The following is a 57,671-nucleotide window of genomic DNA, read 5'->3' on the forward strand; positions in this document are numbered from 1 at the left end:
ATCTTGGGTATTCCCCAGCTGATTGTCTATCACTCGATAATCTTGCGGTTGGTAGCGCTGCCACCATTCTGTACCGCTTTCATGTTTGTATGATTTCAGAGGAGGTGAGACAAGAACGGCTTTATAGCCTGATTTTGCAATGTCTTTAGCATACTGCGTGACTCGATTGTACGGCCAGTCAAAAGCATGAAGAATGACATTGGTCGCTTTGATTGTCGTCTTAGTAGTATTGCTGGTGGTCATGGTTTGTGTCCCTTCAATGAACTGAGTGCAGTCTACCGCTGGCTGATGAAAAAGTATTCAGCTGTTTGATTAAAAAATGGGGAGGAGGTGAGGGGGAGTAGTCAGACCACTATTATGGAAATGTATGAAAAATGTGCGTACTGTAAACAAAATAATATTTTGTTGGCATTTTCTTGTTATATGGTTTATTGATAGTTCTACCACTAAGGATGAGGTGGTATGAGGTGATGTAAAAATCAGTGTTCATAATGTAATAAAACAAGATTTTTGAAACTATTCACCAAATTTCATTGAAAGCCTATTCTAATCCCCCATTGGAATATGGTATATATGATTACGATTGCTTACTAACAAGGAGGTACACCATGGCTGGTGTTTTAGGAATGATTTTAGCAGGTGGCGAAGGTTCTCGTCTGCGTCCATTAACAGATACAAGAACTAAACCTGCGGTGCCATTTGGTGGCAGTTACCGCCTTATTGATTTCGCACTTAACAACTTTTTGAATGCTGACCTGATGAAGATTTATGTTCTGACTCAGTTCAAATCTCAATCTTTGTATGTGCACATGAAAAAGGGCTGGAATGTATCAGGGATCACAGGGCGTTTTATCGATCCTATTCCAGCACAAATGCGTATGGGTAAGCGCTGGTATGATGGTACAGCAGATGCTATTTACCAGAATATGCGTTTCATGCAGCTAGAAGAACCTGATCAGGTTTGTATTTTTGGTAGTGACCACATCTACAAGATGGATGTTAAGCAAATGCTTGATTTCCATAATGAGAAAAAAGCGGATCTAACGGTTGCTGCTCTTCGTATGCCTCTGAGTGAAGCAAGTGCATTTGGTGTTATCGAAGTTGATGAGAACGGTTGTATGGTTGGTTTTGAAGAAAAGCCTGCTAACCCTAAGTCAATTCCGGGTGATCCAGAAAATGCACTTGTCTCTATGGGTAACTACATTTTCGAAACAGATGTTCTATGTAAAGAGCTAGAAGAAGATGCAGTTAACGAAGATTCAAGCCATGACTTTGGTAAAGACATTATTCCTAAGCTTTTCCCACAGGGTAAAGTGTATGTCTATGACTTCATGACCAATATTATTCCTGGTGAGAAAACAGCAGGATACTGGCGTGATGTAGGTACCATCGAGTCATACTGGCAGGCACACATGGATCTGCTTTCTGAAGATGCGCCATTCTCTCTATATAACCGCCAGTGGCAGCTACACACTTACTACCCACCACTACCACCTGCAACAGTACTAGACAGTGACGACTGCAAGGTCGATATCAACAACTGTATGATTTCTGCAGGTAGTTATATCCGTGGTGCTAAGGTACACAAGTCTGTACTAGGTTTCCGTACCAATGTCGATCATGACACGACTATCAGTGAGTCGGTGATTTTGGGTGATGTGAAGATCGGTGCCAACTGTTCTATCCGCCGCGCTATCATCGACAAGAATGTAATGATTGCACCGGGCACGGTGATTGGCGAGAACCTAGAAGAAGACAAGAAGAAGTACCACGTATCTGACGAAGGAATTGTTGTGATACCAAAAGGAGCAAAAATTGGTTACTAGGAAGAAATCTAACTCTAAGCCACTGCAAATATTGTTTGTAGCTTCAGAGGTAGACGGATTGGTCAAAACCGGAGGTTTGGCAGATGTCGCCAAATCACTGCCAGCTGCTCTAAAGGAACTAGGGCATGATGTGCGAGTGGTGATGCCTCTATACCGCAAAGTACCCAATGGTGCTGATGCCGTTGAATTGCTCGATACTGAGTTATTGGTATCGACTCAGCCTGAGGCTGTATCGTACAAGGTTAAACAGCTACATAATGGTGATGTGCCTGTTTATACCGTTGATGCACCTGAATACTTTGACCGTCCTGAGCTGTATGCAGAGAACAACGAAGGTTACCGTGATAACGGTGAACGTTTTGCTTTCTTCAGTGCTGCTGCCTTGGATATGTGTGAAAAACTGGGTTTCAAGCCAGATGTTGTTCACTGCAACGATTGGCACACAGGCCTTGTCCCGTTCCTGCTGAAAACCCGCTATGCCGATGATGCGTTCTATGCCAATACGCAAAGCGTTATCACTATTCATAATGCGGTGTTCAAGGGTACGTTTAATTATGATCAGTACAGTTTGATTCCTGAGCTGATTCAAAAACGTTACCTTCAGCTTGAAGATGGAGCCGCGAATATCAGCATGCTGAAAGCTGGCGTTGCGTTTGCCGACAAGGTAAATGCTGTAAGCCCGAACTATGCAAAAGAACTGCTGACAGAACTTGGTTCCCACGGTATGGCGACAGATTTCCAGCACCGTTCGGATGTCCTATACGGCATCGTGAATGGCTGTGACTACGGTGATTGGAGCCCGGAAACAGACCCGTATATCAAGCAGCACTTCAAAGCTAATAAAGTCAGTCTTGCGCGTGGTAAGAAAGCATGTAAGCGTGATTTGCAGCAGCAGGTAAACTTGCCACAGGATGATGTGCCTGTATACGGTATGGTTTGTCGTCTGACGGAGCAGAAGGGGATCCAGTATCTTCTACCAGTGCTGCGTGACTTCTTGGTTAATGATGTACAGATTGTGTTGGTCGGAAGTGGTGATCCGAAGTTGGCTGAAGCGTTACGTGCGATCAGTGCCGATTTCAAGGATAAGTTTGCCTTTATCGAAGCATACGATAATCCATTGGCTCACTGTGTCGAAGCCGGTTCTGATTTCTTCTTGATGCCATCACAATTTGAGCCTTGTGGCTTGAACCAAATCTACAGCCTTGCATACGGTACGTTACCGATTGTTCGCGGTGTAGGCGGCTTGAAGGATACGGTTATCGATTACGATCAAACCCCGCAGTTTGCGACGGGTTTCGTGTTCGATGCCCCAACTTCAGAAGCGCTTCTTATCAAGATGCAGCGAAGCTTGTTGCTATACTGCCAGCGCCCTCAAGAGTTTAAGCGCCTTCAGCAAAATGCGATGGCATGTCGTTTTGAGTGGAAAGATGCCGCAGAGCAATACCTGCGCATGTATGCCGGTGAAGAAGAGTCTGTACTGGAAAAAAAGCAGATTGAGTGTGCCTAAACATTTCAATTAGGTATGCTGGAAAATAGAAAAAGCCCTCATTTGAGGGCTTTTTTATTTAGCTAATCATATGGGCGGCTATTTTTGTTCCACAGTGTGTTCTAGCGCTTCCTCATCAACACAACATTCGTCCTTCAGGAAGCCGATTACACAATCAAGTTGCTCATACTCAGCAACACAGTAAAGCGTGCGGCCCTCACGGCGTTGGGAAAGAAGACCAGCAGAAACAAGGCTGGAGATATGATGAGAAAGCGTAGACCCTGGTATGCCAAGCTTCTCCTGCAAGCTCCCTACAGGCGTGCCTTGATAGCCTGCACGGACAACAGCTTTATAAATGCTTAGACGGGTAGGGTGGCCCAGCTCTTTGAGCGCCTTTGCGACAACTTCAATATCCATGATCGGTCATTCCAAGAAGAATCTTAATTCGATATTACTGGAACAATACTCTGTCCGCCACCCTGACGCTATGAAGTCTTACCTGTGCCGGGTGGTTTTTCGCCATACGGGGTCAAGGGTGTAGGTGAATTCTCCATTTAGTACCGAATTATTTGCCTGTAAACAGCGGATAATGTGCTGAGTTATAGTTGCTAGTGGCTGCCGAAATGTTGTCAGCTGATAAGCCTCCCAGCTCGCTTGGTTAATATCATCAAAGCCAATGACGACAGTGTGCTGAGGGATCTTTACACCTTGTTGCTTTAAGCCGTCGATAAAACCACAGGCAAGTAAATCGGTAACGCAAAATACACCATCTGGTATCTGTTTGAGTTGCTCAGCAATATGTTTACCTGACTCATAGGATGTATCACCAAAACGGGCTATATTCACTGACAACCCGGCTTTGTTCGCTGCCTCTACAAACCCTTTTTCCCTTTCTACTAGGCCGGGAGAGCCAATATCGGAATTAACGAGCAAGAGATTTATACATCCTTGCTGCTGGAGGATTGCCAAAGCCTCAAAGGAGGCAGCATGGTTGTCTAGCCGGATGTTATAGGCATTGTCATGAATTTGGTTGCGGTTAACCAGGATGACATGCTGGCCATTCGCAATACATTTATCGATAAGATCTTTATGTGGCTGGCCTGAAAGGACGATAGAGGCTTCTGCTCTGAAATTCAGAGTTTGTGTAAGTGCAATATCAACATCCTCATCATTTCCTTTGGTATTGACGACAAGGGCAATTTTATTAATTTTCTGCAGTTGGCGAGTTAGTTCATCAATAAAAGCGGATTGGAATGGGCTGCTAATGTCAGTGGTGATGAGGCTGACAATATTGCTGGTATCGTGAAGGCCACGGGCAAGGTGATTAACGTGGTAACCGAGTTCCTGTGCTGCCGCCAATACTTTTTCTCTTGTCTTTGGGGAAACACTTGCCCCTTCGGTAAACGTCCTTGAGACGGCTGAGCGAGAAACCCCAGCAAATTCGGCGACTTGTTGTGCACTAACAAAGCGGTTTCCACTACCGGCCATATATCTTGTCCTGTTCTATTTTAAAGCGTTAATGCCTGCAAGCGCAGGCATTGTATAACAAGGGAGCTAAGCGTATCTTCTAACGACAATGATGGATTAGCTAAAGCTATGCTCCTCAAGTAGGTTCAGCATCTGATTCGCCTTTTCTATTGCTTCAATCAAGCTTGGCTTTGGCGTTTCGAACCACTCGTCAGGGCGAAGATCACGACGTTCACGAACAGCATCTATCGCTGATTGCAAGGTAGGGTATTGCTCCGGTTGTTTGCGGTGCATATACAGTGAGGCAATCGCTACAGAGCGGCTTCGCCCGCCACGGCAGTGAATGAGAACATTACCACGTTCACGGTGAGGGTAGCTTGGCTTGTCTGGTAGCTGTTGGTTAAACGCACCGTCCAACAGGTAATAACCTGCCAGAATCATATGGTGCGGGTTACCCGGTCCGTCTATCAATCCCATTTTGTAAGTACGAATTACGCCACTGCCACCTGATAGTTTATTCTCTTCGGCTTCAAGATACGGTTCCGTAACGTAGTTGATGTCCAGGTTAACGGCACAGTTTACGAGTGTAGTGATCCCTAGCTCTTTTTGTAGAGCGAGATCACGAGCAGAATCGTAGCCGCCCAGATAAAGGTTTTGGCCTTCAGGACCGATGTTGGTTGCGACTAAATGAGCCGGGTCACGTTGGTATACAGGTGCAATTTTCATGGTGTTCCTTGTGTTCGTTGTTTAGCGTCTAATCGATGGTAATAGCGGTGATATCAGCTATATTTCGAGCAAATTGCGGGGTGCTAGCAAGTACGGCACCACCTTGTGGCCAGTTAGAGTCAGAGGTAAACGGGTTGCTGACTCCACCAGCTTCACTGACAAGGAGTAAGCCTGCTAGGCAATCCCAAGGGTTCATGTGATGCTCGACATACCCGTCAGTCCGACCAACAGCCACGTATGCCAATGCTAGAGCGCCACAAGCACTTCTGCGTACATTGGCTCCAAGCTCTAAAAAGCCTTGTAATGAAGTTAGGTAGCGCTCATTAGGTACACGCTGGCTCCAACCCAACTCGAGGTTGGCGGAAGCAAATGATGGCGTGTTGGCGACGTTAATTGCCTTGCCGTTCAATGTTGCCCCTTTGCCATCCTGTGCGACATAGAGCTCGTCATGGCAAGGGTCATAAATAATGCCAATACGGGTTTTGTTTTGGCTGACAAATCCCAGCACGATGCAAAAGTGGGGGATCCCACGTGCGAAATTGGCAGTCCCGTCAATCGGGTCAATGATCCACGTATTATCTTGAACGTCGCCACCGGCTTCTTCGCCTAAAATTCCGTCTTCAGGAAAAGCGTCACTCAAGCGTTTGCGGATCAATGTTTCTACTTCAAGGTCGGTTTCCGTCAGGAAGTCTTGCGGGCCTTTGAAGGTGATTTTTTCAGGTGTCATTGCCTTAAATGCGGTTAAAGCAATGTCTCCGGCTTCACGGACGATCTCAAGTGCAATATCTAATCGTTTGTCTAGACAAGTTTCAGTAAGTAGTGTCATAGGTCATTGTTAAAATTGGCTATAAACGCCAGCAATCGCTGGCGTTTGTTAAGAGTGTTATCGTGAGAAGTTAATGCGCCACAGATCGGCCCAGTATTGACGATGGTCGAAGTCATCAAGACCTGTTTCTGCGTTGTACTGCAGAACATGTTTGTAGATCTTCTGAACGCCAGAGGCTTCCTTAGGGTGAGGGGCAATGGCTTGGTTACCAGACACTTTGCCATCAACGGTTTGGTTGCTGATCCCTTCTTCAGTCATCAAGAAGTGCAGGAATAGTTTTGCTGCATTCGGGCTTTCAGTCTTCGTAGACATTACACCGTAACCTGGGGTTGACCAGCCAACAAAAGGCTCAAGCCCTTCACAGATTGCCAGGTGAACTTTGCCGCTGGCAACATCACGGAATTTAGCTGTCGACATCAGTCCCATGAAGGTGTCTTTCTGGCCTGGTGCGCCCACTGCATCACCGGCTGCTGAATCAGAGTCGGTTGGAAGTGGGGAGTTTTGTGCCAATGCTTTAACCCATGCCGCAGTCGCTGACGCTTCATCCGTTTCTAGAGGCTTGCCATAATGCACTTCATAGGCTTCAGCTACTGCACTATCATGGTGATCAGCAAGTTGGTTGAACCAATCTAGGTAAGAGGCTTTGTTCAGTGGATCTGGAATAGCCACTTTTCGCTGCCAATTCTCATCGGTTAGCTCCCAGATGTTTGAAATAGGACAGGTGTCATGAACTTCTGAGTTATATGTCCATACGGCTGGGTCACCGTAGACAATCAGCGGGTTCTGTGCGTTTGCTGGAATAGACTCTGCGACAACAGGTGATACCCAGCTTTCTACCACGCCCATCGGAACAAGTTGAGCCATGGTTGCCGATGCATCACCGGTAATAACGACGTCACCACGGATGTTGCTGGCACGGTATTCGCGGATAAGCATTTCAACCTGTGCCGAGCTGCTTACTTTATTACCCGTTGCTTGGACACCGAATTTTTCAGTGAAGTTTTTTGCTGTCTCTACAATTTTCCCAGATGGTGCATAAACAGTAATAGGCGCTTCTTGGCGAGCCGCTTCAATCAGTGCATTTAGGTCAAAATCATCGCTGTCAGCTGCTTGCACTGCACCTGCTAGTGTCAAAGCCAGCGTGGCAGCTAAAGTTGTTGTCTTCATGTTGGTCCTTTTCACAATTAACTCCGAATGAGCGGTTACTTTTGAAACTGTTTTTGAGGCGCAGATGACATGCACGGCATATCAATGGCTAAACCTTGGTTATCGAACAGGTGTAAATTGTCATTGCTGATAATCAATGACAGTGATTCTCCCTCTTTGAAATGCGGAGGAGTCTGGGTATTCACATGGAGGCGGTGATCAGCCACGCTAAACTCCAAGATCCAGCTGCCGCCTGTTGGCAAAATACCTTCGAGTTTTGCGTGAAGCCTGAAGACTTCACGGCTATCAACGTTGGCATCCGCCGCTGCGACAGACATGCGCTCCGGACGAAGGCCAATTGATCCCCCAGGGATATCGTGACCGACGTATGAACGAATATGGTTGCGGGCAAGCTCGCTGCACAATGAGGCTTCGTCCAATTCGATAATGTTAATAGGCGGCGTACCGACGAACTCAGCAACAAAGCGGTTAGCTGGTCGGTCGTAGATGTCGTTTGGTGTACCGACCTGCTGTAACTCGCCGTCTTTCATGACTGCAATTTTGGTGGCTAATGCCATGGCTTCCCATTGGTCATGGGTGACAAATACAATAGTGGTCTTGAATGTATTGTGGATACGTTTCAATTCAGTACGCATTTCAAGGCGGAGGCGTGCATCCAGGTTAGAAAGTGGTTCATCCATCAGCAAAATATCAGGTTGTACTGCCAGCATTCGGGCTAAGGCGACACGCTGCTGCTGTCCACCTGATAGTTGAGATGGATAGCGGTGACGGTATTTCTCAATGCCGAGCGTTTTCATCACTGAATGGATGGTTTTCTCACGCTCAGTTTTATCGATTTTACGAAGCTTCAGGCCGAAATCGATGTTCTTCTCAACCGTGAGGTGAGGCCACAGTGCATAGCTTTGAAAGACCAGGCCTAGGTTACGCTTCTCGGGTGGGACAAACACACCATCTTGTTTCGAATCAACCAATTGGTCACCAAGGATTAATTGGCCATCCGAGATGTTTTCAAGGCCAGCGATCATTCTTAGTGTTGTTGTCTTGCCGCAACCAGAAGGGCCAAGAAGACACATGAACTCACCGTCATTGATCTCAAGGTCAACGGCATTAACGGCAGGGGCCGCGTTTTTCTCATATTGTTTGCTGACGCTGTTTAGATGAATATTAGGCATTAGCTTCCTAGTCCTTCTGCAAGGTTAGTTTTGGTCATTTTCTGTGTGATATAAGTGCCTACAAAAGCAATCAGGCAGATAATCAGTACAACGGCGTTTGAGGCTTGGGTGTAGTTGTAATCAATAAGTCTTAACGCGTAGGTGGTTAATACGTCCGTAGACGGTACGGCGAGGATGACAAATAGGCTTAGGCCGTTTATCCCCGAAATGAAAGGCAATAGAATGCCAGTCACCAGAGAGCCTTTTTGAATAGGCATAACTATCTGGCGCATGCGGGTAAACCAACCGGCACCGGCCATTTGAGCCGCTTCTTCAGGGTCTTTGCCCAATTGCATCATGGCTGAAATACCAGCGCGTGAGGCGTAAGGCATTTCATCGGCAATTAAGGCAAGGATGAGCAAGGTGACAGTGCCGTAAAGTGCAGGCATTGGACCCCGTGGTACGGCGAACAGCGACAGATAAGCGGCGGCAAAGGCAACACCTGGAACCAAATATGGGAAGAAGGTGATCTGGCGCAGCATGCTGCCTAATGGGCGCAGTGGGCTGCGGACAACCACATAGCCAACGAGCAAACCAAGAATACCCGAACAAACTGAGGCGATACCGACAATCCAAAGCGTGTTCCATACTGCGCTCCAAAGGTTGTCGCTAAGCAAGATACCGTTACTTTCTGCGATGGTTTCAAGCCCCGAGCCTATCCAGTAATCCAGCGTGAAATTGCTGAGGCTGAAGTTGCCTGGCACTTTCATAATGGTTGATAGGAAGAGCACCAACATAGGCATCACAACCGAAACAAGGAAAACACCGCTAGCCAGCATAGTGGCTGGCATACGCCATTTGCCTAGGTCATTAGTACGGTGCATGACACCTTTACTGCCGACAGTGACAAATTTCCTTGCCTCTTTAAGCAAAGTTGCGTCAATCAACAATGAAATGATACCGAAGAACATAATGGCACCAGCTAATACGGCGGCAACACCTGTTTGGCGTGATTCAATGCTGCGGTATAGCGAAGTCGATAGCACTTCATAGTTAACCGGAAGGCCTAGGATGTAGGAAACACCGAATTCACCAAGCACCTTGGCAAAAATCAGCACACAAGCAGACATCAACGCTGGCAGCATCAAAGGCATAATGATCTTGAATGTGATCGTGCGGCTAGGTGCGCCAAGAATACGGGCCGAGTCTTCAAGTTGCGTATCAAATGAGCGCAGGGCATTGCCAAGCAGCAAAATCACAAACGGAATGTAGTTGAGCGACAAGATGATGATGATCGGTAGTTCACCATAGGCCATCCAATCAGCCGGCTCTACGCCTAAGCTTTCCAACCAACCTTGCTGTCCGCCAGTAGAACGGTTCTTGAAGATGGTCGTCCAGGCCATGGCGAACGTCCAGGCTGGCAACATGTAAGGCACAATAAGTGCGGTAGCAAACCATTTTTTGCCAAACATATTGCTGCGGCTAACCAGCCAAGCCAGCACACTACCTAGCGAAAGGGAGATAACAATCACACCCAATGCAACGCGCATGGTGTGGGAAAGGGGCTGCCAGAATAGTGATTGGGAAATTGGAGACAGTAGAGCACGATTGATGTAGTAATCTGTCCAGCTGCCAGTGATGTCACCAATCCGCCTTTCATCACCGAACTGCACTTGGAAAGCGTCCAGCAACAATGAAAAAACAGGTACTGCGATGAAATAGGCAAAAATCACCGCGAGCACAACACCGATTAACGTTGTTGGCGTTTGCATCATTAATCGTAAGTGATAGCGCAGGGCAAGCCAGCGCGAATATTGATTGGAACCAACCGTCCCTGTAGGCAAAGTGTTCAAAATATACCTCGTTCATTCGTTTTGCACAGCTGTGCAATTGCGATGAATACTAGGAGGCGTATATGTTGTTTTGATAGAAGATTGATGACATTGCAGTGAAAGGCTGAATGAACGCTGAACGCTTGCAGGCTGTCATTTAACTGAAAAATTACTTCTATGCGGATCTAGCCTATTACAATAGATCTGTTATTATCGTCACCAGTATTGACCAAAACAATAGGAGATAAAGATGATTGTATTAAGTACCCACTCGGCAAAGACTGCGAAGCTAACACAATAAGCGTTATAGAGCTGATATTAACCAAACAAGTATCAGCGACACTTTACTAACCGCTTTACAACTTCCTTTCTCTTGCCCGGTGTTATTCAACCCGGGGTCTATCTATATTTATTTGACCCTAAATTCTCTTTGATACGCATTATCAGAGCCAAAACTGATTAGTGGCTTGTGCGTGGGGAAAATAATGAATACTACTATTACACTTAGCCAGCTTGGTTGGCAGCCAGTTTTTCAACAACAACTAACACTTGAAGATTACGAACAAGCAAAAATTGCCCGTATTTTAGCGCATCACCGAAATGGCTATGCCTTGCAGACAGAGGATGGTTCAGCCACGCTTGATATCCACCATTCTTTACCCGCAATGACGGTAGGGGACTGGGTACTAATTGACTCAGATAACCGCTTTGTTCGCTTGTTGGAGCGAGTTTCGTTATTTAGCCGTAAGGCTGCGGGTGCCAAGGTTGCAGAGCAGTACATTGCCGCAAATGTCGATACGTTGTTTATCGTCTGTTCGTTGAACCAGGATTTTAACTTGAGCCGCATTGAGCGTTATTTGGCGATAGCGCGAGAAGCCAATGTTGAGCCTGTCGTCATACTGACCAAAGCCGATTTGTGCCAAAATAGTGATGACAAACGCCAGCAAGTGCAGGCACTTGATCCGATGTTAATGGTTGAGGTGCTAAATGCATTGGATGCTTCTTCGTATAGTGCGTTGGAATCATGGTGTCGTTCAGGCAAGACAATTGCGTTCATGGGATCGTCTGGTGTGGGCAAATCAACTCTCGTTAATACCTTGATGGGTAACGACGTTCAACAAACGGGTTCCATCCGCGAGGATGATAGCAAAGGGCGTCACACGACAACGTCACGCTCATTGCATTTCATGCCATCTGGTGCGGTACTGATTGACACACCAGGAATGCGCGAACTGCAATTGACTGATTGCGAGAACGGTGTTTCTGAAACATTTGCTGATATCGAAGCACTAAGCCAGCAATGTCGCTTTAGTGATTGTCAGCATCAGTCTGAACCCGGCTGTGCTATTCAAGATGCACTGGAAACTGGTGAGGTAGATGGACGTCGATTGCACAACTACTTCAAGCTACAGAGAGAGCAGGCCAGAAATACGGCAACCTTGAACCAGCTTAGGGATAAAGACAAACAACTTGGCAAGATGTATCGCTCTGTACAAAGCCAAAGCCGACAGCGTAAGAAAGGTTACTGACCTTAGTCAAGTTGTCTAAAAAATGAAGCCTTGTCGGTATGGTTACCGGCAAGGCTTTTTATTTTTTATATTGGGGGGACTAGTTTTTGCGAGTTTACCCGTTAATTTGCGATCGATGTTTTTGCTTGGCTTTCTTTCCGGCTTGCCCAGTAACCAGCCAATAGTGAGCCAGAAATATTGTGCCAAACCGAGAAAATGGTGCCGGCAATGGCGGAAGCAGGTGAGAAGAACTTCATCGCCAATGCGGTGGCCAGTCCCGAATTCTGTAGGCCAACTTCAAAAGCGATGGTCCGACAGGTTGACTCGTTGAAGCCTAGAAGGCGGCAACAGTAGTAGCCAGCTGTTAAGCCGAAGCCATTGTGAAGTATCACGGCAAGTGCAACCATCGGACCTACTTGGTTTAAATTCTCGGCGTTCAAAGCGACAACAATCGCGATAATCAAAACGATGGCGATCATTGAAATTAAAGGCAGTAAAGCATTCACCTTGGCAACGGCCTTATGGGCAAAAGTATTTATGACAACACCAAGCCCAACAGGTAAAAGGACAATTTTCACCAAGCTCATCAGCATTGCAGATACCGGTACATCGACCGTTTCGCCTACCAGTAACTCAACCAGAAGAGGAGTTAGGATCACGCCAAGTAGCGTTGAAATTGCGGTCATTGAGATGGAAAGCGCAACATTACCTTTGGCAAGAAATGCCATGACATTCGATGATGTTCCCCCGGCAACGCTACCTACCAGGACCATGCCAACAGTCAGTTCGGTGCTAAAGTCCAATAAAAAGCTGATAAGCAGTGCAGTCAGGGGCATGATAAGAAATTGCAGAACCACGCCGACACCGACCGCTTTTTTGTGCTGAGCAACATTGAGGAAGTCCTTGGGAGATAAGCTGATACCCATTGCAAGCATGATGATAGTCAACAAGGGAACGATTTGTGTTTTCAGCTCGACAAATAAGCTGGGAGATAAATAAGCCACTACGGCAAAGAGTATGGCCCAAACAGGGAATAGCTGGGTGATCCTTCCAATCATTACGACTTCCTTTTCAAAAATAAGGTTATTTAGTATGACAATTATATTTTCACAAAGCTTATTGATAAAAAAGCAAAAAAAGAAATACGGTTGTAGATGCTAAACTTCGCGGGTATATGTTCTTTTAATGCCGGGATGCGGGGGAATGTTAGAAAAAAGCTTACTTAATATTAGGGTAAGGTAGTTATTAATTTCGCTGCTGATGGAGGGTGAGTAGTGAAAGTCAGCGCTAAAGCGCCACTAAACAGTAGTGGCACTTTCACTTGGGGATAGTAATTAGATTTTAATGCCCATGTTTTTATCGATGATTTTATCTAGCTGACCATTTTGCTCTAACTCAGAGAGTGCTGCATTAATGCGAGCCTTAAGCTCGTCGTCTTTTGGCATCATGGTCGCAATGGTCGATTCTGTGAACTCAAATCCAGGCATTGAGCGGCAAAGTTCATCATGGTGACGTGCGCGGTAGTCCGCTTCCACTGAATCAGGGATCATTAAATCAACGGTACCATCAAGAATCCGGTCATAAACGTATTTGTTAGTAGGCTCAACATGTAGCTTGGCTTGCTTCAAATTTGCCCGGGCAAAAATAGCATTTGTTCCACCCTCGTTGATGATCACTGTCGTGTCAGGTTGGTCAATTTTTGCCAATGAATCAAATTTCTCTACGTCTTCACAGCGAGTAATAGGCGTTTTGCCGTAGTTGTAGTAACTATTTGAAAAGTAGGCATACTCTTTACGGGCATCTGTAACAGAAATACCGCTCATGCCAATGTCGTATTTTCCTGCTTGGAAATCTTCCATCAGCGTAGGCCAGCTGGTTGGTACAAGAGTAAGCTTGACGCCCAGCTGATCTGCAATAACGGCTGCAAGATCATGCTCGATACCCACATAGCTACCGTCACTGAGTTTTTCAGAAAACGGCATGTAGTCACCCGTTACACCAACACGGATTTCTTTATTTTGTTCAATTCGGTCAAGTATTTCGCCTGCAAAAGCAGAAGAGGTAGCAAGGGCAAGTGCACTGAGCAGCGCAGGAGTAAGTAATCTTGGCTTCATGTTCGGTATCTTATGTTGTGTGATGTCAGTTCATATAACAGATATAGCTGGGCCGTGGTGAGCCTCTGTTTGCTTTCTTGGTCAACATAATCGAACTAGTGAAATAGCACAAGATAAAATGTCAATGATTGGGGTGTTTTTTGGTTTTTTGCTCCGTGTAACTCTAGGTTTACATCGCTGGTGTTATCTGTGGCGAAAATCTGCTTTTGAATGTTATCTGCATCAATATTTGTCTATGCAAGTGAGAAGACTTCTTTTTAAGGCATGTTTATTAGCTGATTCTATTGATAGATTTATGTTGTAACGGAGTTTGTTGGGCTGAATGTTGACGAGGATAGAATCGATGGGCGTGGCTTTGATTATGGTGGTAGGGCTGTTTGGGGCTTATGGCGCTAGCTTCCTCAATCTGCCGATGGGAGAGCTGTTTGGGGCCACCCTAGTTGTCATTGCATGCTTAAAAGCTACCGGTAAAACAATCAGGCTGCCTGGTTTCGTTATTTTGCTCGTCCAGATTATTCTGGGGGTGAGTATAGGGGTTACTGTGAAGTTAAATCAGCTAGTTGCGGCTTTTTCGCCAATGCTGTTGATCGGTTTGATTCTCTGTATGTTATCCCAAACCATAGTGAGCTACCTGTGGTTGAATAAAAAAGAAGGTTGGCGGCCCTTTGAATCCCTGCTGGGGGCTATTCCTGGTGCACTTGGGGCAATTTTGGTGTTAAACGAGGAGCAGGAAAAGCCGTCGCCTAAGGTAATAGTTTCTCATACCATGCGGCTTTTGATGTTAGTGGTCTTAGCCGGTTACATCGCTTCACAGGGAGCGGAAGTCATCGCTGAAGATATTGTGTTTCCCGTGAGTTGGGCACTTCATCTTATCGCTATTGGCGCAATGAGTTTTCTTCTTGGCAAGTTGACGGGGTACCTTGGCTTGCCTGCGCCATTTATGGTAATGGGGCTGTTTGTCAGTCTCGCATATAACAACTGGCTACTTGGGGGAGCAATTGCGTTCGTTCCGAAAGAACTAATCATATTTGCAACGTCGATGCTTGGGGTGTTGATTGGAGTAAGGCTAGGGGAGACGACATTGCGTGAGGCATTACGTTACTCGAGAGCCGGTCTAATCATTACCACCATGGGTATTGTTATTACCATAGGTTATGCCATCCTTTTCAGCTTCATAACGACAAAAGAGTGGGAGGTATTACTCTTGGCATGGCTACCCGGTAGCGTTGAAGCAATGACCGCCGTAGCAATATTAATTGGTCTTGAGCCTGCTTTTGTCGCCATTAATCATGTGATGCGATTGAGTTTGTTATATATGCTGCCTAGTGTATGTAAAACACCGCTGCAACAGTTGAGTAAGCGCTAAAGACTAATCCCAAGATGTTAAATATAAGAAGATAGTTATTTTGTTGCTAATGTATTTTTGTTGAATCCTAAGTATTTATAATTATAACGGCAGTGTAAAATAAGATTTCAGTTTTATTGCTATAGGAGTAATGTCGAAATAAATCAAAACGTTTTGACTCTGCATTGAGTATAAAGTGTGAATCTAATCATTGATTTGGTAATCGAGAAGTATAATAGTAACAAAGTGCTTTTAATCTTGTGTGATACAAATCATTGTAAGGATAGTAATGATATCGACAGAAGAAAAATTATACTGTTCATCATGCGATAACATAACAAAACATTATGTTGTATTAGTTAGAAAATCTCCGGGAAAGGATGAAAAAGAGTCGGAGAGTTTTTGGAAAGGTTTTGTAGCAGGGTGGTTTTTAGGCCCTTTTGTTGCGTCGATGAACGAATTTGAAAGGCATTCCATCTGCTCTCTTTGTGGTAATAAGACAGTAGATGATTAATAACAATCGCTTCTCATTTGTTTACATACTTTAACTTCAAAATTCTAATTTTATAAATATAACTCATCGAAAATATAAATAACAATTCAAAGGTATAATAATGTCAGTGGTTAAGACCCCCAAAAAACTATTGGGTTTAGCTGTTATTGCTTTATTCTCAAACACAACAAGTGCATACGCAAACATCACACCAAAAATTATTAACGGTAACGAAGCGGCAACGAAAGAAGTTCCTTGGCAGGTTTATGTTGAAGTACATGATGAAACCAAGGGCAATTCCAGTTGTGGTGGAGTTGTGTTAAATAGCAATTGGATATTGACAGCAGCTCATTGTGTTGACGTTTCCATGAACGATAGTTATTACAATGTAGCCAACGCTAGTGATGTTTTTGTGGGTTCAGGAATGACCTCACTGAAAGATAATGATATGTCGGTATCTGTTGCTAAACAGGTGATTATTCACCCTGACTACTATAAAGAGCTCCCTTATAAAGATATCGCTTTAATTCAATTACGATACCCAGTTTCCAAAAAAGCTACAGCAATAAAAATGTTAAGTTTAACTGAGCAAGAAGCATTAGATCTCGAGTTAGATTTGGCAACGGATAGCAATGTTTATTCATCTGGCTGGGGGAGAACATCTAATGACTCTTCTTTGGAAGATACAAAGCGACTAAATCTACAAAAAACTGTGCTTACTGGTGTGAATGATCAACGCTGTGCCCAAGCATGGGGATTGGATGAGTGGTTCTCGAAGTTCGGTGATAATTATGTCTGCGCAAACTCAGAAAATGCTGGGGTGTGTAATGGTGACAGTGGTGGCCCACTTGTCTGGCAAGATAAATCTCATGCTGCCGATGCGGATAAAGGCTATCGCTTAGTGGGAATTACAAGCTTTGTTCATAAATCTAGGTGTGCCAATAGCGATTACCCGGATGTATTTACTCAGGTTAGCGGAGCAAAAGAGTGGATTTTAGAACAAATTACTGATTACCAAGAGCCAAATTCAAATTTTGTGTTTGATATCTTTCACCCAGAAAAAAATGGTCCGGATGTACAAGATCCTGAATCGCGAGATTCAGAACAGAAGAAAAGTTCATCAGGTGGTGGCTCATTAGGTTATCTGTCATTGCTACTGATCTCGCTACTCACTTATACAAGAAGACGCAAAGCTTGTTAGGTACAACAGGAAAAGCCTAAAACGCAATTGGAAATAATGAATGTTTGAAGTCGCAATAGGTTTCTTTATACAGTTAGTTTTATGGGTATCTATTGCGATATCTCCCGCTTTGCTTTTTATGCTTTTCGGTTTTGTTGTTTATATACAAGACTTTGGATTAGTGAGTATGTTGGCTATTCCAGTTGGCTTCATGCTAGGAGTGCTAATCGGAGTTTACTGGGCTGAGGCGATCCGTACACGTATTGGGTTGCTGCATTTTTGGGGGCGTTTGTTAAGAAACACAGAGATTACCTCGAAAAATGATGAAAAACGCCGCCACTGACTATAAATGAGATTTCAGACAGTTAGCGTAAATATCTACGTGCATATCATGGCTAAACAGATAGTTATGGCTAGATATTTATCGAATTATCTATAGTGTTGTGTCATTCTAGTGCAACTTATCAATACCTTTGTTGCATGAGAAATGACCAAATCATTATTATTCCCTATATTCGCTCTTCTTTTATCAACAACCGCCGCAGCTGCTCCGAATAATTTCAGTCATGCCAAAGTGTTAGCGAAAGAACATGTCTACTTCGACCAGACAGAGAATGGTACGTTCTACTGCGGGTGTAACTACACTTTTATGGGGAAAAGTGGTGGTCGTGTTGATCTAGATAGCTGCGGGTACGAAGTGCGAAAAAACCAAAATCGTGCCCAGCGGATTGAATGGGAACATATTGTTCCGGCGTCTAACTTTGGTCGTGCCAGACAATGTTGGCAGGAAGGTGGTCGTAAAAATTGTGTGAAGAACGATCCTGTCTTTGCTGCAATGGAAGCCGACATGCACAATCTAACGCCTTCTATCGGTGAGGTGAATGGCGACCGTTCAAACTTCAACTTCAGTCAATTCAATGCTTCTTCTCGTCAATACGGGCAATGTGATTTCAAAGTAGATTTTAAGAGCCGGTTAGCTGAGCCGAGAGATGAGGTTAAAGGCCAGATTGCTCGAACCTATTTTTATATGTTCGATCGCTATAACTTATCGATGTCTACCCAACAGCAGCGTTTACTGGTGGCCTGGGATAGGCAGTACCCAGTGTCGCAATGGGAGCTAGAGCGTAACAACCGAATTGCTAAACAAATGGGTAATGATAATCCGTTCGTTACAGGCAAAGCGGTCTGGCAGGTGGGGCATAAGAATAGTGGGGAAGGGCTAAAAACCGCCGTCAAATTGAAAGAGTCCAGCAAGGTAACGGATGAGATGAGTTATATCCGAGGCAATAAGAACAGCAAGGTTTACCACTTGCCTGTTGGTTGTCCTAGCTATGATCGTGTTAGCTCAAAGAACATTGTCAATTTCCATTCTGAGCAAGAAGCGTTATCCGCCGGTTACCGAAAAGCAGGCAACTGTTCATAATCCTATTTGTAAATCTGGCTGGGCGTGCTTGCTCAGCCAAGTCTCCCCCCCGTTTAACCCTTGTATGTGAATGATTGTAAATTAAGCGGATTATATTCTTCAAAATAGAGAAATGAGATTCCATAATTTGCAGTTGTTGGCTTTGTAATAGTGATAAGCACTAAGTTGGCTGGGTGTTTCTAAATGTAATTATATATTTATCTGTGTATCCAGTTATTCGTGTTGCAAAACTCTGACTGTTTTATATGCCGATATCGCACACCGCAATTATCAGCTTTTCGATAAGTATTCCTGATGGTAATTTTAAATTTGTTTAGATTTGCTGATTCGGGTGAGTATGGAAAGTTTAGTGGTAATCATAGCGGCAATTTTATGGACGGCTGGGCGCTATAGGATCCATTCCCCTGAGCAGTGGCGGTCTAAGCATTGGTTTATCAAAGGTCTTGCCATTACTTTGTCACTCTTTCCTGCCGTACTCTTCTTCTATTGGGATGATGTTGTAACTTCTGCTGCGTTTTTGTCAAGAAATCAGATCATCGCCTGCGAAATATCACTACGCCTCTTTCTTATTGTGATGGGGATTCAAAGCATGATGGGTATCGTGTTTATCGTGAGTTCATTGAAGAATAAAAATAAGTAATCCAAGCGCAGCCTTGGATTACTGTCAGGTTTTTACTCAGGATCAGATTCGGATGTCGATGGAATATTGATTAGGCCAGTGCCAGCATCCCGGATTAGGTTAACAGGGGAAAGAAGTACACCTTTGACCGCACCCTGTGTCGCCTGCTGAGTTAACTGCTCGCTTTTCTCTACAATCTCATCTGTTTTTGCGAGGATAACAGGTACGTCTTGTCGTATTTTTTCAGACTCAGCAAGCACCGCCGGAATTGTTCCTTTTCTATACTCTTCGGATTCAACCAACACCACAGGTATTACATCTGTCCGGTAATGCTTTATTTCATTAAGGGCTACAGGGAGTGTAGTACTGTTAACTGTGTCTACGGTTTGGATAACCGAAGGGATGGTTTCACTGCGTATTGCATGAACTTCATCTAGCAGGCGTGGAATTTTCTGATCTACCGAGGCAACGGTTTGGTTCACTCCCTCTATGGTCGTTTGTATGTCGTCGGCCAACAACAGCGCCTGTGGAGTGAGCTGTTCAAAGGTTTTCGCCAGTAATAACCACTGCTCAATCTCAAGCTTGTCAGCTGTTGCATTGATATCTGCCATCATCTGCGGGTACGTATCAACCACTTTATTAATCGTGTTGGTAAACGAGTAGATCGTGTATCCCAAGTAAAAAATAGATATGGCTAAGAGGAGTTGTACTGAGGCGGTTAAGCGATTCTTCATGACTACATCCATGTGTTCTATATCTTCTTACATGGAATTATATACTTACGTATTAGGATTAAAAGAATGAAAGGATGCCAGTGTTCATCATGTGTTGGAAAAGTGGTAAGTAGTCCGGAAATCGTTAATAGCTATATCAACTAGTTAAAGCTGAATCCAAAGAAAGCCGGAAATTAATTAAGGGCAATAAGCCGGAATTTTTCTAACTACAAATATAAAGCTGGAAAAACAGCATGTTATAAAAACATGGGGGGCTTCGGCTTCTTATCTAAATGTAGTTTAAATGGCGTGACTAATAAATATACAGAAAGGAAGTTTGCTAGAAGGTCTTAAAATTGGAGCTATTAAGATGAAAGAAAGAGCAGCAAGGTAGCTGCTCTTTGAATGAGGCTAGTTAGATGTGTTGATTTTGAGCACTTTTTCCACATCTTGAGAATTGTAAGAGTGGAAAAATGCTTTGTTGATATGTGGGTTTGTCTTGCAGCGACGAATTTGTCCTTTGGCAACTAGCGTATTGAGCTCTGTTTGGTTAATGCCAAGAAGTAATTTGACGATTTTTGCTGTCATATAAAATTCTTTTTGTGACAGCATCTGTGAGCTCCAGCTTTCCAGGTCAGTTTTTCGCCAACATAGAGAATGAAATCCGTGATTAACTGAAGTCCTGTAAGTTTGAATGCGCTGGTCTGTAAGTAGCTCCCCAAGCGAACTGCCGCATTTCTCAAACAAAAAGTCTTTTCGAATGGATTCAAGACAAAGATAGTGTTCTGCATCTCCTTCGGCAAGGGGGATTACAGCTAGTAGCTTGGCAAAGTCTCTTAGGTCAAATAACATACCAGAGATAGATTTGGCGCTTTTGAACGGTACGATCACTTTTTCCTTAATTAGAGATGATACTTCTTCAAAGGTTGAACCAAGCATTTGTTCTACGACCCATAAATCGCCGATGAACCTGGTGGACTCATTATTAATTTCTTGTCCCTGTAGCTTAAATGCTTTTCTAACCTTATTTTTTATAGCTTTCGTTGCCTGCCATTTTGTGAAAGATGGTGTGAGGCAGGGTGAGTTATAAGCCGAGATGATGGATGTATCGATTACGATACTTGGGTATTGCATAGCATCATGACTGATCACTTCCATATCTTTGCGAGCCTGTTCAATCTCGAGCGCATATTGTTTACGGGCTGCTGGTTTTGTTAGTAACTCATAGGTTGCTGTAAGGATCTCAACAAGATCTGGAATCGTATAATTTTCTAGGTATTCAGATTTGCCAGGTAGTTGGTCATATGGTCTTAGTAGTTGTCCTGCTGTATCGAGAAGGCTTTTGGATGCATCCTTGAGTGCTTTTCCTCTCAGATTGATGAGACCGTTTAGGTAAGACGGCAAAGAACCAAACGTGTCTCTGAATTCACTCAACTGGCAGGAGCAATAGCTGCAGCAATCATCGTTTATTGCTTCAAAAGATAAAGACTCATTACAGGATGGGCATTTATCTATAAGTTGAATACCATGCTTGGCACAGTGCGTCTTGAGTGAAATCTGCCAATCAATGTTTTGAATCCTTGAATGAGCCAGACAAGCTGGGCAATATCGGGCAACACTCTTAAGCAGTGGTGATAGTTTTGTTTCAGTTGCTTGCTGCTCGAAGTGGTTAATGGTTTCTTGTACGCACTCATCTGCAAGGGCTTGTAGAACTTTGATGACATATGTATAGGAACCTGTTTGTTTGAAATTAGTACAATGACTTGGCATTACATTGCATGCATTTAGTATTTCGTTGGTGTTTATGCAGCAGTTACTTTCTGCGAGTCGAGCGATAAACCCTTGAACACATTCATTGGCTTCTGGAGTCAACGAGTATGGTAGCTTCAATTTACCCATCATCTATGCCTCAAAGCTCGTTTTGAGCCAGTGTTCAACGTCGAGCAAGCTAGCCTCAAATGGGTTAAAACCCAATACATCTGATGGTTGGAACTCTTTCTCGAAAGCACTTTCTATATCATTCATGTCAATTAGCTTTTTGGCAGGGTTTGTCCTAATAGCCAGCTCTATTAATGTATGCCAGAGTCCTGGAAGACCGTCACAAGCAATATATAGACGGGTAAGAAAGTCGTCACTGAAATCGACATGATCTACAGGGCAAGCTTCGCGATACATGTTCACAAAGGCTTGAAACTCTCGGTTCCCCTTATGAGGAGGAGCGAAGCGCTCTAGCCGAGAGGTGCCAAGAAAACGGCGTCGTAATTGATCGTCAGATCGAACGAGCTTTTCTGCAACAGGTTTGCCTACTAGGATGAAAGCACACCCTGTTTCGCGCATGACGGTTTTGTAGAAGTCACATACGACTGATTCATGATTGGCTTTATACTTTTCCGTAAAGTGATGAACTTCGTCATTGGCGATGACTTTATATCCATGTTTATTTATCAGCTCTATGATTTGCTTAGTTCGTCGAGCTTCTGTATGTCTTTGGTTATCTAATTTTGATGCCCCCATTTCTTCATAAAATGCACTTTGCAAGGCTTTGAGGCTCGATGGTGAAGGGGCCTCAACAAAAAGAAAAGTATCGCAGTTAATGTCTTCGTGAGGGTGGTTTTTTATGATGTGAGTTTTGGTCACCTCTAGCATTGCTGTTTTGCCGGCACCTGCGTCTCCAAGGATCAGTACACTTCTAGGAGTTCCACCATCAACAGTACTATTTATACACATTTCAATTTTTCTGAAGGCGAGTTTTGCACTTTTGTGCATAATGTAATTATTTTGGAGTTGTTCTAATACATTCATACAAATAATCTCTCTATTTTTTAGAAAATGTCGTCATGCCGAAGTCATCATCTTGATGCTGGCGAGTTGTTGTGCGTTGTTTTGTTACTTTTCCACTCTGGTTCAAATGAACTGTTTCGTTGAGTAGCTCCTCAGTTAGTTCACACGCTTCATAGCCAGTTCTTGCATCTTTCGCGTCTGATTTAGGTTTGTTTCCTGCAGTATTTACGGCTGGCTCAGCTTTAACTCGTTTCGCTGTTTTATGTGCTTCTTCCCGGATCTTATACTCGGCAATACAGGCCTCTGCTGGCTTGTGTCTGCGTAAAGTTTTCATCTGCGCTAAATGATCCTCCAGCGTTGTTCCTGGTTGTATTACAGGTTTTATTGAAGGAACCCTAAGTAGTTCTGAAGTGCCTGGGTTTATTACAAAAATTGAGCTCATATCTAGAGGCTCGACGTAGAATTGAAGATCAATACTTCGCTCGATATCGAGGAGCTTTTGTAGTTCAGGGCTGTTGTAAAATGTATAGTATTTGTTGATACCGCTCCTATAGTTAGCTTTCCCTGTTTCTAAAGTTCCAGAGCGAGAAAAACGAATATCGAAATCGTCTGGTAAAAATGGTTTGGTTCGCTCAAATGAAGATTGCCAACGTTCGAGAGGCGTTTTAGTATCACCCGTTTGCTTTGTTATTGCATATGAGTCCACAATCCAACTGTTTAAATACTCCAGGTACTTATCCACAGTGATGGCTTTTCGCTTATTTATTTTGTCCTTTTTTCCTTCATCACGAATGTCTTCATAGGAGCACGGTAGCGTTACCTCGAATTGGTTTTTTATTTGGTAGATAAAATTTTCTACATACGGCTTTCTATAAGGAGCTTGGACTTCTGTGGTTTGATAGAGAATGCCAAAATCACCAACAAGGTTGTTGATGAAACTCTCTTGACTAAAACCAGAACCAGCATCAACAACAATCTGTTTGATAAGGCCACAACAATAAATTGCGTCCCCAGTAATTGTGGACAATATTGGATTTTGCATTGCTTGTTTGACACATAGGCGGAAACAGTTTGCACTTTCCCCTCTTTCCGAAAGAGTAACAATTGCTAATGGCATACGACTGTAAGTATCAATGGCAACACAGAAAAAAACTCGGCTAGAGATTTCTTCTTTTCCATCAGTTTCTGTAATCAGTAGAGTCTTCGGACTGTAGAAATCAAATTCGACCCTATCGAGAATATTCTCGACATGAAATCGCTGGAAATAATCCCTCATGGTTTGTTTTAGAGCAACTGAACCTTTACGCTTTTTGATTTTTTCAAACTGAGGAACTTTTTTGAGTTGCTGGCGAAACCACTCGATACAAGGGACATCAACGTCACATAAATTTAGATCGGTCAGGCAGTAGCCCTTAAAACTATCATATAATGAACGCTGTGTGACTTTTCCTCCTTTAAGGTAATGTTTATATATGTATTGTTCTGCTTTATGTTCAAGGAATACAGGGTAACGTGAACCTCTAAATCCTTTTTGTTTATGCTTCGGTAAAAAAACCTCCAGGTACCAACCGTATTTGCGAGCATTAGATAAGTGTTCGTATAAGCGGGATTTGCCAAGTGCGGGTACGCCAATTTTGTCAGCAACCTCCTTGATAGCCTTAGTTGTGATATTTTTCTCAGTCCTGAAGGCTTGAGCTAACTTCATGGTACATATTGCTTTTTCCCTATCAGATAGGGTATGTACTGAACTTAAAGTCGGCTGCTTGTATACAGGTGCAACATCTAACTTACTCTCACGTATAGCCTCACAGACTTCTGTGATACTTAGGGATAAAGGTCTTTTATCTTCATGATAGAAAGTATAATAGTTAGAGCCGATGTGCTTGAGGATGTACTCCTCATGGTTGTACATGACTGCATCATTAGTATTTAGTTGCTTAATATTAAACATAGAATTTTTTTGTATATCTGCTGTTTAAGTCGAATAATGTCTTGTAGTTAAATAATGACTCATCACTGTTAATCAGGAACGTGATCCCTTTTTTTTTAAAATGATCCGAATAACATCAAATTTTTCTTTGAATGGTTTTACATGGTTCTTTGGTTTTACTTCAATTACACGCCATTCTCCATTTGCCATTTTTACGAGAAAATCAGGAGTATAGTGATGCTGCTTACCATTAAACCAGTATTTGATGGTAAATGGCTGTGCACACTGAGAAATAACATTAATGTCTAATTCGTTGATTAAAGCCTGGCAAACTTCTCCTAAGCTCTCAAGTTTAAATGTTACGCCAGCTTTAAGACTTTTAATTCTGTAAATGTTACTCACTCTGGAGTGTCTTTTGATACTTCTCATAAATTCATTCCGATTGACTTGGTGATGCTGAATGATAGCGGCAAAAAATATAGTTTCAAGTCTAAGAAATTATATTTTTTCATGCGTTGGTTAGTATTGTTATAATTAATTGGATTCTTTTTGGTGAATATTTTTAGATTTGTTTTTTTTGGGTTTTTTGGTGGTTTCTTATAATTGTTTTTTATTTTGTTCAACTATTTCATTAAGTTGTGCAGTTAATTATATTGATATTAAATATGCTTATTTTTACTATTTTTGCTTGGTTATTCGTTAGTATTGTAATAAATAATGCTCAAGTTAAGCGGAAAAATAAAAATTTTATGAACTGATTTTTTTCTTGGTTTTTTTGAGTGTTGGCTTTTTTTAAAGCACTGAGTTGTCTAATAAATGCACAGCGCGGAGGTGTTCAATACTATTGGTGAGAATTCTTCACAATAAGATAATGACTAATTGTTGAACGAAAAATGTACAGCTTGATATGAAACGATAGTGTTATAGATCAATCGTTCTAACTTGTAAGATCTGGGAGTGGCGTGAACTTCAGTTGTGAAGAGCTTTTTATCGTACGTGTGGTTTGCATGTGAAACATTCAATCTGGTTACTTTCACAGTGCTTTTAGAAGGTGTGGGCAAAAAATGTCAGCATGAAGTTGTCTTTATCGTTTCAACTATATGTACTTTTTGTTTCAGCATGGCATTGAAAGGGTGTGTGCTTGTGTGCTTTCCAGTCTCACATGAAATCCTTTCCGGGTGAATGAGACTGATAAGAAGTAGTTAGCGAACTGAATATTAAGTGTTTATTTTCAAAGGCAGATTTAATCTGAATTCGGGTTTCCGGTAGATGCAGATTTCTTCGGTACATTTCTGAACATTGATAGTGAGATGTTGCGTCACGACATGTATGCTAGGTATACGGTATGGTTGATGTGAGTTCGCTATCTAATAGTAAATAGATGCGTCTCTAGAACAGCTTGCTTAGTAAGATCCTAGGGCAAACATGCCATCGGATGAGACTGGTTGGCCATGTATTTCTGATTTTCTGTTTTCAATTAAGTGAACAGTAAGGTATTAGAAGCGATACCTTAGTGTCTACTTGATGGTTGTGTTGTAGCAGCAGTGAGTAGAGTTACTTTGTAACTAGTTTGCTATGCACAATGCATAACTTTTTCTTTTTTGTTTCGTCATTAATTTTCAATATTTAATTAAAATACCGAGAAATAACCAATAGAAGCTAATTTACACTTGGTATCTAGATTTCGTTAATTTTGGTTTTGTAGCGAAATAGTGCTTATCAATGCTACGTCTCTAAAAATTATACCCAGCTAACGAAAAATAGAGGGTAGAGCCAGTTTTATATGACTGAGTTCAAAACGTATGTAAGTATACGTTTTAAACAATTTTGAGTTTGAGATTATGTCTGTACTTCAAGAAGAGGGCAGGACAATGATCTTAACAACTAAAGAAAAAATAGGATTTTCTCTTGGTGATATGGCTGTCAACATCGTCATAATTGCCATGCAATTAATAATTGCTTACTTTTATACCGATATATTTGGCCTCAAACCAGAACACATGGGGCTACTTTTTTTGATTGTTCGCTTTATCGACGCTTTTACTGATCCTGTGATGGGGATGATCACGGATAAAGTTCGTTCTAAACATGGCCACTACCGACCTTTCCTACTGTGGCTTGCAATACCTTTCGGTATCGCAGTTTATCTAACCTTCATGACGCCAGACTTTAGCTATCAGGGCAAAGTGATCTGGGCGTACTGTACTTATATCTTCATTACCTTAATGTTCACAGCCGTGACAATACCGTATGTGTCCTTGATTGGTGTGATCACTGATAATCCAGAAGAGCGCTTGAAGGCGAATGGTTACCGATTTGTGTTAGTGAAAGTTGCTGCTTTCTTAGTGACTGTCGCGGTGCCACTGATGGCAGAAAGCATCGGTGGAGGTGACCTTGCGTTAGGTTATCAGCGTGCAATGGGTATCATGGCGGTACTAGGGACTATCTCTCTCTTGGTATGTTTCTCTACGACAAAAGAAAGAATAAAGCCTGAGGTATCAAATGAACCAATTAAGACCCAATTCAAATATCTAGTGAAAAACGACCAGTGGGTTTTGCTGTGTCTCGCACTGAACTTCATTATGGTTGGCACGGTGATCCGTGGCTCAGTTACTCCTTATTACGCTAAATACTTCTTAGATGGTGGTGATTCGCTGATCTCTCCAATACTAACGACAGGTGTTGTCGCGTCTTTATTGGCAATGATCGCGACTACATGGGCTGTTAAGTTTGTATGCAAAATCAAACTTATCGTATGGAGTCAGATCGCAACGGCTGTATTAGCTGTATTGATGTACTTCTTTGTTGATGGAAGTTCTTTACCTCTCGCTTTCGTCTTCATCTTCTGCTTGTGGTTCTGTGCTGATATGTATCTGCCTATATTCTGGGCATCTATCGCAGAAGCTGTGGATTATGGTGAAGTTAAAACAGGAAAGCGTGTTTCAGGCCTTTCGTTTGGCGGTATCTGCTTCTTCCAAAAGTTCGGGATGGGTATTGCAGGTTGGATTTTAGGGATGTTACTGGCCTACTTTGGTTACCAAGCCGATGTTGCCCAAACTGCGAAATCATTATTGGGTATTAATCTGATGGTAACCCTTATCCCTGGTGCAATTTGCTTGGTTGTCGCGTTCATCATGTCGAAGTACATCATTACTAATGATTACTACAACTCGATTGCTAAGAAAATTAAACGAGTTGATACGACTAGTGAAGACGATGCTGGTAAGAGACAAGTAGAGATTGCTTAGGAGGCGACGATGACACATTGGGTGATGGGAGACCTCTCGCTTGATGTTTATGCAGGAGAGAGTACCAAGCAGCGAGTCATTGGAGGGACGGGAGCCAATATTGCTTCGATGATTAGTCGCTTAGGTGGTGATGTTGGACTTGTTGCGACTGTTGGACAAGATAACGAAGGTGAGTTTTTAATTCAGGTACTTAGCCATTTAGGAGTCAGAGGGGAGTTTGTTGCTGCGAAGAAGAGTGGTGCTACTTCAGTCGTAAAGGTGACGGTGGACAGCTTTGGAGAGCGTACATTTGAGCTCGTTACTTCTAAGTCCCAACAGAGTTGCGTCTGTAGCGATGATCTTCCGTCATTCAAAAAGGGTGACCACTTAGTGATATCTGGTGTGTGTCTTATTGCTAGAGAAGAGCGTTCAGTGGTTCATCAAGCTATTGAGCAAGTCAATAAGCTAAGTGGTTTGACATTTTATGATGCCAATATCCGTGAAGAACAGTGGGAATCCGATCGCAACGAAATTATTAAGAGCAATCTTGATGTTATCGATAAGGTAACAGTAGTCAAACTCTCTGATGAAGAGCTGCTGTTCCTAACCGGTGCAAGTGACTACAACCAAGCAATAAAGCATGCACACCTTTGGGGTTGTCAGTGTGTGGTAGTTACTAAGGGCTCACAAGGGTGTGACTTATTAAAGAGCGGAGAGTTAATTTCAACGCATGGAGTGGAAGCCCGAGTGGTAGATACAACCGGCGCCGGTGATGCATTTAGCGGAACATTGAGTTATCTCATGACGGCTAATCACGGTGAGGTATCTATAAATGAGATGCAACGCTATTTACAGGTTGCTAACTATGTTGGTGCTATTGTCGTCGGAGGAAAAGGGGCGATTGAACCCCAGCCGACAATAGAGCAAATACAAAAACATTTCAGTCATAGGTGAGTTACAAGATTATGCATAATAAAATTTTAGGCTGTATCGTAGGTGCAGCAACGGGCGACGCCATGGGTGCTGCAACAGAAGTTAGATCTATTAAACAAATCCATGAATACTTTGGTGGTGATGTAAAAGACTTTTATGCGCCACCACAAGATACATATGGTCGCTGTAACTCGGCTGGAATGTGTACTGATGACTTCATTCAGGCTAAGTACATCATGGATGAACTAATAGCGAATCAAGGTCAATTTAACGATGAGGTGATGAAAAAGGCCTTCAGGCGTTGGTTAGATTACCCGTTTTATCCAAATTTCACCGGGCCTTCTACTCGAGCGGCGATGAAAAAGATTTTCTCAGATACTCGAGCTTCGCTTCAAGAGAGTGTCAGCTCTTCTAATGAAACGGTTGAAATCATTAATAATGGCAACTTTGGAGCGACCAACGGTGCATCAATGAAGATATGGCCGGCTGCTTTAATGAGCTTAAACGATAGATCTAAGCTGATTAAAAACACCTATGAGATCACTAAGTTTACGCATAATAACGTGCTCTCGGTATCTGGTGCTAGCGCAGTAGCCGGTGCTGTATTGACAAGCTTTGATACTAACGAGTTAACGGATGTGTTTGAAGCGGCGCTTCGATATGCTCATGACGGGTACAAGTTTGCACAGCAGCAAGGTGCAATTGAACTAGCCGGCCCCAGCGTCATCAAGCGTATGGAGCTGGCAATTCGAATCGGTGAGCAGTTTGAACGTTGGGAAGATGCAGTTGTTGAGATTGCCGATGTCATTGGTTGTGGCATTCATATTAGTGAGGCTGTTCCTGCTGTTTTTGGCATATTGGCATGTTGTGGCAACAATCCAAACGAATCGATCTATGCCGGGGTTAATGCTGGTGATGACACGGATACCATTGCGACGATGCTAGGTGCAATTGTTGGAACGCTTCACGGAGCGGATGCATTAGAAAGCCGCTTCATTAAAACAATCAATGAAGCGAACCAATATGATCTCAAGCTCTATGCTGAACAAGTAGAGAAAACCTTTGCTTAGCCTGTGACTTACAACATGGACAGCAAGAGTAGCCATTGACACAATGGCTACTCTTGGAGGGACTATGATTGATAAAGATTCGTATAAACCGGCTTATGCCCAAGCCGTAGATATCCTTACTAACCGTATTATTGATGGCACATATCCTATCGGTTCTCCATTACCGTCACAAAAGTTCCTCTGTCAAGAATTCAATATAAGCGATATCGTGATCAGGAAAGCTTGGCAAGTTCTGCTTCAGAAAGGCGTTATCAGCTCGCAAAGAGGCGTTGGGACTCGTGTCGTTAAAGCGCCTGAAAAGATCCCTGTTGTTCATGACTTAAAGCAAGGTATGACACTATCCTATGATACTAAGCGAGAATTTAAGACTCGTATATTGAAGCATGAGATGAGAGATGAAGCCTTACACGTTTTACGTTACCGATATCTAGGCTCAAAAGTGATTGCGACCGAAAAAAACATTATCTATGTAAACCGAGTGCCCGGATTTAACATTGAGCGTTTTCTTGACCAGGGGTCGCTATACAAAGAGATAAGTCAACATTGTCATTTAGCCTACGACAAAATTCGTGAGTCAATTGATGCGGTATTGCCAGATCGTCAGACTGCGGACTTACTTTCAATCAATAAATTTGAACCGATTCTCAATGTTTGTCGAGTGATGGAAAAGCGAGGTGTTGTCATAGAAGATACTGAGTATTTTATCCTATCTAAATACTACGGCGAGATAGTGATTAGTTGTTAAGATTCATGGTTTTATGTGATGGTCGTTAGCTGTTTACTTAAGTTTGTTTTGCATCTCAGTGCTACCAGAAAGCGGTGGCCAAGTTAGGTGCTTGCCAATAATCTGATATGCGTTTTGTTGTTAAGCAATTAATTTTCATGAAAAATCACCATCGCTATCTACTTGCTTCTCACTAGGAGTTAGAACTAACTGCCTGACTCACTCGCAAATTGCCTTTAATCAGCGCCTAAAAGATATTTTTTAAACCGAAAAGTAAATTTCAGCGCTATTTGCACCGAATTAGTGTTACCGATGATGAAAATAGGAAGTTAAATCTACACTTTTCGGGGACTTCTAGGTAATAAGGGACAGTATAATCTCTACACATGCAGTAAAGTCTCAATATTTCAATGTTTTGTACTAATAAATGCACAGTGTGGAAGTTCTCATAAAGCGATTCCGATGAATCGTTGAGAGTAAAGTTGTGCAACGTGATCTGCGAAGGGCGAGAACTTCAGTTTGTGAATAGCTTTTGATTGTTTGTGTGGTTTGTATGTAAATATACTCAAGCTGTTTGTTTACACAGTGGTTTTAGATGGTAAGAGTAAGAAGGCGTCAGTTTGTGTCGGTTCCAGTCTCATTTGGGATTCTGTCCGGCAAAATGAGATTATTGTTTTGAGTTTATATTACTGATAAATATGGCTTTAATTGTTTTGCAGGGTGGGCTGGACATCAAGGCTGTCCAGGTTGTAGAGAGTAATAAAGGCGAATTTTTGTGATGAATTTTTTATGATCATCACCTTGTTAGAGTTGGCTTACACAGTAAGTTAAGGTTGTGTGGGCAAGAAAACGTCAGCATTTAGCCATCTTCATTGTCTCAGTTCAGCACAGTTATTGAGTCATCATGGAAGTGAATGGTAGGGATGCTATTTGGTTTTCCACAAAGTTTATTTAGGGTGTTAAGGCTGATGTGAGTTTTCTATCCAATAGTAAATCGATGCTTTTTTAGGCCGGTCTTCGTACAAGGGGCTTAGGGCCTAAAGGTCTTCGAGCGACGGGCTGACATACAAATTAATGATTTTCCGGTTTCAGTTAAGTGAACAGTAAGGTATTAAAAATGATACTTTACTGTCGACTAATGGGCTGATGTTCCGGTCGATAGGGAAATTGTGTAACCAGGGTCAATTCGAAAGTTACGTTCCTATTTCAACGAGCTTTTAGCAACGTCTTAATGTAGTAGGTGGTCAAGAACTGCTTGGTAGTAACAAAGGTAAAATCACTTTTGCCCCGAAGTAAGTTAGTTACAGTGATACTGCTTACTTCTTGAACGGTTGAACTCAAGGCTTCAAAATATTTTATTCCCTAATGGATCCTCCCTTTGAAATGTTTGTTGGGATACAAACATCTCTTTCCCTTTACTGGGCGGGGCATCCCAAAATTAGCGTGAAAAGCACAAAAATCAATTTGATTGGATACATGGTTATTAATCATATTTTTTATGGGTTTACACTGATATTTTAAACGCTAAAGTGCTGGTTTTAATCCATTAGATGAAAACGCAATGAAAGTTAAAATTAATAAACTAAACCGCACAGAAAAATTTAAAAACCTACAAGAGGGCGTTGCATCTCGTATCTCCGAAAATGGCACTGGTAATGATAGGAAAAGCATACCTTTCCGTCCTTATGAGGAGACTCGACTAATTTTGAATCAATTAGCGTTAGATGTATCAGGTGCGACAGGAAAGGTTGTAAAGGTGCACGACCTGATGATTGAAGCAGTGAATGACTTGCTCGCCAAATACGGTGTTGATCATATCGCCCAGCGTCCAGATAGAAGAAAAACTCAACACCAGGGAGCTTAGGATTAAAAAATCACAGTCGATGAATATCGACGTGTAAGGCAGGTGCGTAACTTGAGAACTAGAATATAGGAGCATGACAGAATCGGTTGGTATTTATCCCGCCATGTTCCCTCAGTAATGACAACATCAACATATGAAGAAGCCACAGTGTATGGATTGGTTGTGACTTATCAGCAAATCTATCAGATCGAGTGTTCGACGAAATGACATAGTGTCGATTCTACGAACAAACACTAGTTTGAATCAGGTTTATAGTTTAATTCGCGAAGTGTGCTATGCGATACGAAAAGGCCTGCTAGTTATAACAATTTTTCCTCGAGCTCTGGCTTCTGAAGCGCTTCTGATGGCGTACAAGAAAGGTCTTCACTAAAGCTTGTTAACCAGTGGTAGACACCGATGTCGCTCAAGGGTGACAATATTGCACATAACTTTGGCACCGTTTCAAATACTTCGGAACTTCTCATACCTATCTAAAACAACGGCACTTTTACCTAGCTGTCATCATCAAAAAAATTGAAAACAAAAAGTTGGTGTTCTATCTTTGATTGATAATCGCTGTTGCATCTGCAGCATTTTCGTAGCCAAGCAGGTTCAAAGCATCTTCAGCTGACACAAGTGGAAATTTAGCAAAGCGTTCTTTCATCCAGTCGTACAGATCCATCTACGCTCCTTAAAATTGACCGAAGCCAATTTTGACACCTTATTTTAGATCGTACCACTGGTGTCGACAGACGTCCTAGGGCGTGTAAGGCTGCGCTCACAGGTTATCAGAACCGCAGATGGTCGGCAGCCGAGACCATAGCTGAGATCGTTCAGTGAGATGAACCATGCGCAGCGCGCCCCCTGCTCAGCGTCTTTAGTCTTTTGCTTTTGGTGAACAATAATCACACCTAGTCATCGATGTTGAAAATAATTAATTGGGAAAGCTAGTGAACGTATGTGTGGTGAACATGAAGTGGCTCTTTTTAAGCTTGTTCACACTACTAAACAGCCAGGGGCCGCTTAGTGTCAAGGGATCTAAAAACCTCCAACTACCTTGGTGAACATTTCCACTAAATATAATATATTTCCCGTCCTGGCGGGTCGACTCGGCAGTACTGGTTGGAAGCCGGGCGGGTCGAATATTTATGGCCTGCCTGAAGCTGGAGACCCGGGCCAATTCCGCCTTTATCCTGGAGCATCTGGACGGCGTGACCGAAGAGGTGTTACTGCCATCAAAGGTACGTGCCATTTCCATCTTGCCGACCGTCAGCTGGTAGCAGGAGAAGGCGTGGAGCTGCTTGCACTCAGTGATGCGTTCTTTGGAAGCAAGGCGGCACTGGAAGATACCTAGATCATGCAAAAAAACCTGCTCACCATTCTCAATGTGACCATGCGCTTCTGGTTTAAGCAGGATGACGAAAAGCTTTGCGCGTGGTTTAAGAAGAAGATGATCAAGCACCTTGACGGACTGATGGAGATGGCCGATGAAAGGTGACCGATGTTCGCTTCAACACTGCGTATCGGTTCATGGCTCGCTCACGCCGCCATTACAAGCATTTCATGGCTTATCGTGCGGGCTATAAGCCAGTCAGTTACCTTACCGGGCGTCCCCACCTCAAAAGGCTGGCGATCCGGCCCGTCGATGCCGAAGATTTAATGCGCCTGTTTAACCTTAAGCGACACCATTTGCCCAAATTGCTGAGAAACTGGATGCTGCTGGAAGATGACCAGTGGATCCGTTATCCCTGGAACGGCTGCGATCACACGTTCATGTTGATCGGCGATATTTATCTCTAAAACGGATATGGCGCCCAAGGTTCACCCAGGACGCCATTCACAGGTTGCCGCTTTTCTCCTTTGGTAAGGCTTAGAAGCGGCATATGCCATTGTCACGACCACCCTATGCAAATCAACCCGGAGTAGCAGAGCGGTCTGCTAGGCTTTTGCTGCCCGGCGCTCCTCCTCATGATGCTGACTGTGAACCTCAGGGTTGAGAAGTTCTATGTTGTCCAGATCTAACGCCTTGTCCGGATCGTCTGCTCGACGGATTGTGTGATGGGCCTCCGCGTTGGCGGCCAGCGGCTCACCGGAACGCTCGCAATGCGTCACGCCGTCCCGGGCAATCTTTTGGCTTTTAAGTGTTCTCTGGCCTTTTCTGATCTTCACCTCCTCTACGCTGCGATCTCTTTCGGATTCCTGGTTGTCCCTAACTTTCACCAGGCAGGTGGAAGCGTAGCGCAGATGTTCTCTTTTTTGCGCGTCGTAGGGTTTTTCGATTCGATTATCGATTTCTTTTCTCAGAGCCGGGGTGCGAATGTACCACTCGCCGCCGGACTTAAACTTGTCTTTGTCGCGTTGTTCGGCCGTGAACTTCTTCGCCCCGACATCGTCTGTATTCAGCAGTATTTTTGTCCCTTTGGCGTTTATTCCGGTTTTGCCATCCGGGGTTCTTACGGAGTGGTTTTCCACCGTTTCTTTAACCTTTTTGCCTGTTGTCGGGCTTAAGGCGGCAGGAGGCTCCGGGAGATTTAAATCCTCTGCAGTGAGCGGGATAACCATGAGTTCATTCTTTTCCGTTGCCATGATTATTCCCCTTTTTCCAGTTCAGCGGCAGCCAGTTCGCCGGATATGTTTTCTACTGTGTCAAAGTCATCCATGGGGATGTTCGCTTGCTCTAACAGGGCCTTTAAATTCTCGAAGGCTAGCCTTGTTTTTTCATCGTGATAAAGGTCAGCTCTCAAGATATGACTGATTTTATTTCGCCAGCGTTTTGCTTCGGTACGGCCTGACTGGGTGTAAAAGTGATCGAGGAAACCCAGCTGCTCAGTCCTGTTCTCGCCGTCAATTTCGGTAAGGCAGAAAATCACCCTGGCTCGTTCGCTTATAAACACTTGCTTTTCACGGATGTGGTACTCGTAGACCCATTCAATGGCCTGGAGGAGCTCCTCGTCCGTCTGGGTTTTAATGGCGATAAACGGCGGGAGGTCTGCCTGCAGCAACGTTTTGATTTTATCCGGCGATCCCGCCTTCTTCAGTTCTTCAGTGGTCTTTATTGACAGAATGTCAGATTTCATAAGTTGTTTTCCTTTTTGGGTTAACCAGGACTGAACTCAAAATTGAGTTTACAGTCGTATTAAGGGAAGTGAAACTGCTTCATTTGGCGTTAAAAATACAACTAATTAGCCAATAAGGGAGGATAATTTAATAAATGAGAGATTAAGGTTCCCCAGACGCTTAAGATATTTCCAAATGGCTGTTAAGATGCTTCCACCTTTATTAGCTATAGGGATGGCAAATTATGAGCGCTAACGAAGCGGAGACCCCTTTGGGGCCGGAAGAGGCGGAGGAATTTTTTTTACTCCTTCGCGATAAATGGGGGATTGATCACAAAAAGCTCTCGAAGTCCTATACTGACGTGCACAAATTCGCCTGGGAACAGGTGTTGACCCTGGCTATCTATAGTCGGCAATTCTGTTATAACGAGAGTTTCAATTCGTCTATCAGTGATGCTCAGGGTCGGATGCTGTTGATTGACTTGGCTTATAAAATTTGTAGTGACCATACCCCCCGGGAAAATCAACCTGTAGACCTCTCGCTGGTGCATTTTGTTTTGAAGATGCTCGATGATGGGATAGGGATAGTTGAGGTCATTCAGACCTTAAGTAAGGATGATTCACCGGCTCTGGAGGCGAAAGAGGACGCAAAGCAAACAAATGGACAGGAAGCACCGGGAGAATGGGGCGAAAAATCAGAACTCTCAGCGCTTAAGTATCGATTGCTCTCACGTATACAGGCAGAGCATGTGACGTTCCGGCCTTATGTTTCACATCCCATATTGGAACAGAATCAGCCATCCAGGCCGATGTATAACCATGGCATGCTACATACGGCTCTGGTGAATCCAGTAGACATGTTTCAGCCCTTGCTTGTCATTGAGGATCTGTCCGAGCCACACATCTTTTTCGATAAGTTTATGGACTCACTTAAGAACTCTATTTTCTCAAGATTCACGATTTCACATTCGTTCAATAACTGTGAAAAGTTAGAGCGCCACTGTGAGATCAGGAAGAAGTGTGAATCGGTACTGACTCTTGAAGATCTGAAAACATTTTTGAACGAGTTCCCGGAAGTCATTGAATCATCCTTCCCGGGCGATCTTAAGTCCATGTTGATGAAAAATCTGGCCGATGCAATCAACGCGGCTTTCGATGTTGCCAGGCACTGGGAGCCGGAGCAGAAAGGGAGGTTTAATCGGTCGGTATTTGCCAATGTGTGCAGAGTCGTCAGGCCGTCTCATGGCAAGTTGGCGCTTGAGCTTGATCTGGTGAGTTTGAAAAACATTCATGAACTGGGTTTTTTGGATGAGGTTGTGGCTTCGCTTCGAGATAGATTGCTTGAACATATCGGCTATGGTGAACAGCGTGGCAGGAGTCATAGGATTGCGATCCCCGTTGAGTCATACGGAATAGCACTACATGAGCTCAGTCTTTGGTGTGATAATCGGGGTAAGAAGCGGCTTTTTAATAAGCTACACGATGTCCCTTCTTTGATCGCTGCAGTACTCTATTCTGACTTCAGGTATGAACAGGGGACATTTTGTCCAAAGTTCCACCCCAAATCACCTTTGTTACCCGAAAAGTTATCTGTCGACGACGCAGCCCTGTTTGTGACCTACCTGATCCATCATTGCTTGTATAAGCAATTGCCTTTTTATCTATTCGTCAATATGACGCTCCATAGTGGTAAGCTAAGTAGGCCGAACATTTCTAAGCAGGACGACTTGGAAACCGCGCTTGTTAAGGTCAGCGGCTATTTGGGTGAACATCAGACCATCAGTCTCGACGGACAGACGTTTTCTCCAAACAGACTATGGCCTAATGAAATGTTGATGGAGAAATGGAAGGATGTCGATGTCTCTCCCGAAGGCAAAAACAAAGCCAGGGAAAGGGTAAAAAAAATCCCCAGTTACCTAAAGCCGATAAAGACAGAAGGGAAGGGTAGTCGACGGATCCTGAATTCAAGCGAATCTATTTTAGCTCAGCGCAAAGCCATCACCGAGTGTCAGCACAAATACCCGATAGATATTGATCTCCGGCTTCCCTTGTGGGCATCGATGAAAGATGAGCTGAAAACAAAGGAATAATGGGCTGAATTATCCGCCTCCCTGGCAGGTGATGACTTGCCTGCTAGGTTGTTTTTGACAGCCAGTTTGTCAACTACCCTCATTAAAGGCCGATCTGATATCGCCACCTGGGTACACGAGGCACTGGGTCACAATGTTTTCAAATTCTGACCTCACGCCTCTCCCGCTACACATACATTCTGAATGCCAGTGATAGCTAAGTCAATGATAACGTTGGGTTGTTATCTTTTTTTGCGTATGCTTAGCGACTGATCTGCTAACAGCCACCATCATAGCTTCGGCTATCAAGGTGAGTTCTTCCAGGAAGTTATCCTCCCACTTATCGTGAATTTTTTGATGCTCAGATAACGGTCGGCTTTGGTATGCCGCGAAGAGTTGTGCTGTGTCCAGAGCGGCGGTTGCCTCTCTGCCCAAATTAATATCAACAACTTCCTGAATGATATCCCCGTAAAACGTCTGGTAATCAAAGTTTCGACTTTCCTTTTCGATAAACTCGTCTCTCGTTAACCCGAGGAGCTTAAGTCGATCTTCATCAATGAGCATCACGCAAACATCGCGAGCTGTAGTGACTCAAACTCGATCTGACATTTCAGAGGATATGACTTAACTCGGTCGTACAGTAGCCTACGAGGGCCGCTGACTCACTTGTGCCCGTGCGACCTGAAGTCGTATGAAGCGTTGTTCACCACGATAAGAGTGAACCTCCTGTATCACCAGGTGACCCTAGGATCCTGAATAAAGTAGCGGATCCGACAATGTAACGAAACTTGGTCGTTAGGCTGAGTGGGAACGAAATCGTGAGAGGACGTTCTTCCTGATAACCACAAATTGGGTAAGTGCTAGGGTGTCAGTATGATGAACGTATGTGAATCCATTTAAGGTGCGTTATGTGATGAAGCAGCGGAAGTGGTTAATACGCTGTGGCCAAAATGGCGACGAGAGTTGGAAAGGGATTGGGCAATGCCCTTTCGTGATCGCTATGCTCTCCGCACTAGAGTGGGCATCTAACCTGACGTTTTACGCAACATACGGAACAGGGTAAGCCTGTATATCTCCCTCAGGGAAAGCAATCTGTGAAGATCGCCGATGGGTATGCAGGTAAAGGAGGTTAGAGGAAGCAAATGCCGTGTTGTAATGATGCGGATACGGGTTTATATCTGGCGCGAAAGCGAGCTGACTTCTAACTGGTCTCCCGTTGCAAGATGATTTGAAGAACTTTATTGAAGGAGAAACGCAAATGATGACTTTGATATTTAAAGGTTAGTGCCTCTCCATACCGCTATTAATGGCCGTAAACCTTGATAGTGAGTATTAAAGCTTCAAATGTACATTGCAAAATCTGCTTCAATGGCCGGTGGGTAACACGGTACGCCTTAGTGGAGGCTTGAGCCGTATGCAGTGAAAGTTGCATGTACGGTTCTTAGGAGAGCGGCACTTGGTAACAAGTGTCGCTTATCCGACCATTGTGATTCAGAGTCAATACTCATTCACATAATGTTAATGTGAATTTGCACTACAACAAGTAATGCGAAGTCCGCTCATTTAGGATTTATGCACCTCTTAGTAACCTAACTTCCTTGTATTGTTGATAAGGTATTGATCTGTAATTGAGTCAGTAAGTGAAAAACGGCAAGATGTGAGAGTGAAAGGCGGCTGTTAGTCGTCTAATAAGCGTTATGTTTGCTGTTGAAGATCGGAGTTAAGGTTTGTTTTCGGAAAAATCAATAAAATTGCTAGAAGCAATGAGAATTTACCCTACTGGGTACTACCAAAGCTTGCTTGGTAAATTTGGAGGGGATGCTAGTTATTTTGTTCAATTAATCGAACATTTCGATGCTCCAATGAAAGTGGGCGACAATGAACAGTTTTTAAACTTCATCAATCCTTTCAAGCTTGATGAAAGCTCTGAGTTGTATAACTGGCTGTTTGAATTTTACAACAATATTGTTCGCTTTTTTGATGGTGGAGTATTTGAATTGTTTAAATGCCGGCAATCTGAATGGGGTGCGCCTCCGATAAATATTACTAAAGGTGATGTGCCTAAGTCCGATGTGGATCAGCTTGAACCTCTTCAAACTTTATATCGTGGCCTTTGCGTCGAAGAGCATCAAAAGCAAGAATACGCACAATCTTGGACTGTCGATAAAGAAGTCGCAGAGAGATTTGCTTGTGGAACCTACAATGAAGAACCAAACGGGATTGTTGTTACTGCACAAGTCGAGAGAGACAAGATCATTTACTTTGATAAGGCTGATCCTGAGAAAGAAGCAATTATCGAAGTTGGAGCCATAAAAAGTGCGGTGCAAACATAACAATCGCATCAAGTCGGTCGCTTCGCTCCCTGGGACATCAAAACTACGCGGCGATTAGTTTGGTGCTCCGTCCAAGTTTAACCAATCGCCGCTTTAGTTTTGCTGCCCCTTATGCAGGCGTTATGTTTCAGTAGCGTTTTAAGCATTAAAAAGTCCTCGCGAACATATGTCTGCAAGGGCCAAAATTGGTGCGGGTAAGAGGAATTGAACCTCAACAGGCTATTGGGAAGGCGATTCTTTTTCTCATCCAGTTACTTTGTCTCACTTGGGTAACCCGCAGCACTGCACCGCACCATGAAAACATCTCGCTCATACTCATAACCGACACTCCCATTCCCGTCACTACAATTAAGTAAAAAGATGCGAAGTATACCGACAAGGACAAGACACCGCGACCGAACTCAATACTTGAGCCCTCTTGCTCCAACTCTGAATGCTTAGTTAAATATAAACTAAGCATTGAAAAAATCAGATACACAGTATCAAGTTTACCTGCTTCGGACAAGAAACATAACAAGAGACTATGGCACGACTTGGCTTACGCGAAGTAATGCGCACATATCTAAATTAGTAGATTCACTGACTCGGAAATGATGTCCAGAGGTGTTGCGATGTGGCATGATACACGCTTTTTCTCAAGGGTGTGCTGAAGTCGAACATAGCAAAAACACCTTTGCCTATAGGTACTATTCATACTTAAACAGACAATACCTGTTCACTTCGATAATAAGGTTAGTCAATTAATCTCTTCTAACAGCGCTATCAATGAATTTATCAATACGGTCGTCATTACCTCTTTCAAGTTGAACTTGATAGTCTAGTAAGCGAGCAATTCTAGAATAATAACTGTCAACATTTCTATGTAATTCAGTTACTTCTGCCCCTTTTCTAGCAAAGTCGAATAAGCTTTCTATTTTCAATTGGAACCTAATACTGTCAATGAGCATTTCTTCTGGAAAACTATATCCTAAGTGCTCTGGGTCGAGACTTGCCATTCGAGATGAAAAAACCTGTAAATGAACCAAAATGTACACTAAATGTTCAGACACATCAGGGGATGAAAGAGTTATACAATCTTTAAAAACACCCTGATAACCATCAGGTACATGTGGTGCTTGAACCTCTTCAACGTATTTTCGTAAGTCACATTCCTCTTTATTTACTCTTACCATATATAATATCAGTAGTTTCTTGCTTACATCCTCGACATATTGGTGTATTGAGCTTAATGATGCGGGTAAAAAGGCACAAGCAGCAATGAGTTCTCGATGTCTCTGTTCATCTATTTCTCTCTTTTGGGCTCGTAACTTTTCTCTTTCATTCTGTCGAAACTCAAGTGCTCGTACGGTTTCTCTTTGGCGAGCACTTTTATCAAGACTAAGGGCTACATAAGCACTGATAATTGCAGCTAAAATTGCAATCATACCAGCGTTGAAAGTTTGCCATTCTTTCCATGTGCGCATTAATCCATCTAATCCACTGATGTATAGTGGTTGAGCTATCATGGAATATAAGTAGAGGGTTACTAATATGGCGCTAACCCCTTTCAGCCAACGTTTTTTTAACACAATAGAACCTTGATTTTTAGTGATTACAATATTCTGACAGAAGGCGTTTCTAATGACTACAGTTACAAAGCTGTGATCTATTATTGCTGCTTACTAGCATCATCATTACTGAACACCGAGATTAGCTACTCTTTCCATAATTAAGGTAATTCATAAGTTACTAAATTAGAATATGCTGTAGATCACTTATGTCCAGAGGTGTGCTGAAGCCGATCGCGGCAAACACACCTTTGCCCCAAAACATGTCTGAGGGCCTAGGTCGTAGAACCAAAATTCTTCACTAAGCTAACGAACGTTAGGCTAACGTTCGTTAGCTTAGCAACATCTTGTAACTCAAGATTGCCCGTGCGACCTGAAGTCGTATGAAGCGTTGTTCACCGCTTAATGAGTGAACCATCTGTATCACCAGATGAACCTATGAGCCTGAATAAAGCAGCGGCTCAGACAATGTAACGAAGAGTGATTTAAATCTCTCGGGATCTGAATCGTGAGAGGGCGATCCTCCTGATAACCACACAAATCGGGTGAGTGCTAGGTAGTCAGTACGATGAACAAATGTGAATCCATCCAAGGTGCGTTATGTGATGAAGCAGCGGAAGTGGTTATTACGCTGTAGCCAAAAGGCAATGGGAGTTGGAAAGGGATTGGGCAATGCTCTTTCGTGATCGACACGCTCCCCGCACTAGAGTGGGCATCTAACCTGACATTTACGTAACATACGGAACAGGGTAAGCCTGTATCGCTCCCTATGGGAAAGCCTTTGTGGCCGATAGTGATGCAGGTAAAGGAGGTCGGAAAAAGCGAAAGCTGTGTTGTAATGATGCAGATACAGGTTGATACCTGATCACGAAAGTGAGCCCACTTCCGACTGGTCTCCCTTTGCGAGAGAATTTGAAGAACTTTATTTAAGGAGAAAAGCAAATGGTGATCTCGAAAGAGATTAGTGCATCTTCTGACGGTGCTCAATGGCAGTCAATAGACTGGAAATCCGTTGAAACGCACGTATTAAAGCTTCAAATGCGTATCGCAAAAGCAACTAGAGAAAAGAAATACGGTAAGGTGAACTCCTTACAGTGGCTCTTAACTCATTCTCGCTCAGCTAAGCTTCTTGCGGTTAGGCGAGTATCTCAAAACAAAGGCAGTAAAACGCCTGGAATAGATGGTGTCATCTGGAACACAGATGCACGCCGTATGAAAGCAGTCAATCAGCTTAGTCGCAAGACTTATAAAGCGAAACCACTTAAACGCATCTACATTCCCAAAAAGAACGGCAAACTCAGGCCATTAGGCATTCCATGCATGATTGATAGAGCACAACAAGCACTCCATCTACTAGCACTAGAGCCTGTGTCTGAAACACTTGCTGACCCCAACAGTTATGGATTTAGACCTAATCGCAGTACTGCTGACGCAGTCAGTCAATGCTTCAAATGTTTGGCTCTAAAGAAATCAGCCAAATGGGTACTTGAAGGGGATATCAAAGCCTGTTTCGACAAGATCGGCCATCAATGGCTTCTTGATAACATCGCTGTAGATAAGCGAATGTTGGAACAATGGCTAAAGTCTGGCTTTATGGACAAAGGTCTGTTCTATGATACTGATGAGGGTACACCACAAGGCGGAATCATATCTCCGACCTTGATGTTAATGACTCTCGCAGGGCTAGAGCAGTGCATAAAATCCACTGCGCTCAAAAAGAGCGCTAGAGCCAACTTTATTGGTTACGCAGATGATTTCGTGGTCACCTGCTCTTCAAAGGAAGTGCTAGTGAACGACATCAAACCGTTGATTTCTGATTTTCTGGCAGAAAGAGGGTTAACCCTCTCCGTAGAGAAAACGAAGCTTACTCACATTAATGATGGCTTTGACTTTCTTGGCTTCAACCATAGGAAGTACAAAGGAAAATTGCTTATTAAATCGAGCAAATCCAACACGTTGTTATTTTTGAGAAACCTACGTGAACTCATTAAAAAGCACGCAAGCGTCCATGTTAACGATCTTATCAAGCTGATAAATCCAAAACTTAGGGGGTGGGCGAATTACTATCGCCATTGCGTAGCAAAACAAGTATTCGGGTATGTCGGCCACAAACTATTCCAAGCATTATGGCACTGGGCAGTTAGACGTCATCCAACCAAGCCCAAGGACTGGGTTGTTCATAAATACTTCCTCAACCGTAAAGGCCAATGGAAAATTCACGGCTGGCAGAAGATCATGAACATGGATTGCCTGTTCAACCTATTCCAAATAGCAAAAGTGCCCATCGAGCGACATGTGAAAATCAGGAGTGCGGCGACTCCTTTTACCCTGAATACCAAGAATACTTGGCAAAGCGGAAGTCAAAAAGACAAGCTCGTAACTCATGGGTTGATCCTGCTCTAACTGCTTTATAAGTTGCTGGGTGTCAAACGATGCCTTAGTGGAAGCTTGAGCCGTATGCAGTGAAAGTTGCACGTACGGTTCTTAGAGGGGCGGCACTTGGTAACAAGTGTCGTCTACTTGACCATTGTTTGTTTCAACCAAATGAGCATACCTAACAATCTCTCCGTTTGTTCTACACATTTCTAATGTCATAAGTCCTAAGATAGGCTTCAGAATTGTTAAGATGTGAGAAACCTAGATTACCTACTGTTAGTCCTAGGCACATATTATGCTTTCATCTCCTTTTTATAATAACGGATGAACATGCGTACCTCATGCAGATATTAAATCTCTGATTTTAGATAATACCATCGAAGCCTAAAGTTTTGCCGAACTTTACCTAAAACTAACTTGCCATAATCACCTACACTTAAATGTCATGATGCTTGTGTTTTATACAGTTTGTTTCTCTGTTGAAGCTAAAGAATATCAGTAAGTTGACCACTATTTCTATCTGAATCAATATTTTAGTAAGTTTGGGTTTTCAAGCCTACACTTATTGTTGGATATAAGTGGGTGGTATATCTAAAATTTGGGTAGGCACTATTTCTGCGATTGGAAAATAGCTGTTGAGATGTTGGTTAGAAGGATTTTGGGTGGTGGAGGTGCTAGAAAAGCGAGATCGCCGACTAATAAAATGTTATGCACAAAGCTCATGTGGGGTAGGTAATGATTATTTATCGAATTAAATACGTGGCGATATTCATTTTCATATTCTTAGCAATATCCAATCCAGCGCAAGCAATTGTTTTTATTGATAGAGCCGATGGGAAATTAGATGGAAAAATCAAAGAGACGAAGATCAAAACCCCAACGGAGGTTATAGTCGATGCGAGTAAAATAGATTCCCCTCCAGGGGTGGCTGCCGTTGAAAAATCAACAAAAGCTGGGGGTGTTGACCCTGACTTAATAAAGGATCTTATCGCAGTTGATGTGCGTTTTATAGAGGCAGTTAATTATATAGGTACTTCGATTAACATTGAGAAAGACTACGTAGAAAAGTTATATAAAGCGATTGATTCTGGTCAATACGAAGATGTATTTGTTGAGCGTTTTCACGCCACAGTCCAGCACGTATTTAATGAGAATAAAATAAACTTACTATCAAATCCAGTAAAAATATACAATCACTTCTCCGGAGATAGCGGCAGCTTGATGAGTCCAGTTATTATCAGGATAAATGATGATCTGGACGGAGAAATTGTCTACTATGTAAACGGAATGTTAACAACAAAAGATAAAGCAATAAAAGAAGCAACCGCCTTGTCTCAAAAATTACAGAAGCCAGTCGGGCTAATATATAACAGTACATCAAACATACAAAATGATCTATTGGAGTCGTCATATGATCGGATTTGGCCACTTCTACCACTGCCAATAAAGTATCATCAGGCGAATCCTACAACACGGCAAGTTGCATATTTGTTCGCAAATACAAAAGAACGAATTAGAATCGTAACACATTCACAAGGATGTTTAATTGCTAGGAATGCGCTACTTATGGCAAATGCGATGACTAACGGCAAGGCGAAAGATAATTTGTCTTGGGTGTTAACTGGCCCGCCACTACAAAAATCTGAAGTATTTTACTGGAGAGATAGTTACAAATATCTATGTGCAGAAAACGATTTAATCTGCAAATCTGTGTCATTCGGTGAAAGCGATTCATCATATTCAAAAGAAAACTATAATAAAGACCACGACTTTATCGGTATTTATATACCGAATATTGACAACTACTTATTAGGTTTATAGGAATTTTACATCAAAATATGCAGCCACTAGTTATCGATGTCAGAGAAAATACTATGGTAATTTCAATTGTAGTGATGTAATGAATTGGTCTGTTGTTTTTAGGCGGCTCGACTGATTTGGAATAGAAATAGTTATCTGAGAGATAAGGGGCTCTATTTCGACTTAATGAATAGCCACCGACTCAGTAGACACTAGTTAGCCTTTCTTTGTACTGCTTTTCATACTCTACAGGCGACAACTGGTTATTGGAACCGTGTCTACGTTTAACGTTGTAGAACATCTCTATATATTCGAAGATATCCGTCCGAGCTTCTTCTCGAGTGGAGTATATCTTCCGCTTAATTCTTTCTCTTTTTAGCAGTTGGAAAAAGCTTTCGGCGACAGCATTATCATGGCAGTTGCCTCGGCGACTCATACTTGATTCAAGTCCATGTTGTTTTAAAAACTATCCCAATCATGGCTCGTGTACTGGCTTCCTTGGTCTGAATGCACAAGTACATTTACTACCGGCGAGCGCCGCCATATAGCCATTAGAAGTGCATCAAGAGCTAGCTCTTTAGTTATTCTGCTCTTCATAGACCAACCAATTACCCGTCGAGAGAAAAGGTTAACTACGACGGCTAGGTATAGCCAACCCTCGTGAGTTTTTATATACGTAATATCAGTGACCCAAGATTGATTCGGAGCGGAAGGGTTAAACTCTCTAGCCAATTTATTAGCAGCCACAACATTTTCACCACCTGCTTTCGCTCTGGGTTTTCGGTAGCCTCTCTGCGACTGTATGCCTTCTCGTTTCATCAAGCGGTGAACCTGGTTAATTCCACAGAACTCACCTTCAACACGCAGATCCCTGTATATCTTTCGGTAACCATAAACTCCGCCAGACTCCAGCCAAAACTGTTTGATCAGCCCGAGAAGGTGTTTGCGCCGCTTTTCCTGTCTACTGTCGGGCTGCTTAAGCCAGGCATAATATCCGCTGGGATGTATGCCAAGCACTTTGCACATGCGCCGAACAGACCAAATAGGTTGGTTGGCTTTAATAAAGGCGTACCTCAGTCGGACTGGCTTGCGAAGTACACCGCGGCTTTTTTTAATATGTCTCGTTCTTCGGTGACTCTTTGTAATTCCTTTTTGAGTCGGCGGATTTCTGCACTTTCATCAGACTGGGCTTGGTATTGGGAGGAGTCAGGGCCGTAGCGCTTGATCCAAGCATAAAGGCTATGAGTCGTTGTCCCTAAACGATTCGCAACATCGGCCACGCTATGACCTTTTTCTGTAACCTGTTTTACGGCTTCAATTTTAAATTCTTCTGGATATCGTTTGCTGTTCATAAGCACCTCTTTATTAGTTATTTTGTCTAACAAAAGGTGTTTATCAAGTCGGTGGCTATTCAATTTTTTGTGACTTATTTGACTAATCTATCCCTCAAAATATTGATAATTTATCTTGTTGTGATTACTTTTAAATACAGGTTCAAGTAATGATTTTATTAGAATATATCTATTCTGATATTAAGTTTAACCTCAATAGGTAAAGTACAGGGTCATAAGCAATGAACATAAAAGAACTTTATGACGTAATAATTGTTGGTTCCGGAGCCGCAGGAGGGATTGCAGCTTATGACCTAACTTTGGCGGGCAAAAAAGTTTTAATGCTTGAAATTGGTAGAAATTATGACCCACAGACAGAAACTGCTATGTTTCAGTCACCTGAACAGGCTCCACTTAGAGGCTTTCCAACTGATGATAAGCCTGCAGGGTTTTATGATGCAACGGTTAACGGTGGCTTCTCCGTTTCTGGTGAGCCTTATACAGTAGCAGATGGCTCTGACGATTTTGTTTGGTGGAGGCCTAGAATGTTAGGCGGACGAACCAATCATTGGGGAAGAGTTTCTCTTCGATTTGGTAAGTACGACTTTAAACCTAGAACGAGAGATGGATTAGGCTATGACTGGCCAATAAGTTATGAAGATATCGCACCTTGGTATGATGCAGTTGAAGAGCATATAGGAGTGACTGGTAAAACTGAGCACTTGGAAAACTCACCAGATTCGCCAGAAGGTATTTTGTTACCGCCGCCGCCCCTAAGAGTTCATGAGTTGGTGTTATCCAGAGCATTTAAAAAGTTGGGAGCAAAGACCGCATCAATGCATGCTGCAATATTAACTAAGCCGCATAAGGGTAGGCCAGAATGTATGTATGCAACTCAATGTACTAGAGGGTGCTCTACAAATTCAAACTTTCAAAGCACTACTGTTCTAATTCCTCAGGCTACTGCTACTGGTAATCTTACAACTATTTGTAATGCGTCTGTCTATCAAATAAATGTAGACAAAGCAGGAAAAGCAAAAGGGGTTAATTTTTTCGATACTAACACTAATAAACATATTTCGGTTAATGGAAAAACGATTGTGTTAGCTGCTGGTGCTTTCTCATCAACAAGAATACTTCTGAATTCAAAGTCTGAGACTTATCCAGATGGAATAGGAAATTCTTCTGGCTTCCTAGGTAAATATATTTTGGATTCAGTTGAATATACAAGGTCGTCATATATACCTATGTTAGAAAAGATTCCGCCTCAGAACGACGATGGTATGTTTGCTCCTCATATCTATATTCCTTGGTGGTTATATCAAGATCAAAAAGCCGACAAGTTAGGTTTTCGAAGAGGTTACCATATTGAGCCGAGAGGTGGCCGAAGAATGCCTACGGTTTATGTTGGTGGATATGTTAAAAGTTCTGACTTTCTTTACGGTAATGGGTTAAGGGAAAAAGCGGCGAAGCGTTATGCAAGTAAAGTTTTTCTTACTGGTGAAGGTGAAATGATACCAAATGAGGACTGTTTTTGTGAACTTGACCCAGATGTTACTGATAAATGGGGGGTTCCCGTTTTACGTTTTCATTGGAAGTGGGGCGAGGAAGAGAGGAATCAATGGGTACATATGCATAATACATTCAATGATGTATTTAAATCTCTCGGAGGAAATACTAGCTCATTACCTTCAAAAATGCCTGCAGGTGGAAGCTCTGTTCACGAATCTGGTGGCGCTCGTATGGGGTTTGATAAAAATGATTCCGTTGTCGATAGTTACGGACGCTGCTGGGATTGTCAGAATGTGTTTGTATTGGACAGTGCAATTTTTACTTCTATGCCAGACAAGAACCCAACATTGACGATATTAGCGTTAGCGAAGCGTGGAGCTAACCAGATTTTGAAACTTTCAAAAGAGTTGGGGATATAGTAATGAACTACAATTTTCAAAATGACTTGGAAGATGAAGAACCTTTGTTAGGAGTTGCAAGTTCTTATCTACAAGTAGATTTCTTTGTTGAAAAACACAAAAGAGTTTTAAACTCTAGCCTTTACACTCAGTGGAATAACGAAAAATCTCCTGTAAATACTTATACCAATTACAAAGGAGAAAAATATGGTACGGATCCAAATTTAATAACTCCAATTACCACCTGGGGTATGACATTAACCGAGGTTGAAAAAAGAATTGTAAGTTCACTTAGTGATCTTATTTTGCCTTCGACAGAAGATTTCCCTGCTCCTAGTGAAATTAATATATCTGACTTTTTTGATGAATGGCTTAGTGCACCATATTCAAAGCAGCAACGTGATAGAAACATGCTACTTCAAGGCTTGGAATATTTAAACAATTACTCAAATCAAAAATATGGCATCGATTATTTTGATTTAAAGGTAAATAATCAAAAAACACTGCTCGATGAAATGATCCAATCTAATGATGTGGGGAAAGAATTTTTCCTAAGATTTCGTTATTTAGTGATTGGGGGTTATTTTACTTCTGAGGCTGGAATGAGAGAGTTGGGATATAGAGGCAATCTACCGCTTAATCGACCTCGGGAGATACCTTGTAATGTGTTAGCATTAGTAGAAAAAGAACTAAAAAAGTTAGGTCTATAAAAATAGGATAACAAAAATGCGTTCAATTAATGAATGTTGTCAAAATGGAATTAACAATCTGAATGATTTAAAAGAAGCATTACATCTTGCTATGAAGTTAGAGTTTTCTACTATTCCATTATATTTGTGTGCTCAGTGGTCTATAAAGGAAGATCCCGATCGAGTTGAGGGGGTGTTTCATCATATTGTTGGTCAGGAAATGAATCATTTTGCATTGGTCGGGAATGTATTATCTGCAATTGGAGGTAAGCCAGATTTTGCTAATAAAAAATTTCTGCCTCAATATCCATTACATGAATTGCCTGGTAAAATACCGTTAAGTAGACCCGCTCATTTGGCACCACTTTCATTTGATCAGGTCAAAGTATTTTTAGAAATTGAACAGCCTAATTTTTCCTCTGATGAAGATAAGTTAAATGAATATTCTATTGGGGAATTTTATGAAACAATAATAGATTCATTGATATCACTTAGGCCAAAAATAAAACAAAATTACAATCAAATCTTTGTTGAGTTATCGCCACGCATAAAATCTTTTAAGGACGCTGTTACGATTATTGAAAGAATTATGCTAGAGGGAGAAGGCTGTCCAAAATCCCCGTTAAATCCAACGTCCGATGGCCATAATTTTGCCCATTATTACTTATTTAAAGAAATTTACTTTCAGCGTAAGCTTGTCAAAGAGGATAGCGGTTGGTTTTTTACGGGCTCAAGAATATACTTTCCAAAAGTTCATAACTCCCAAGCCTTGGTTGTTGATAAAACAGACCTGGTTAAGTTTCATCGGATCTTGACAAAATTATTAAAGGAGCTCGAAAATTGCTGGTTGAATGGCCACGAACTGAATGTATCGACAATGTTTCATTTAAAGATAGAAGGAAAAAATCTTATAAAAAAAGGCATTACCCCGACGTTTGAGTGGTTGGAATGATATTGTAATGAACAAACGATAAAAACTTAACTGCTAACATTCTGGTTATTTGGGTTATATATTTTTACTTTGCTAAAAATAATTAATGTTGCAGTGTGTTAGTTCGTTACAATGATTTTATCGATTGAAAATATATTTTATTTTTAGAGTTAGATTGATTGAGAAGCGCAATTTTATTACCTGAGACTTGAAAAGGAACCAACGGATCCTTTTTTCATGGTTTGCATCGCGGATATATTGTTGTTTAGCGGCTTGGATGGCTCGCCTAGCCGTATCAATCGAGCAGACGAAGGTATTACCATCTTTTAATCGGGTGATAATAGCGTTGTTCTTTGTGGCTTTTGGCTTGAAACCAGTCAGCTTAAATTCTTCTCGGTTCAACTTGAATACTACATCTAGATCCGACTCTTCTAAATTGAAAATATCTAGTCTATGTTTAAGGTCGATCAGCTCTTTAGAGTCACCACCAGCGATTGTAATCGTTAATGGAGATTTGATGTGGAAATCACCATAGGTCATTTTACTCAGTTTGATCTCAATGCCGACCTCTTTGGATACATCAACGAGGGCAGCATCAACTTTTTTGCGAATGATATCGCAATGGTTTGATGTGAACATTTTAATTTGCATGGCTTGTACCTTAGTTTGGCTGTATTGAGTAAAGGCAATTCCTGTCTCGCATGACTCTAATTTGCCATAGCTACAAATAGTGCAACCCCTGCATATTGGCGATTGATTTGGCTGGTTAGCGACTGACAATGTGGTTGTCTTCGGCAAGGTTAGATATTTACCCCCCAAGCTGTGCTAGCTCAGATCTGCTCAAAAACGTGTCTGAGAGCCTAGGTCGTAGAACCAAATTCTTCAGTAGCCTAACGTTCGTTAGCTTAGCAACTTCTTGTAACACAAGATTGCCCCGAAACGTGTTTAAGCGCACTTCCTTGAAGATAAGGTTAGCTGATGGTCTTAGTTGTCTTGGCAATTGTGCAACAAGCTGTTGTACAATTATCGGTTTTGTCGCAAACTGGATGTTGAGTTATGATTCCGGCCAGTACTCATTACCTCCTACCTTATGACTATCAACTTTTCTGGTCGCCACTTTCCTTCCTGCATCATCCTTCAGGCTATTCGCTATTACGTTTCTTACAAACTCAGCTACCGTGAAATTGAAGAGATATTTGCTGAACGAGGTATCGATGCTGATCACTCAACCATCAACTGGTGGGTCATCAAATATGCGCCATTACTAGAGCACCGAGCTCGCAGAAGAAAGAAGCCTGTCGCTGTTTCGTGGCGGATGGACGAGACTTACATTAACGTCAAAGGTCAGTGGAAGTATTACTACCGAGCCGTCGATAAGTACGGCTGTATTATTGATTTTTTACTGTGCGATCGTCGCGACGAGAAAGCTGCTTGTGCCTTCTTCACCAAGGCAATAGGTTATAACGGCTTACCTGAGAAAGTCGTGATCGATAAGAGTGGTGCCAACGCGTTAGCGCTACATATTATCAACGTCCAACTTTGGCTGGCTGGTAGGATACTCAACCTGATTGAAGTGCATCAGGTTAAGTATCTGAACAATATCGTCGAGCAAAGCCATCGCAGAGTGAAAGGGAAAATGAACCAGGCACTGGGCTGGAAATCTAACGAAGGCGCAAAGGCCACATTAGCCAGTATAGAACTGTGGTCGATGATTAAAAATGGGCAACTCGACAACCCTGATGGTTTATCCGTTTGGGATGAATTCTACGCGCTTGCAGCCTAATTGCATCAGGAAATCAGTACGCTTGTACATCAGCATAACTTTGCGACATAACCCACTTCAGCAAAGAGTCATTTAACATACTTTCCATGCTAAAAAACTGCCCATAGTTTGAGACTTTATAGTGTCTTCTGAATCGATGCCTATTCACGTTGCTAGATATATATACATCGTAAGCTACACTTCTAGACGAATACTACAAAGTCGGGAGTTGATCATGAAGTTATTGCTCATTGTTTTCTCTATACTGTTTTCTTTTTCGGCGCTATCGGAGTCCCCCCTTACCGAAGATGAAGTAAAAAAAATAATTGATGGCGCTTTAGAAAGAGCAACCAAAAAAGAAAGTATTTCAATTAATGGGCCAGAGCCTTTTGAAGTCAATGAAAATACCCTAGTCGCCAATGTAATAACCATAGAAAGCGGTTCAACCATTGTTTTTCATACAGATAAAGGTACAACTATCCCACCTAATTACTTACTTATTTTAGCTGAAAAACTAATCTTACAGGGCGATAATCATGATTCAGAGATTATTGTAAATTCACGAAATAATCCTAGATATGCAAATTTAACAATAGGACAGCATGGTGACAGTCATAATTCTGCAGCGGCAACAGGCGAATATGGCTTTGATAATAATGGGAAGGTTGGTGGCACAGGTAAAGATGGTGGCTCAGGAGCTGATGGTAAAACGTTATTTATCGGAAATCTTATAATCGCTGCTAATGAACTGAAGATTGTGGATAAAGAAGATATTAAATCTACATCTGTTGGGATACACGGTTATGGTATTGATGGTGGTAATGGTGGTAATGGTGGTAAAGGAGAAGCTGGTGGGACAGGAGGAAAAGGAGGCGCTAGTAAGATCGATGGCTTTAAGTGTAGATCCCAGTGTAGAAGTGGTGGCTCTGGCGGTCAAGGTGGTTCTGGAGGTAAGCCCGGCAATGGTGCTGATGGCGGTGATGGGTTAAATATTATTCTTTTCGGGCCACAAGATACGTTTATAGATATATGGCACCAAATAGCACATTACAGCCTGAAAGGCGGAAAACCAGGTAAGCCCGGTAATACAGGGAAAGGTGGAGCAGGTGGAGCAGGTGGAGCTCGTGGGGACAGTCATCAGCAATGTGATGTAGATTGCTATGTTGGGCCTGCAGGAGCGGCAGGTAAAGATGTTGAAGCGATTCAGGTTAAACTGTCCTGGGGTGAACGTGGGCAATCAAATTTCTACTATGGAAATGTCCCATCTATATAAGATGTTGATCTATAGGCACCAACGTACATACGTTGGTGCTGATTTATTTTAAAGTTGACGTATTTTTACTTTACTGTGCATTTATCATCACTTCCTGAATCAAGACCACTAATTAGAACTTTTCTATACAAGGAGTAATGTGAAGATTAACTAACTATGAAAAGCTCTAAATCGAAATTGTCCAGAGGCGTGTTGGTGGAGTTCGTAACACGCCTGTGATGGATGCAGCATTTGTGACTACCATCAGTCATGGCATTTCCTCATATAGAGTCTATTAATAGACACTTTTTACACCGAATAAAAGCGAGTCACCGCACTTTTTGCACCGAATAAACTTAAATCTCCACACTTTTTACACCCAATGGGTGTTATCGGTGATGAATATAAGTATTCAAATCTATGCTTATTTAAGGACTATTCGGTAATCTGAATTCGACAGACTCTCTACACATGCTGCAAAAGTCTCAAGGTTGCCGGCGGTTGCTGCATCAGCAGGTCTGCCTTTGAATTATTCTTAAAGCTCCTCTGCGAGCTTGCCAAACTTGAGCACTTCTTCGAATGATACTTCCTTCGGTGCTGCTGCTTTTGGTTTAACGCTCAACAAGCGTTACAACTTGTAAGAGTGGTGCTTAACCTTGAGGTTTGTTGCTGCATCAGTAACCATCATGAATTGTTACCAGAACCATATAGAAACCGTATCAATACTTAGGTAGCATCGGCTATCCCTATTAGTGATTCTCACTGAGTCACTCGTTCGCCTTTGAGTTGTAGGCAGGATAGTAAGCAGTGGTAGCGAGCTCTAATCAAATTTCATGCAATCTTTTGGGACGTTGGTTAAACAAGTTTGATTCTCTGGAGATAACTCCTGATACAATCACTTTGTTTAAGAAAGGCCAGATTACCCAATCATTTCCTATCAAAGACTTAGATAACTTTGCATCCCTCGAAAAGTCGATATTTGGTTACAAGTTAAGTCTTGGTGACCAGCTTAGCTTCAGTAGACTCAGCAAGAGAGATTACTCGAGTCTGATAGAAGTGTTGAATAGCAACATCGCTGAACATGTTCAGGTACGTGTTGAGTTAATGGCTGATACTTTTCATGAACATGCCTTGGTGAATTACCCCAGGGATTCAAAGTTGCCGGAGCTTACAGAAATATGCTCTCGTGTTGAATTTTTGATGAGACAGCGGCTCACGATGACATCTTTTTTTTCATCTTCGGTGATGAGGACTGTTGATGTGATTCGCAAGACCTATCCACTAGAGGCTACAGCTCTTAGGCATATACATGAAGGGTACCAGCTTGAGCAAAGGGGTCACTTCTATGACTTAGTCGAGTCTAATCCTCTAACGGAGGAGCAACGACTGGGCGTCATTCGAAATAACGACCGTAATATGGTGCTTGCTGCTGCAGGTACAGGCAAGACATCAGTAATGGTCGCTAAAGCTCTTGATTTGATCGATAGGGGATTAGCATCTGCAGATCAAATTCTTATTTTGGCTTATAACAAGACAGCAGCAGCTGAACTTGAAGAACGAATAAAAGAGAAAGCAGAAAAAAGCCGAATTGAATTAACAGTAGATCCTAAAGCTTCCACCTTTCATGCTCTTGGACTCCATATCCTTAAGGGGTGTGGAGAAAGGATTAGATTGAGCGAATTTGCAGAATCCGATAACAAGCTAGATATTTGGATCACCCGTTGGCTACAAGAGTACCTGACATCGAATACTGCGAATATCCCAACTTTAATTGAGTTACTTAATCCTCCCCTTGATCCGTTGAGCTTTTCAGATGCTGCTGACTATCAAAGGTATGTGCGTGATAATGAATTCACGACACTTAAGGGTGATAAGGTTAAGGGCTATCAAGAGTTACTCATCGCTAACTTTTTGTTTATCAATGGTGTAGGGTACGAATATGAAGCCCAATATCTAGCTAAGAAAAGGATTGATGTTGGCTTTGATTACCTGCCTGATTTCCATATTTCTGGAACCGATATTTACCTAGAGCACTTTGGCATCAGTCGTGATGGTTCAACACGCCCCGACATCGACGCCGAACAGTACAATCAATCGATTAAACGAAAGCGTCAGTTGCATGAGTCGTATGGGACAACTTTGCTCGAGACCTATCATTATGATTGGAAAGAAGGGACGTTGAATGACCGATTAAAACTCCTTCTTGAAGACGCCGGGGTGCCGTTTAATCCATTAAGTGAAGAAGAAATCCTTACTACGCTCAAAGAAAGTGACTATGTCGGTAAGGGTTCAGCTTTGCTACGAACAGCATTAGCTGCTATTCGAACCGAGCAACTTGGGTATCAGGACATATTCACTAGGCTAGAGAGTCAGCAAATTGTTTCTCCAGAAGGAGCGACTGAGCTTTTATGGTCTTTACATCAAGGTTACGTTGAAGAACTTGAGTTACAGGCTTCCATCGACTTTGATGACATGATTATCAAAGCAACAGAGTTGGTTAAAGAGGGGAGTTTCAAACCTCAGTGGCGATATATTTTAATTGATGAGTTCCAAGATATATCATCCGCGCGTATGAACTTGGTCAACACCATCATAGAGCATAGCGATACTCCTTCGTTAACTGTTGTTGGGGATGATTGGCAGTCCATTTATCGGTTTTCTGGAGGTAAATTAGAGCTGACGACAGGGTTTGCTGAACTCATTGGCCCATACACAGAAACCAAATTGCAGAAAACCTTCCGGTACAACAACAGTATCGCAACGACCGCCGGCCGTTTTGTTATGGAGAACCCGAACCAGTTCAAAAAGGACATTGAAACTCATACTCAAGTAGATGAGCCTCAAGTCTACCTGCTGGATGATAAGGTCAATGGTGAGGATGCACTTTATAGTAAAGTGGTCGATGTCGTTAAGAAGATAAGAAGTCGAGACAGTAAGGGGAGTATCGCTGTAATAGCGCGGTATAACTTTTTATTACGTGATGCCAGAGAAAAACTGTCAAGTGTTAGACAATGCAACAATATCCAGTTTTGGAGCTTCCATAAGTCTAAAGGGCTTGAAGCTGATTATTGTATCTTGATTGGCTTTTCACAGGGTAAGAATGGTTTCCCAAGTGATACGCAGGAAAACGCAATCATTGAAGCTTTACTTCCATCTCTCGATAGCTACCCAGACTCCGAAGAAAGACGCCTGCTCTATGTTGGCATCACTAGGGCCAAGAAGAAGTGTTACATCATTGCAGATCCCTCTTCCCCCTCGAAGTTTGTGACCGAACTGCTCGAACCTAAGTATGAGGTAGGTATTTATTCCGAATCATTCAAAGATGCTTACCGGAAAATTTTCAAGTGCCCAAATTGTGTTGATGGTTACTTGAAAAGGATCGAGGGTCATCATGGTCAGTTTTATGTGTGTAGTACTGGTAAAGGCTGCAAAGTCGGTCGTGCTAGAAGTTGCGAGAAGTGTGGCTCACCATCAATCGATACCCGTGGCACTAGCCAATGTCAAAATCCAGGTTGTTCACACTCCTTCAAGATATGTGATGAATGCGGTAGGCCGATGAAAAAGCGAACTGGGAAATACGGTTCTTTCTGGGGTTGCAGCGGATTCAGCCTGAGCCAGGATGCATGTAAGAACACGCAGAAAGTTGAGGATGATGGGTAAGTTATCCTTACAACTCTAACTAGCCGAAAAGAATCTGAGAGTAAATATCACGTGCCAGCTTGACTGGCACGTTGTAGGGAAGTCGCCAATTAATAATTTGCTAAATTAGAAAAGTCTAGATCAAGTGTAAATAGCAATATGGTAAAATGTCCAAGTATAAGGATACCTTTACTAGAAGTATGGGTAAGGCAATGATTAAAAACAAATAAATTATGAAGAACAAGATAGAACTGATTAAGTACAGATCTGAATTACAGCAAGAGCTAAATCAAGCTGAGTTGGATTATAACAACGAAAAGACAAGCCATATTGTTCATATTGCAGTTTCTGTTTTTACTGGTGGATTGTGGGTAATCGGTTGGATGATCGCTTCTCATTCGACCTCGAAGCGTAAACAAAAACTCATGCTAGAAATAAAAGAAATCCGTAAAGAGATAGTCGATGTTGAAGTTGCCATAGCAAAACAGCTTCAAAACGATGACATACCGCAGTTTCTATATCAATAAGCGTTTACAGAATATGTCGGCTTATGGCTATCAGGAGGAAGAAGAGCCTCTCAAGATTCACATCC

General features: G+C 42.6%; 47 protein-coding genes and 3 pseudogenes (1 of these 50 running past the window's edge). 28 read left to right on the top strand and 22 right to left on the bottom strand.

Annotation, left to right across the window (positions count from 1 at the left end):
• Positions 1 to 243, bottom strand: the start of a protein-coding gene (locus ACXAD4_RS27035) for an alpha-amylase family protein (protein WP_475245136.1). The gene continues 1,149 nt to the left of window position 1, outside the view; only the first 243 of its 1,392 coding nucleotides appear in the window; its start codon is at positions 241 to 243; its stop codon lies beyond the left edge, outside the window.
• Positions 244 to 608: 365 nt separating this feature from the next.
• Here ACXAD4_RS27035 and glgC point away from each other — a divergent pair, with 365 nt between their 5' ends.
• Both glgC and glgA read left to right on the top strand, forming a co-directional pair.
• Positions 609 to 1,826: a glucose-1-phosphate adenylyltransferase gene (glgC, locus tag ACXAD4_RS27040; protein WP_475245137.1), complete on the top strand. Its 1,218-nt coding sequence runs from the start codon at positions 609 to 611 to the stop codon at positions 1,824 to 1,826.
• Entirely contained in the window at positions 1,816 to 3,333 is a 1,518-nt protein-coding gene (glgA, locus tag ACXAD4_RS27045) for a glycogen synthase GlgA (protein WP_475245138.1), read from the top strand. Before glgC ends, glgA begins: the two co-directional genes overlap by 11 nt.
• Before the next feature lie 78 nt (positions 3,334 to 3,411).
• On the opposite strand, the gene ACXAD4_RS27050 is transcribed toward glgA, so the two are convergent.
• The 7 genes from ACXAD4_RS27050 to ACXAD4_RS27080 form a co-directional block, all read right to left on the bottom strand.
• Positions 3,412 to 3,729: an ArsR/SmtB family transcription factor gene (locus ACXAD4_RS27050; RefSeq protein WP_475245140.1), complete on the bottom strand. Its 318-nt coding sequence runs from the start codon at positions 3,727 to 3,729 to the stop codon at positions 3,412 to 3,414.
• Positions 3,730 to 3,807: 78 nt separating this feature from the next.
• Positions 3,808 to 4,800, bottom strand: a complete 993-nt coding sequence (locus ACXAD4_RS27055) for a LacI family DNA-binding transcriptional regulator (RefSeq protein ID WP_475245141.1) — start codon at positions 4,798 to 4,800, stop codon at positions 3,808 to 3,810.
• A gap of 96 nt (positions 4,801 to 4,896) precedes the next feature.
• Positions 4,897 to 5,505, bottom strand: a complete 609-nt coding sequence (locus ACXAD4_RS27060) for a dual specificity protein phosphatase family protein (RefSeq protein WP_475245142.1) — start codon at positions 5,503 to 5,505, stop codon at positions 4,897 to 4,899.
• 28 nt (positions 5,506 to 5,533) lie between these two features.
• Complete coding sequence (locus tag ACXAD4_RS27065; RefSeq protein WP_475245143.1) at positions 5,534 to 6,331, bottom strand: inositol monophosphatase family protein; 798 nt, start codon at positions 6,329 to 6,331, stop codon at positions 5,534 to 5,536.
• Between the two features lie 57 nt (positions 6,332 to 6,388).
• The gene (locus ACXAD4_RS27070) at positions 6,389 to 7,498 is read right to left on the bottom strand and encodes an ABC transporter substrate-binding protein (RefSeq protein ID WP_475245144.1); all 1,110 of its coding nucleotides are present in this window, start codon (positions 7,496 to 7,498) and stop codon (positions 6,389 to 6,391) included.
• Between the two features lie 35 nt (positions 7,499 to 7,533).
• Entirely contained in the window at positions 7,534 to 8,670 is a 1,137-nt protein-coding gene (locus ACXAD4_RS27075) for an ABC transporter ATP-binding protein (protein WP_475245145.1), read from the bottom strand.
• On the bottom strand, positions 8,670 to 10,502 hold the full coding sequence (locus tag ACXAD4_RS27080; RefSeq protein ID WP_475245146.1) for an ABC transporter permease: 1,833 nt from the start codon (positions 10,500 to 10,502) through the stop codon (positions 8,670 to 8,672). Before ACXAD4_RS27080 ends, ACXAD4_RS27075 begins: the two co-directional genes overlap by 1 nt.
• Positions 10,503 to 10,966: 464 nt before the next feature.
• Here ACXAD4_RS27080 and rsgA point away from each other — a divergent pair, with 464 nt between their 5' ends.
• The gene (rsgA, locus tag ACXAD4_RS27085; RefSeq protein ID WP_475245147.1) at positions 10,967 to 12,010 is read left to right on the top strand and encodes a ribosome small subunit-dependent GTPase A; all 1,044 of its coding nucleotides are present in this window, start codon (positions 10,967 to 10,969) and stop codon (positions 12,008 to 12,010) included.
• 101 nt (positions 12,011 to 12,111) lie between these two features.
• Here rsgA and ACXAD4_RS27090 read toward each other — a convergent pair whose 3' ends face one another.
• Positions 12,112 to 13,047 (bottom strand): bile acid:sodium symporter family protein, encoded by a 936-nt coding sequence (locus tag ACXAD4_RS27090; RefSeq protein ID WP_475245148.1) that lies wholly within the window; start codon positions 13,045 to 13,047, stop codon positions 12,112 to 12,114.
• 276 nt (positions 13,048 to 13,323) lie between these two features.
• Positions 13,324 to 14,103 carry a transporter substrate-binding domain-containing protein gene (locus ACXAD4_RS27095; RefSeq protein WP_475245149.1) on the bottom strand — a complete coding sequence of 260 codons (780 nt, stop codon included), beginning with the start codon at positions 14,101 to 14,103 and terminating at the stop codon, positions 13,324 to 13,326.
• A 343-nt stretch (positions 14,104 to 14,446) separates the two neighbouring features.
• Between ACXAD4_RS27095 and ACXAD4_RS27100 the strand changes: the two genes are divergently transcribed.
• From ACXAD4_RS27100 to ACXAD4_RS27125, 6 genes and pseudogenes are all read left to right on the top strand, one after another.
• Positions 14,447 to 15,469 carry an AbrB family transcriptional regulator gene (locus ACXAD4_RS27100; protein WP_475245150.1) on the top strand — a complete coding sequence of 341 codons (1,023 nt, stop codon included), beginning with the start codon at positions 14,447 to 14,449 and terminating at the stop codon, positions 15,467 to 15,469.
• 593 nt (positions 15,470 to 16,062) lie between these two features.
• Complete coding sequence (locus tag ACXAD4_RS27105) at positions 16,063 to 17,142, top strand: S1 family peptidase (protein ID WP_475245151.1); 1,080 nt, start codon at positions 16,063 to 16,065, stop codon at positions 17,140 to 17,142.
• 40 nt (positions 17,143 to 17,182) lie between these two features.
• The gene (locus ACXAD4_RS27110) at positions 17,183 to 17,464 is read left to right on the top strand and encodes a hypothetical protein (RefSeq protein WP_475245152.1); all 282 of its coding nucleotides are present in this window, start codon (positions 17,183 to 17,185) and stop codon (positions 17,462 to 17,464) included.
• 144 nt (positions 17,465 to 17,608) lie between these two features.
• Positions 17,609 to 18,292: pseudogene (locus ACXAD4_RS27115) on the top strand (endonuclease); the annotation flags it as partial.
• 96 nt (positions 18,293 to 18,388) lie between these two features.
• Positions 18,389 to 18,544 (top strand): sunset domain-containing protein, encoded by a 156-nt coding sequence (locus ACXAD4_RS27120; RefSeq protein WP_475245672.1) that lies wholly within the window; start codon positions 18,389 to 18,391, stop codon positions 18,542 to 18,544.
• A 337-nt stretch (positions 18,545 to 18,881) separates the two neighbouring features.
• On the top strand, positions 18,882 to 19,184 hold the full coding sequence (locus ACXAD4_RS27125) for a hypothetical protein (RefSeq protein WP_475245153.1): 303 nt from the start codon (positions 18,882 to 18,884) through the stop codon (positions 19,182 to 19,184).
• A gap of 32 nt (positions 19,185 to 19,216) precedes the next feature.
• On the opposite strand, the gene ACXAD4_RS27130 is transcribed toward ACXAD4_RS27125, so the two are convergent.
• The 5 genes from ACXAD4_RS27130 to ACXAD4_RS27150 form a co-directional block, all read right to left on the bottom strand.
• The gene (locus tag ACXAD4_RS27130; protein WP_475245154.1) at positions 19,217 to 19,897 is read right to left on the bottom strand and encodes a hypothetical protein; all 681 of its coding nucleotides are present in this window, start codon (positions 19,895 to 19,897) and stop codon (positions 19,217 to 19,219) included.
• 390 nt (positions 19,898 to 20,287) lie between these two features.
• Positions 20,288 to 21,778 (bottom strand): TniQ family protein, encoded by a 1,491-nt coding sequence (locus ACXAD4_RS27135; protein WP_475245155.1) that lies wholly within the window; start codon positions 21,776 to 21,778, stop codon positions 20,288 to 20,290.
• Positions 21,779 to 22,678, bottom strand: coding sequence for a TniB family NTP-binding protein (locus ACXAD4_RS27140; protein WP_187464514.1), 900 nt, complete (start codon positions 22,676 to 22,678; stop codon positions 21,779 to 21,781). It abuts the gene before it with no gap.
• 13 nt (positions 22,679 to 22,691) lie between these two features.
• Positions 22,692 to 24,608: a hypothetical protein gene (locus ACXAD4_RS27145; RefSeq protein ID WP_475245157.1), complete on the bottom strand. Its 1,917-nt coding sequence runs from the start codon at positions 24,606 to 24,608 to the stop codon at positions 22,692 to 22,694.
• Between the two features lie 72 nt (positions 24,609 to 24,680).
• A complete protein-coding gene (locus ACXAD4_RS27150) occupies positions 24,681 to 25,016 on the bottom strand; it encodes a Tn7 transposase TnsA N-terminal domain-containing protein (protein WP_475245158.1) in 336 nt (111 codons plus the stop codon).
• 1,442 nt (positions 25,017 to 26,458) lie between these two features.
• Between ACXAD4_RS27150 and ACXAD4_RS27155 the strand changes: the two genes are divergently transcribed.
• From ACXAD4_RS27155 to ACXAD4_RS27175, 5 genes are all read left to right on the top strand, one after another.
• Positions 26,459 to 27,835 (top strand): MFS transporter, encoded by a 1,377-nt coding sequence (locus ACXAD4_RS27155; protein WP_475245159.1) that lies wholly within the window; start codon positions 26,459 to 26,461, stop codon positions 27,833 to 27,835.
• A gap of 9 nt (positions 27,836 to 27,844) precedes the next feature.
• On the top strand, positions 27,845 to 28,768 hold the full coding sequence (locus ACXAD4_RS27160; RefSeq protein ID WP_475245161.1) for a carbohydrate kinase family protein: 924 nt from the start codon (positions 27,845 to 27,847) through the stop codon (positions 28,766 to 28,768).
• 11 nt (positions 28,769 to 28,779) lie between these two features.
• Positions 28,780 to 29,817, top strand: a complete 1,038-nt coding sequence (locus ACXAD4_RS27165; RefSeq protein ID WP_475245162.1) for an ADP-ribosylglycohydrolase family protein — start codon at positions 28,780 to 28,782, stop codon at positions 29,815 to 29,817.
• Between the two features lie 64 nt (positions 29,818 to 29,881).
• The gene (locus tag ACXAD4_RS27170; RefSeq protein ID WP_475245164.1) at positions 29,882 to 30,562 is read left to right on the top strand and encodes a GntR family transcriptional regulator; all 681 of its coding nucleotides are present in this window, start codon (positions 29,882 to 29,884) and stop codon (positions 30,560 to 30,562) included.
• A 1,540-nt stretch (positions 30,563 to 32,102) separates the two neighbouring features.
• Positions 32,103 to 32,405, top strand: a complete 303-nt coding sequence (locus ACXAD4_RS27175; protein ID WP_475245166.1) for a hypothetical protein — start codon at positions 32,103 to 32,105, stop codon at positions 32,403 to 32,405.
• A gap of 535 nt (positions 32,406 to 32,940) precedes the next feature.
• On the opposite strand, the gene ACXAD4_RS27180 is transcribed toward ACXAD4_RS27175, so the two are convergent.
• A complete protein-coding gene (locus ACXAD4_RS27180; RefSeq protein ID WP_475245167.1) occupies positions 32,941 to 33,066 on the bottom strand; it encodes a hypothetical protein in 126 nt (41 codons plus the stop codon).
• Between the two features lie 675 nt (positions 33,067 to 33,741).
• On the opposite strand from ACXAD4_RS27180, the gene ACXAD4_RS27185 reads away from it, so the two are divergent.
• The gene (locus ACXAD4_RS27185) at positions 33,742 to 33,882 is read left to right on the top strand and encodes a hypothetical protein (protein ID WP_475245168.1); all 141 of its coding nucleotides are present in this window, start codon (positions 33,742 to 33,744) and stop codon (positions 33,880 to 33,882) included.
• Positions 33,879 to 34,184 (top strand): hypothetical protein, encoded by a 306-nt coding sequence (locus tag ACXAD4_RS27190; RefSeq protein ID WP_475245169.1) that lies wholly within the window; start codon positions 33,879 to 33,881, stop codon positions 34,182 to 34,184. Before ACXAD4_RS27185 ends, ACXAD4_RS27190 begins: the two co-directional genes overlap by 4 nt.
• Before the next feature lie 138 nt (positions 34,185 to 34,322).
• On the opposite strand, the gene ACXAD4_RS27195 is transcribed toward ACXAD4_RS27190, so the two are convergent.
• A complete protein-coding gene (locus ACXAD4_RS27195; protein WP_475245170.1) occupies positions 34,323 to 34,970 on the bottom strand; it encodes a hypothetical protein in 648 nt (215 codons plus the stop codon).
• Between the two features lie 2 nt (positions 34,971 to 34,972).
• Positions 34,973 to 35,461 carry a hypothetical protein gene (locus ACXAD4_RS27200; protein WP_475245171.1) on the bottom strand — a complete coding sequence of 163 codons (489 nt, stop codon included), beginning with the start codon at positions 35,459 to 35,461 and terminating at the stop codon, positions 34,973 to 34,975.
• A gap of 224 nt (positions 35,462 to 35,685) precedes the next feature.
• On the opposite strand from ACXAD4_RS27200, the gene ACXAD4_RS27205 reads away from it, so the two are divergent.
• A complete protein-coding gene (locus ACXAD4_RS27205; protein ID WP_475245172.1) occupies positions 35,686 to 37,530 on the top strand; it encodes a hypothetical protein in 1,845 nt (614 codons plus the stop codon).
• A gap of 201 nt (positions 37,531 to 37,731) precedes the next feature.
• Here ACXAD4_RS27205 and ACXAD4_RS27210 read toward each other — a convergent pair whose 3' ends face one another.
• Positions 37,732 to 38,073, bottom strand: coding sequence for a hypothetical protein (locus ACXAD4_RS27210; RefSeq protein WP_475245173.1), 342 nt, complete (start codon positions 38,071 to 38,073; stop codon positions 37,732 to 37,734).
• A 349-nt stretch (positions 38,074 to 38,422) separates the two neighbouring features.
• On the opposite strand from ACXAD4_RS27210, the gene ACXAD4_RS27215 reads away from it, so the two are divergent.
• Positions 38,423 to 38,572: a hypothetical protein gene (locus ACXAD4_RS27215; RefSeq protein WP_475245175.1), complete on the top strand. Its 150-nt coding sequence runs from the start codon at positions 38,423 to 38,425 to the stop codon at positions 38,570 to 38,572.
• A gap of 664 nt (positions 38,573 to 39,236) precedes the next feature.
• Positions 39,237 to 39,842, top strand: a complete 606-nt coding sequence (locus tag ACXAD4_RS27220) for a hypothetical protein (protein ID WP_475245176.1) — start codon at positions 39,237 to 39,239, stop codon at positions 39,840 to 39,842.
• A 740-nt stretch (positions 39,843 to 40,582) separates the two neighbouring features.
• Here ACXAD4_RS27220 and ACXAD4_RS27225 read toward each other — a convergent pair.
• The gene (locus ACXAD4_RS27225) at positions 40,583 to 41,410 is read right to left on the bottom strand and encodes a hypothetical protein (protein WP_475245178.1); all 828 of its coding nucleotides are present in this window, start codon (positions 41,408 to 41,410) and stop codon (positions 40,583 to 40,585) included.
• Positions 41,411 to 42,331: 921 nt separating this feature from the next.
• Here ACXAD4_RS27225 and ltrA point away from each other — a divergent pair.
• Together ltrA and ACXAD4_RS27235 are read left to right on the top strand one after the other, a co-directional pair.
• Positions 42,332 to 43,803: pseudogene (gene ltrA / locus ACXAD4_RS27230) on the top strand (group II intron reverse transcriptase/maturase).
• Between the two features lie 697 nt (positions 43,804 to 44,500).
• Complete coding sequence (locus ACXAD4_RS27235) at positions 44,501 to 45,586, top strand: hypothetical protein (protein WP_475245179.1); 1,086 nt, start codon at positions 44,501 to 44,503, stop codon at positions 45,584 to 45,586.
• Positions 45,587 to 45,767: 181 nt separating this feature from the next.
• Here the strand turns inward: ACXAD4_RS27235 and ACXAD4_RS27240 are convergent.
• Positions 45,768 to 46,917: pseudogene (locus tag ACXAD4_RS27240) on the bottom strand (IS3 family transposase).
• Between the two features lie 221 nt (positions 46,918 to 47,138).
• Between ACXAD4_RS27240 and ACXAD4_RS27245 the strand changes: the two are divergent.
• The 3 genes from ACXAD4_RS27245 to ACXAD4_RS27255 are packed head-to-tail and all read left to right on the top strand — an operon-like array spanning position 47,139 to position 50,447.
• The gene (locus tag ACXAD4_RS27245; RefSeq protein WP_475245180.1) at positions 47,139 to 48,827 is read left to right on the top strand and encodes a GMC oxidoreductase; all 1,689 of its coding nucleotides are present in this window, start codon (positions 47,139 to 47,141) and stop codon (positions 48,825 to 48,827) included.
• Between the two features lie 2 nt (positions 48,828 to 48,829).
• Positions 48,830 to 49,516 carry a gluconate 2-dehydrogenase subunit 3 family protein gene (locus tag ACXAD4_RS27250; protein WP_475245181.1) on the top strand — a complete coding sequence of 229 codons (687 nt, stop codon included), beginning with the start codon at positions 48,830 to 48,832 and terminating at the stop codon, positions 49,514 to 49,516.
• A gap of 16 nt (positions 49,517 to 49,532) precedes the next feature.
• Positions 49,533 to 50,447: a ferritin-like domain-containing protein gene (locus ACXAD4_RS27255; RefSeq protein WP_475245182.1), complete on the top strand. Its 915-nt coding sequence runs from the start codon at positions 49,533 to 49,535 to the stop codon at positions 50,445 to 50,447.
• Between the two features lie 117 nt (positions 50,448 to 50,564).
• Here the strand turns inward: ACXAD4_RS27255 and ACXAD4_RS27260 are convergent, their stop codons facing one another.
• Complete coding sequence (locus tag ACXAD4_RS27260) at positions 50,565 to 51,077, bottom strand: hypothetical protein (RefSeq protein WP_475245183.1); 513 nt, start codon at positions 51,075 to 51,077, stop codon at positions 50,565 to 50,567.
• Between the two features lie 439 nt (positions 51,078 to 51,516).
• Between ACXAD4_RS27260 and ACXAD4_RS27265 the strand changes: the two genes are divergently transcribed.
• From ACXAD4_RS27265 to ACXAD4_RS27280, 4 genes are all read left to right on the top strand, one after another.
• Positions 51,517 to 52,209 (top strand): IS6 family transposase, encoded by a 693-nt coding sequence (locus tag ACXAD4_RS27265; protein ID WP_475245184.1) that lies wholly within the window; start codon positions 51,517 to 51,519, stop codon positions 52,207 to 52,209.
• A 214-nt stretch (positions 52,210 to 52,423) separates the two neighbouring features.
• Positions 52,424 to 53,461, top strand: a complete 1,038-nt coding sequence (locus ACXAD4_RS27270) for a hypothetical protein (RefSeq protein WP_475245186.1) — start codon at positions 52,424 to 52,426, stop codon at positions 53,459 to 53,461.
• A 786-nt stretch (positions 53,462 to 54,247) separates the two neighbouring features.
• Complete coding sequence (locus ACXAD4_RS27275; protein WP_475245187.1) at positions 54,248 to 57,100, top strand: UvrD-helicase domain-containing protein; 2,853 nt, start codon at positions 54,248 to 54,250, stop codon at positions 57,098 to 57,100.
• Positions 57,101 to 57,312: 212 nt separating this feature from the next.
• Positions 57,313 to 57,606: a hypothetical protein gene (locus ACXAD4_RS27280; protein WP_475245188.1), complete on the top strand. Its 294-nt coding sequence runs from the start codon at positions 57,313 to 57,315 to the stop codon at positions 57,604 to 57,606.
• Positions 57,607 to 57,671: the final 65 nt, after the last annotated feature.

This window comes from Photobacterium sp. AWH4_225 (assembly GCF_056158405.1).

Coding starts and splice junctions, on each gene's coding strand:
- rsgA (WP_475245147.1), top strand. CDS start 10,967: ATGAATACTACTATTACACTTAGCCAGCTTGGTTGGCAGCCAGTTTTT.
- ACXAD4_RS27120 (WP_475245672.1), top strand. CDS start 18,389: ATGAGTTATATCCGAGGCAATAAGAACAGCAAGGTTTACCACTTGCCT.
- ACXAD4_RS27210 (WP_475245173.1), bottom strand. CDS start 38,073: ATGCTCATTGATGAAGATCGACTTAAGCTCCTCGGGTTAACGAGAGAC.
- ACXAD4_RS27060 (WP_475245142.1), bottom strand. CDS start 5,505: ATGAAAATTGCACCTGTATACCAACGTGACCCGGCTCATTTAGTCGCA.
- ACXAD4_RS27170 (WP_475245164.1), top strand. CDS start 29,882: ATGATTGATAAAGATTCGTATAAACCGGCTTATGCCCAAGCCGTAGAT.
- ACXAD4_RS27155 (WP_475245159.1), top strand. CDS start 26,459: ATGATCTTAACAACTAAAGAAAAAATAGGATTTTCTCTTGGTGATATG.
- ACXAD4_RS27095 (WP_475245149.1), bottom strand. CDS start 14,103: ATGAAGCCAAGATTACTTACTCCTGCGCTGCTCAGTGCACTTGCCCTT.
- ACXAD4_RS27235 (WP_475245179.1), top strand. CDS start 44,501: ATGATTATTTATCGAATTAAATACGTGGCGATATTCATTTTCATATTC.
- ACXAD4_RS27110 (WP_475245152.1), top strand. CDS start 17,183: ATGTTTGAAGTCGCAATAGGTTTCTTTATACAGTTAGTTTTATGGGTA.
- ACXAD4_RS27180 (WP_475245167.1), bottom strand. CDS start 33,066: ATGGATCTGTACGACTGGATGAAAGAACGCTTTGCTAAATTTCCACTT.
- glgC (WP_475245137.1), top strand. CDS start 609: ATGGCTGGTGTTTTAGGAATGATTTTAGCAGGTGGCGAAGGTTCTCGT.
- ACXAD4_RS27175 (WP_475245166.1), top strand. CDS start 32,103: ATGAAAGTTAAAATTAATAAACTAAACCGCACAGAAAAATTTAAAAAC.
- ACXAD4_RS27255 (WP_475245182.1), top strand. CDS start 49,533: ATGCGTTCAATTAATGAATGTTGTCAAAATGGAATTAACAATCTGAAT.
- ACXAD4_RS27165 (WP_475245162.1), top strand. CDS start 28,780: ATGCATAATAAAATTTTAGGCTGTATCGTAGGTGCAGCAACGGGCGAC.
- ACXAD4_RS27150 (WP_475245158.1), bottom strand. CDS start 25,016: ATGAGAAGTATCAAAAGACACTCCAGAGTGAGTAACATTTACAGAATT.
- ACXAD4_RS27245 (WP_475245180.1), top strand. CDS start 47,139: ATGAACATAAAAGAACTTTATGACGTAATAATTGTTGGTTCCGGAGCC.
- ACXAD4_RS27185 (WP_475245168.1), top strand. CDS start 33,742: ATGCAAAAAAACCTGCTCACCATTCTCAATGTGACCATGCGCTTCTGG.
- ACXAD4_RS27055 (WP_475245141.1), bottom strand. CDS start 4,800: ATGGCCGGTAGTGGAAACCGCTTTGTTAGTGCACAACAAGTCGCCGAA.
- ACXAD4_RS27145 (WP_475245157.1), bottom strand. CDS start 24,608: ATGTTTAATATTAAGCAACTAAATACTAATGATGCAGTCATGTACAAC.
- ACXAD4_RS27105 (WP_475245151.1), top strand. CDS start 16,063: ATGTCAGTGGTTAAGACCCCCAAAAAACTATTGGGTTTAGCTGTTATT.
- ACXAD4_RS27075 (WP_475245145.1), bottom strand. CDS start 8,670: ATGCCTAATATTCATCTAAACAGCGTCAGCAAACAATATGAGAAAAAC.
- ACXAD4_RS27280 (WP_475245188.1), top strand. CDS start 57,313: ATGAAGAACAAGATAGAACTGATTAAGTACAGATCTGAATTACAGCAA.
- ACXAD4_RS27200 (WP_475245171.1), bottom strand. CDS start 35,461: ATGAAATCTGACATTCTGTCAATAAAGACCACTGAAGAACTGAAGAAG.
- ACXAD4_RS27050 (WP_475245140.1), bottom strand. CDS start 3,729: ATGGATATTGAAGTTGTCGCAAAGGCGCTCAAAGAGCTGGGCCACCCT.
- ACXAD4_RS27125 (WP_475245153.1), top strand. CDS start 18,882: ATGGAAAGTTTAGTGGTAATCATAGCGGCAATTTTATGGACGGCTGGG.
- ACXAD4_RS27090 (WP_475245148.1), bottom strand. CDS start 13,047: ATGATTGGAAGGATCACCCAGCTATTCCCTGTTTGGGCCATACTCTTT.
- ACXAD4_RS27270 (WP_475245186.1), top strand. CDS start 52,424: ATGAAGTTATTGCTCATTGTTTTCTCTATACTGTTTTCTTTTTCGGCG.
- ACXAD4_RS27195 (WP_475245170.1), bottom strand. CDS start 34,970: ATGGCAACGGAAAAGAATGAACTCATGGTTATCCCGCTCACTGCAGAG.
- ACXAD4_RS27160 (WP_475245161.1), top strand. CDS start 27,845: ATGACACATTGGGTGATGGGAGACCTCTCGCTTGATGTTTATGCAGGA.
- ACXAD4_RS27065 (WP_475245143.1), bottom strand. CDS start 6,331: ATGACACTACTTACTGAAACTTGTCTAGACAAACGATTAGATATTGCA.
- ACXAD4_RS27135 (WP_475245155.1), bottom strand. CDS start 21,778: ATGATGGGTAAATTGAAGCTACCATACTCGTTGACTCCAGAAGCCAAT.
- ACXAD4_RS27205 (WP_475245172.1), top strand. CDS start 35,686: ATGAGCGCTAACGAAGCGGAGACCCCTTTGGGGCCGGAAGAGGCGGAG.
- ACXAD4_RS27130 (WP_475245154.1), bottom strand. CDS start 19,897: ATGAAGAATCGCTTAACCGCCTCAGTACAACTCCTCTTAGCCATATCT.
- ACXAD4_RS27070 (WP_475245144.1), bottom strand. CDS start 7,498: ATGAAGACAACAACTTTAGCTGCCACGCTGGCTTTGACACTAGCAGGT.
- ACXAD4_RS27250 (WP_475245181.1), top strand. CDS start 48,830: ATGAACTACAATTTTCAAAATGACTTGGAAGATGAAGAACCTTTGTTA.
- ACXAD4_RS27260 (WP_475245183.1), bottom strand. CDS start 51,077: ATGCAAATTAAAATGTTCACATCAAACCATTGCGATATCATTCGCAAA.
- ACXAD4_RS27215 (WP_475245175.1), top strand. CDS start 38,423: ATGAAGCAGCGGAAGTGGTTAATACGCTGTGGCCAAAATGGCGACGAG.
- ACXAD4_RS27100 (WP_475245150.1), top strand. CDS start 14,447: ATGGGCGTGGCTTTGATTATGGTGGTAGGGCTGTTTGGGGCTTATGGC.
- ACXAD4_RS27140 (WP_187464514.1), bottom strand. CDS start 22,678: ATGAATGTATTAGAACAACTCCAAAATAATTACATTATGCACAAAAGT.
- ACXAD4_RS27265 (WP_475245184.1), top strand. CDS start 51,517: ATGACTATCAACTTTTCTGGTCGCCACTTTCCTTCCTGCATCATCCTT.